The sequence below is a fragment of the Aeribacillus sp. FSL K6-2848 genome (assembly GCF_038004325.1).
GTDB lineage: Bacteria > Bacillota > Bacilli > Bacillales > Aeribacillaceae > Aeribacillus > Aeribacillus composti.
Window position 1 is genome coordinate 3191338 of record NZ_JBBOQQ010000001.1, and the last position, 57671, is coordinate 3249008.

52 protein-coding genes and 4 pseudogenes (2 of these 56 only partly in view) are annotated in these 57671 nt (G+C 39.1%); 17 read left to right on the forward strand and 39 right to left on the reverse strand.

Annotated elements, in window-relative coordinates; all coding sequences use genetic code 11:
• Together NSS70_RS15410 and dnaE are read right to left on the reverse strand one after the other, a co-directional pair.
• Window positions 1-342: the 5' end (the start) of an NAD(P)-dependent malic enzyme gene (locus tag NSS70_RS15410; protein ID WP_340881903.1), read on the reverse strand. 891 nt of this gene lie to the left of the window's left edge; 342 of the gene's 1233 nt are visible here — the first part of the coding sequence; it begins with the start codon at window positions 340-342; its stop codon lies beyond the left edge, outside the window.
• 107 nt (window positions 343-449) lie between these two features.
• Window positions 450-3788 (reverse strand): DNA polymerase III subunit alpha, encoded by a 3339-nt coding sequence (gene dnaE / locus NSS70_RS15415; RefSeq protein ID WP_340881904.1) that lies wholly within the window; start codon window positions 3786-3788, stop codon window positions 450-452.
• Window positions 3789-4001: 213 nt separating this feature from the next.
• On the opposite strand from dnaE, the gene NSS70_RS15420 reads away from it, so the two are divergent.
• Complete coding sequence (locus NSS70_RS15420) at window positions 4002-4340, forward strand: YtrH family sporulation protein (protein WP_063387392.1); 339 nt, start codon at window positions 4002-4004, stop codon at window positions 4338-4340.
• A complete protein-coding gene (ytrI, locus tag NSS70_RS15425) occupies window positions 4337-4840 on the forward strand; it encodes a sporulation membrane protein YtrI (RefSeq protein ID WP_066247820.1) in 504 nt (167 codons plus the stop codon). Before NSS70_RS15420 ends, ytrI begins: the two co-directional genes overlap by 4 nt.
• 46 nt (window positions 4841-4886) lie before the next feature.
• On the opposite strand, the gene NSS70_RS15430 is transcribed toward ytrI, so the two are convergent.
• The gene (locus tag NSS70_RS15430; RefSeq protein WP_130156151.1) at window positions 4887-5825 is read right to left on the reverse strand and encodes a DHH family phosphoesterase; all 939 of its coding nucleotides are present in this window, start codon (window positions 5823-5825) and stop codon (window positions 4887-4889) included.
• A gap of 88 nt (window positions 5826-5913) precedes the next feature.
• On the opposite strand from NSS70_RS15430, the gene NSS70_RS15435 reads away from it, so the two are divergent.
• Window positions 5914-6213, forward strand: coding sequence for a YtpI family protein (locus NSS70_RS15435; RefSeq protein ID WP_340881906.1), 300 nt, complete (start codon window positions 5914-5916; stop codon window positions 6211-6213).
• A gap of 47 nt (window positions 6214-6260) precedes the next feature.
• On the opposite strand, the gene NSS70_RS15440 is transcribed toward NSS70_RS15435, so the two are convergent.
• The 5 genes from NSS70_RS15440 to NSS70_RS15460 all read right to left on the reverse strand — a co-directional run bounded on the left by NSS70_RS15440 (window position 6261) and on the right by NSS70_RS15460 (window position 12035).
• Window positions 6261-7580 (reverse strand): CBS domain-containing protein, encoded by a 1320-nt coding sequence (locus tag NSS70_RS15440; protein ID WP_066247825.1) that lies wholly within the window; start codon window positions 7578-7580, stop codon window positions 6261-6263.
• A 142-nt stretch (window positions 7581-7722) separates the two neighbouring features.
• Entirely contained in the window at window positions 7723-8403 is a 681-nt protein-coding gene (locus NSS70_RS15445) for a metal-dependent hydrolase (RefSeq protein ID WP_063387387.1), read from the reverse strand.
• A gap of 69 nt (window positions 8404-8472) precedes the next feature.
• On the reverse strand, window positions 8473-9234 hold the full coding sequence (locus tag NSS70_RS15450; RefSeq protein WP_063387386.1) for an SDR family oxidoreductase: 762 nt from the start codon (window positions 9232-9234) through the stop codon (window positions 8473-8475).
• Window positions 9235-9462: 228 nt separating this feature from the next.
• Window positions 9463-10833, reverse strand: coding sequence for an argininosuccinate lyase (gene argH, locus NSS70_RS15455; protein WP_066247830.1), 1371 nt, complete (start codon window positions 10831-10833; stop codon window positions 9463-9465).
• Window positions 10830-12035, reverse strand: a complete 1206-nt coding sequence (locus tag NSS70_RS15460; protein WP_063387384.1) for an argininosuccinate synthase — start codon at window positions 12033-12035, stop codon at window positions 10830-10832. Before NSS70_RS15460 ends, argH begins: the two co-directional genes overlap by 4 nt.
• A 172-nt stretch (window positions 12036-12207) precedes the next feature.
• Here NSS70_RS15460 and NSS70_RS15465 point away from each other — a divergent pair, with 172 nt between their 5' ends.
• The gene (locus tag NSS70_RS15465; protein ID WP_445290585.1) at window positions 12208-12504 is read left to right on the forward strand and encodes a hypothetical protein; all 297 of its coding nucleotides are present in this window, start codon (window positions 12208-12210) and stop codon (window positions 12502-12504) included.
• A 12-nt stretch (window positions 12505-12516) separates the two neighbouring features.
• Here NSS70_RS15465 and NSS70_RS15470 read toward each other — a convergent pair whose 3' ends face one another.
• The 9 genes from NSS70_RS15470 to sppA all read right to left on the reverse strand — a co-directional run bounded on the left by NSS70_RS15470 (window position 12517) and on the right by sppA (window position 21171).
• Window positions 12517-13338, reverse strand: a complete 822-nt coding sequence (locus NSS70_RS15470) for an EcsC family protein (RefSeq protein WP_340734117.1) — start codon at window positions 13336-13338, stop codon at window positions 12517-12519.
• Between the two features lie 75 nt (window positions 13339-13413).
• Window positions 13414-14871, reverse strand: coding sequence for an alkaline phosphatase family protein (locus tag NSS70_RS15475; protein WP_340734118.1), 1458 nt, complete (start codon window positions 14869-14871; stop codon window positions 13414-13416).
• A gap of 327 nt (window positions 14872-15198) precedes the next feature.
• A complete protein-coding gene (locus NSS70_RS15480; protein ID WP_327856523.1) occupies window positions 15199-16389 on the reverse strand; it encodes an acetate kinase in 1191 nt (396 codons plus the stop codon).
• 364 nt (window positions 16390-16753) lie between these two features.
• Entirely contained in the window at window positions 16754-17743 is a 990-nt protein-coding gene (locus NSS70_RS15485) for a class I SAM-dependent methyltransferase (protein WP_339197043.1), read from the reverse strand.
• Between the two features lie 90 nt (window positions 17744-17833).
• Window positions 17834-18334: a thiol peroxidase gene (tpx, locus tag NSS70_RS15490; protein WP_063387376.1), complete on the reverse strand. Its 501-nt coding sequence runs from the start codon at window positions 18332-18334 to the stop codon at window positions 17834-17836.
• 101 nt (window positions 18335-18435) lie between these two features.
• The gene (gene ytfJ / locus NSS70_RS15495) at window positions 18436-18903 is read right to left on the reverse strand and encodes a GerW family sporulation protein (RefSeq protein ID WP_066247839.1); all 468 of its coding nucleotides are present in this window, start codon (window positions 18901-18903) and stop codon (window positions 18436-18438) included.
• Entirely contained in the window at window positions 18900-19604 is a 705-nt protein-coding gene (locus NSS70_RS15500; RefSeq protein ID WP_063387374.1) for a DUF2953 domain-containing protein, read from the reverse strand. The genes ytfJ and NSS70_RS15500 overlap by 4 nt, the downstream gene beginning before the upstream one ends.
• A 68-nt stretch (window positions 19605-19672) precedes the next feature.
• Window positions 19673-20158: an RDD family protein gene (locus tag NSS70_RS15505; RefSeq protein WP_063387373.1), complete on the reverse strand. Its 486-nt coding sequence runs from the start codon at window positions 20156-20158 to the stop codon at window positions 19673-19675.
• An 11-nt stretch (window positions 20159-20169) separates the two neighbouring features.
• The gene (gene sppA, locus NSS70_RS15510; RefSeq protein WP_063387372.1) at window positions 20170-21171 is read right to left on the reverse strand and encodes a signal peptide peptidase SppA; all 1002 of its coding nucleotides are present in this window, start codon (window positions 21169-21171) and stop codon (window positions 20170-20172) included.
• 136 nt (window positions 21172-21307) lie between these two features.
• Between sppA and NSS70_RS15515 the strand changes: the two genes are divergently transcribed.
• Window positions 21308-22108, forward strand: coding sequence for an NAD kinase (locus NSS70_RS15515; RefSeq protein WP_094246343.1), 801 nt, complete (start codon window positions 21308-21310; stop codon window positions 22106-22108).
• A gap of 53 nt (window positions 22109-22161) precedes the next feature.
• On the opposite strand, the gene NSS70_RS15520 is transcribed toward NSS70_RS15515, so the two are convergent.
• From NSS70_RS15520 to ezrA, 7 genes are all read right to left on the reverse strand, one after another.
• Window positions 22162-22380, reverse strand: coding sequence for an alpha/beta-type small acid-soluble spore protein (locus NSS70_RS15520; RefSeq protein ID WP_063387370.1), 219 nt, complete (start codon window positions 22378-22380; stop codon window positions 22162-22164).
• A gap of 92 nt (window positions 22381-22472) precedes the next feature.
• Entirely contained in the window at window positions 22473-23690 is a 1218-nt protein-coding gene (gene thiI / locus NSS70_RS15525; RefSeq protein WP_117017222.1) for a tRNA uracil 4-sulfurtransferase ThiI, read from the reverse strand.
• 2 nt (window positions 23691-23692) lie between these two features.
• Window positions 23693-24841 (reverse strand): cysteine desulfurase family protein, encoded by a 1149-nt coding sequence (locus NSS70_RS15530; protein WP_339210210.1) that lies wholly within the window; start codon window positions 24839-24841, stop codon window positions 23693-23695.
• On the reverse strand, window positions 24825-25091 hold the full coding sequence (locus tag NSS70_RS15535) for a hypothetical protein (RefSeq protein WP_340881909.1): 267 nt from the start codon (window positions 25089-25091) through the stop codon (window positions 24825-24827). The genes NSS70_RS15530 and NSS70_RS15535 overlap by 17 nt, the downstream gene beginning before the upstream one ends.
• A gap of 294 nt (window positions 25092-25385) precedes the next feature.
• The gene (locus tag NSS70_RS15540) at window positions 25386-25595 is read right to left on the reverse strand and encodes a hypothetical protein (RefSeq protein WP_327847832.1); all 210 of its coding nucleotides are present in this window, start codon (window positions 25593-25595) and stop codon (window positions 25386-25388) included.
• A gap of 184 nt (window positions 25596-25779) precedes the next feature.
• Complete coding sequence (locus NSS70_RS15545; RefSeq protein ID WP_340882543.1) at window positions 25780-26679, reverse strand: aldo/keto reductase; 900 nt, start codon at window positions 26677-26679, stop codon at window positions 25780-25782.
• 503 nt (window positions 26680-27182) lie between these two features.
• Window positions 27183-28883: a septation ring formation regulator EzrA gene (gene ezrA / locus NSS70_RS15550; protein WP_340881911.1), complete on the reverse strand. Its 1701-nt coding sequence runs from the start codon at window positions 28881-28883 to the stop codon at window positions 27183-27185.
• A gap of 184 nt (window positions 28884-29067) precedes the next feature.
• On the opposite strand from ezrA, the gene hisJ reads away from it, so the two are divergent.
• Window positions 29068-29865, forward strand: a complete 798-nt coding sequence (gene hisJ, locus NSS70_RS15555; protein WP_063387365.1) for a histidinol-phosphatase HisJ — start codon at window positions 29068-29070, stop codon at window positions 29863-29865.
• Here the strand turns inward: hisJ and refZ are convergent.
• The gene (gene refZ, locus NSS70_RS15560) at window positions 29862-30497 is read right to left on the reverse strand and encodes a forespore capture DNA-binding protein RefZ (RefSeq protein ID WP_063387364.1); all 636 of its coding nucleotides are present in this window, start codon (window positions 30495-30497) and stop codon (window positions 29862-29864) included. The two genes, hisJ and refZ, sit on opposite strands and share 4 nt — an antisense overlap.
• Before the next feature lie 124 nt (window positions 30498-30621).
• On the opposite strand from refZ, the gene NSS70_RS15565 reads away from it, so the two are divergent.
• A complete protein-coding gene (locus tag NSS70_RS15565; protein ID WP_340881913.1) occupies window positions 30622-31101 on the forward strand; it encodes a GAF domain-containing protein in 480 nt (159 codons plus the stop codon).
• 145 nt (window positions 31102-31246) lie between these two features.
• Here NSS70_RS15565 and NSS70_RS15570 read toward each other — a convergent pair whose 3' ends face one another.
• Entirely contained in the window at window positions 31247-33052 is a 1806-nt protein-coding gene (locus NSS70_RS15570; RefSeq protein ID WP_340881916.1) for a sensor domain-containing diguanylate cyclase, read from the reverse strand.
• 385 nt (window positions 33053-33437) lie between these two features.
• Here NSS70_RS15570 and rpsD point away from each other — a divergent pair, with 385 nt between their 5' ends.
• Complete coding sequence (gene rpsD, locus NSS70_RS15575; protein WP_063387361.1) at window positions 33438-34040, forward strand: 30S ribosomal protein S4; 603 nt, start codon at window positions 33438-33440, stop codon at window positions 34038-34040.
• Between the two features lie 1421 nt (window positions 34041-35461).
• On the opposite strand, the gene NSS70_RS15580 is transcribed toward rpsD, so the two are convergent.
• The 4 genes from NSS70_RS15580 to NSS70_RS15595 all read right to left on the reverse strand — a co-directional run bounded on the left by NSS70_RS15580 (window position 35462) and on the right by NSS70_RS15595 (window position 37814).
• Complete coding sequence (locus NSS70_RS15580; protein WP_340881918.1) at window positions 35462-35785, reverse strand: hypothetical protein; 324 nt, start codon at window positions 35783-35785, stop codon at window positions 35462-35464.
• An 87-nt stretch (window positions 35786-35872) separates the two neighbouring features.
• On the reverse strand, window positions 35873-36196 hold the full coding sequence (locus NSS70_RS15585; RefSeq protein ID WP_339193218.1) for a hypothetical protein: 324 nt from the start codon (window positions 36194-36196) through the stop codon (window positions 35873-35875).
• The gene (locus NSS70_RS15590) at window positions 36168-36338 is read right to left on the reverse strand and encodes a hypothetical protein (protein ID WP_339193219.1); all 171 of its coding nucleotides are present in this window, start codon (window positions 36336-36338) and stop codon (window positions 36168-36170) included. The genes NSS70_RS15585 and NSS70_RS15590 overlap by 29 nt, the downstream gene beginning before the upstream one ends.
• Before the next feature lie 273 nt (window positions 36339-36611).
• Entirely contained in the window at window positions 36612-37814 is a 1203-nt protein-coding gene (locus tag NSS70_RS15595) for a transposase (protein WP_339192838.1), read from the reverse strand.
• A gap of 286 nt (window positions 37815-38100) precedes the next feature.
• Between NSS70_RS15595 and NSS70_RS15600 the strand changes: the two genes are divergently transcribed.
• Entirely contained in the window at window positions 38101-39474 is a 1374-nt protein-coding gene (locus tag NSS70_RS15600) for an IS1380-like element ISGsp2 family transposase (RefSeq protein ID WP_327847978.1), read from the forward strand.
• Window positions 39475-39755: 281 nt separating this feature from the next.
• Window positions 39756-40388, forward strand: coding sequence for an RNaseH domain-containing protein (locus NSS70_RS15605; protein WP_339193220.1), 633 nt, complete (start codon window positions 39756-39758; stop codon window positions 40386-40388).
• A gap of 32 nt (window positions 40389-40420) precedes the next feature.
• Here NSS70_RS15605 and NSS70_RS15610 read toward each other — a convergent pair whose 3' ends face one another.
• Complete coding sequence (locus NSS70_RS15610; RefSeq protein ID WP_339197060.1) at window positions 40421-40579, reverse strand: hypothetical protein; 159 nt, start codon at window positions 40577-40579, stop codon at window positions 40421-40423.
• 404 nt (window positions 40580-40983) lie between these two features.
• Between NSS70_RS15610 and NSS70_RS15615 the strand changes: the two genes are divergently transcribed.
• Window positions 40984-44760: an AAA domain-containing protein gene (locus NSS70_RS15615; RefSeq protein ID WP_339197063.1), complete on the forward strand. Its 3777-nt coding sequence runs from the start codon at window positions 40984-40986 to the stop codon at window positions 44758-44760.
• A 216-nt stretch (window positions 44761-44976) separates the two neighbouring features.
• Here the strand turns inward: NSS70_RS15615 and tnpC (NSS70_RS15620) are convergent, their stop codons facing one another.
• The 5 genes from tnpC (NSS70_RS15620) to NSS70_RS15635 form a co-directional block, all read right to left on the reverse strand.
• Complete coding sequence (tnpC, locus tag NSS70_RS15620; protein WP_445290583.1) at window positions 44977-46554, reverse strand: IS66 family transposase; 1578 nt, start codon at window positions 46552-46554, stop codon at window positions 44977-44979.
• A 64-nt stretch (window positions 46555-46618) separates the two neighbouring features.
• Window positions 46619-46975 carry an IS66 family insertion sequence element accessory protein TnpB gene (gene tnpB, locus NSS70_RS15625; RefSeq protein ID WP_048622526.1) on the reverse strand — a complete coding sequence of 119 codons (357 nt, stop codon included), beginning with the start codon at window positions 46973-46975 and terminating at the stop codon, window positions 46619-46621.
• Window positions 46969-47295 (reverse strand): IS66 family insertion sequence element accessory protein TnpA, encoded by a 327-nt coding sequence (gene tnpA / locus NSS70_RS15630; protein WP_327848417.1) that lies wholly within the window; start codon window positions 47293-47295, stop codon window positions 46969-46971. Before tnpA ends, tnpB begins: the two co-directional genes overlap by 7 nt.
• A gap of 193 nt (window positions 47296-47488) precedes the next feature.
• Window positions 47489-47575 (reverse strand): IS3 family transposase, encoded by an 87-nt coding sequence (locus NSS70_RS20900; protein WP_445206428.1) that lies wholly within the window; start codon window positions 47573-47575, stop codon window positions 47489-47491.
• A 177-nt stretch (window positions 47576-47752) separates the two neighbouring features.
• A protein-coding gene (locus NSS70_RS15635; RefSeq protein WP_339200028.1) for an IS3 family transposase occupies window positions 47753-48885 on the reverse strand; the annotation gives its coding sequence in 2 pieces (ribosomal slippage) (window positions 47753-48654 and window positions 48654-48885; 1134 coding nt in all).
• A gap of 40 nt (window positions 48886-48925) precedes the next feature.
• Between NSS70_RS15635 and NSS70_RS15640 the strand changes: the two genes are divergently transcribed.
• On the forward strand, window positions 48926-49216 hold the full coding sequence (locus NSS70_RS15640; protein WP_063388766.1) for a transposase: 291 nt from the start codon (window positions 48926-48928) through the stop codon (window positions 49214-49216).
• A gap of 11 nt (window positions 49217-49227) precedes the next feature.
• On the forward strand, window positions 49228-49764 hold the full coding sequence (locus tag NSS70_RS15645) for an IS3 family transposase (RefSeq protein WP_339200029.1): 537 nt from the start codon (window positions 49228-49230) through the stop codon (window positions 49762-49764).
• Here the strand turns inward: NSS70_RS15645 and NSS70_RS15650 are convergent.
• From NSS70_RS15650 to NSS70_RS15665, 3 genes and pseudogenes are all read right to left on the reverse strand, one after another.
• Window positions 49761-51371, reverse strand: a pseudogene (locus NSS70_RS15650) (IS1634 family transposase). The gene NSS70_RS15645 and the pseudogene NSS70_RS15650 sit on opposite strands and share 4 nt — an antisense overlap.
• A 147-nt stretch (window positions 51372-51518) precedes the next feature.
• A pseudogene (tnpC, locus tag NSS70_RS15655) lies at window positions 51519-52162 on the reverse strand (IS66 family transposase); the annotation flags it as partial.
• 23 nt (window positions 52163-52185) lie between these two features.
• Window positions 52186-53040, reverse strand: a complete 855-nt coding sequence (locus NSS70_RS15665) for an Rpn family recombination-promoting nuclease/putative transposase (protein ID WP_339210595.1) — start codon at window positions 53038-53040, stop codon at window positions 52186-52188.
• A 536-nt stretch (window positions 53041-53576) separates the two neighbouring features.
• On the opposite strand from NSS70_RS15665, the pseudogene NSS70_RS15670 reads away from it, so the two are divergent.
• The 4 genes and pseudogenes from NSS70_RS15670 to NSS70_RS15685 all read left to right on the forward strand — a co-directional run.
• Window positions 53577-53954: pseudogene (locus tag NSS70_RS15670) on the forward strand (XdhC family protein); the annotation flags it as partial.
• Window positions 53955-54145: 191 nt separating this feature from the next.
• The gene (locus NSS70_RS15675; RefSeq protein ID WP_340881924.1) at window positions 54146-55423 is read left to right on the forward strand and encodes an IS110 family transposase; all 1278 of its coding nucleotides are present in this window, start codon (window positions 54146-54148) and stop codon (window positions 55421-55423) included.
• A gap of 386 nt (window positions 55424-55809) precedes the next feature.
• Window positions 55810-57039 carry an IS110 family transposase gene (locus tag NSS70_RS15680; RefSeq protein WP_340854685.1) on the forward strand — a complete coding sequence of 410 codons (1230 nt, stop codon included), beginning with the start codon at window positions 55810-55812 and terminating at the stop codon, window positions 57037-57039.
• A 596-nt stretch (window positions 57040-57635) separates the two neighbouring features.
• A pseudogene (locus NSS70_RS15685) lies at window positions 57636-57671 on the forward strand (IS21 family transposase) (its annotated part continues 428 nt past the right edge of the window); the annotation flags it as partial.

The window sequence follows — 57671 nt, forward strand, 5'->3', positions numbered from 1 at the left end:
TTCCACATCTGTCGTATCTATACAAATCGGGAACGCATCGACACCTGCAAAGCTTTTAAATAAAACAGCTTTTCCCTCCATGACAGGGAGAGCTGCCTCCGGTCCGATGTTTCCAAGCCCTAAAACGGCTGTTCCATCAGAGACAACCGCCACCATATTCCCCTTCATCGTATACTCATACACTTTGCTTTTATCATCATAAATTGCCTTGCACGGCTCAGCCACTCCAGGAGAGTATGCTAAACTTAAATCTTTTGCATTTCGTACCGGAACTTTTGATTTTGTTTCAAGTTTTCCCTTCTGAACACTATGAATATGTAATGCTTCTTCTCTTAATGACAACCTTTATCACTCCTTAACAACATGGATAATCGTCAAAATGGAAAGACCACTTTTTAGATATTTCTAAAATATTATACATGCAATCCGTTGTAAAGAAAAAGACATGTTTATTCTCTCAAGGCGACATTCCTTTCTCCGAGCAATGCCCGCAATCGATTCAAACATTGTTCAGACGGTTGTACACCAAATGTTTCAGGAAGCTTGACCGCTTTCTTTTTTCGTTCATGGTAAATAAATACAGGTATGCTGCCTGGATAATCCTGCAATACTTTTTTTATTTCAAGAAGCTTTTGTTTCTCTGATGCTTCATCTGCAATTTTTAAAAATAAAGCACGCTGCCGTTTAAATTCCGAGATGTCTTTTACGTCTTGAATTATATATTGAACATGTTCATTTCTAATTTCCGGTTTTCCGGTCAACAAATAAACATTCCCTTTCTTTATTTTTCCGCTGAACTTTGCGTATTCATTAGGAAACAAGACCGCTTCTACATCCCCGCTTTGATCGCTTATATTGAGAAAAGCCATCGCCTGGCCGCTTTTTGTGCGAATTGCCTTTACGTTTGTCACATACGCGCCCACATGAACTTTTTTTTCAATCCATTGCGATAAATCCATTAATCGAACTGCCCCCAGCTGCTTCAAAACCGAATCGTAAGGCTGAATCGGATGGCTTGATAAATAAAATCCTAATGTTTCCTTTTCGAATTTTAATTTTTCTTCAATGGTGAACGGTTCCACTTCCACATACTTTGGTTTAATCGCAGCAAGATCGTCAAGCGGAAAAACGATTTGCTCTTTTTCATCCATTTTGAATAATTCTGCATGCTCGAGCGCAACATCAATACTAGCAAGCAACGTTGCCCGATCTTGCCCAAAATCATCCATCGCACCAGAAAAAATGAGCGCTTCTATTGTTCGGCGATTGACTGCCTTTGAAGACATCCTGATACAAAAATCAAACAAATCTTCAAAAGGCTTCTTTTTTCTTTCTTTTGCAATTTCTTTCATAGCGGCAATGCCAACATTTTTAATCGAGGCAAGTCCGAATCGGATAGATCCGTTTTCCACTAAAAAAGAAAAACCGCTTTTATGAATGGACGGCGGCAGGATTGTAATTCCCATTTCTGAAGCTTCTCGAACATATTGCGCTAATTTTTCTTGATTTCCTCCGATGCTCGACATTAACGCAGCCATAAAATATAAAGGATAGTGGGCTTTTAAATAAGCAAGCTGATAGGCAATCATGCTGTAGGCAACAGCGTGGCTGCGGTTAAAACCGTAGTTGGCAAATTTAACAATGAGATCGTATACTTTATTCGCGGTTTTTTCGTCGTATCCTTTTTTTAAACTACCTATAATAAAGCGATTTCTGTTTTCATCCAAAATCGTTTTAATTTTTTTGCCGACGGCCCGTCTCAACAGGTCTGCTTCCCCTAACGAAAAACCGGCCATTTTCGCTGCGATTTCCATTATTTGCTCTTGATACACAATGACTCCGTATGTCTTTTCTAAAATAGGCTGCAAATCTTTATGCAAATATTCTACCGGCATCCGGCCGTGCTTCCGTTCGATATAGACAGGAATGTTTTCCATCGGTCCTGGACGATACAAAGCATTAACCGCAACCAAATCTTCCAAATTAGTAGGTTTTAGCTTTTGTAAAACTTTCCTCATTCCTTCTGACTCAAATTGGAACACACCTGTCGTATTTCCTTCCGATAAAAGGGAAAACGTTTTTTCATCATCATAATTTGTAAAGTGAACAGAGAGCTTTGTTCCCTCGTAACGTTCAATTAAACGTTTGATATCTTCTATTAACGTTAAATTTCGCAGACCTAAAAAATCGATTTTCAACAGCCCGATTTCTTCTAAAAAATCCATTGAATATTGTGTTAAATATATATTGTGATGACCATTTTGAATCGGAATGACTTCAGTCAGCGGATAGTCGCTTAGCACCACTCCCGCAGCATGCGTCGATACATGGCGTGGCAAGCCTTCCAGCTTTAAAGCCGTTTCAAAAATTTCCTTTCCTTTTTCCATTGAATGAAGGATGTTTCGAAATGCTGCCGATTGTTCAAATGCTTCTCTTAAAGTAATTCCAAGCTTTGAAGGTATGTGCTTTGCGAGCACATCCACCTCTTTATTCGAAGCTCCAAGCGCTTTTGCCACATCTCGAATAGCAGCTTTGGCCGCAAAAGTACCGAAAGTGATGATTTGAGCCACATGCCCTTTTCCATATTTTCGCGCAACATATTCAATCATTTCATCCCGTCTTGTATCCGGAAAATCAATATCGATATCTGGCATAGAAACACGTTCAGGATTTAAAAAACGCTCAAACAATAGATTATAGCGAATTGGATCTACATTCGTAATATCTAGTACATATGCCACTAAAGAGCCGGCTGCTGAACCGCGGCCTGGACCGGTTACAATACCTTTTTCATGCGCGTATTTCATAAAATCCCAAACGATTAAAAAATAATCGCTAAAATTCATTTTTTTTATAACAGACAGCTCATACGAAAGCCTTTTGACATACTCGTCCGAAGGGGATGTTACTTTTTTTCTTAATCCTTCAAAGCACAGCTGTTCAAGAAAATCATCGCTGCTCAATCCTCCAGAAAAGGGGTATTTGGGCAATTTTGTTTTGCCTAATTCTATTTCAACATGGCATTCGGAGGCGATCCGAACAGTATTCTCAATGGAATCAGGAAAGTTCACGAAATTGTTTATCATTTCCGCCGGGGATTTTAAATAATATTCGGAAGCAAACGCTGCGTCTTGTTCTTCTACAGTCGTTCCGTCTTTAATCGCCAGCAAACAGCGGTGTGCAAATGCATCATCCTTTTCAACATATAAAACATCGTTCGTTGCGACAATCGGAACTTTGATCGTTTCTCTCAGCTCCGCAATTTTTTCATTTAATTGCTGCTCTTCCGGCAAGCCGTGATTTTGTACGGATATGTAAAAAGAATTGGGATCGAGCATGCTTTGAAAAAACTCCACCGCTTTTCCTGCCTCTGCAATCTGTCCGTTTATAAGCAGCTGCTCAATCAAGCCTTGTCTGCCAGGTGTGATCACAAAAAGATCCCTGCTGTATTGTTTAAAAAAAGAAAGCGGAAGTCCTTTCGGAAACTTTGTTTGCAGCAAACTGCTTAATTTAAGCAAATTGCGGTATCCGCTGTTATTTTTAGCAAGCAAAACAAAAGGATACGGTTCGTTTTTTATGATAACGGTAGCAGTTAAACCGAAAATCGGTTTAATCCCGTGTTCTTTACAAATTTTATAAAAAGAGATCGCTCCATACATGACATGATGGTCTGTCAAGGCTAGAGCTGTTTGACCAGTTTTTTTCGCATAGCGGACAAGCTTGTCCAATCCAGCAGCACTAGCCAGCAAACTATAGGCGCTCTTCACTTGTAGGTGAACAAAAGGCAATGAAGACCCCACCTTTTTTCAATGATTTCTTAAAACAATTATAGTCATTGTTTTCAATGAAAGACAAACTTCATACTTTCATCTTCCCATCCATATACATATAAAGAAAGAGAATAAACCAAGCCTTTTCACTGCTTGCTGAAACCGGCTATTTAGCAAGTTTATTATAATCATATTTCCCCAATGAACGGAAGAAAGGATGGTGGAAGCTCAATGGAAACAGATACTTTTATTGCAACCTTTATTAAAGTGTATTTTATTGCGTTAGGAGTCATTTTCGGCGGCTCGTTAATCGGCGGTATTGGCGCATATATTACAGGCGATGCTCCTCTCACCTCCATTTTCAGAATGGCAAACAAATTGAAAATTTGGGCTCTTGTTGCAGCTATTGGAGGGACGTTTGATGCGTTTTACAGCTTTGAACGAGGGATTTTTGAAGGAGCGACAAAGGACATTGTGAAACAGATTTTGTTAATCATTTCCGCCATGGGCGGTTCTCAAACAGGCTGGCTCTTAATCTCTTGGTTCACACAGGAGCATGTTTCGCAATGAGAATCCCGCCTTATTATAAAAAGCCTTCATGGCAGCGTTTTTTTGCCGGAGTTGCCGTAGGAGCTCTTATTAGCTGGGGGTTTTTTCTATATTCCTTTGGCTATTACCAAGAAAAACAAGTAAAAATCATTTCAACACAGCAAGAAACGATCGAACAATTAAAAAACGACATTCAAATTTGGCAGAGGGATTACAAAGAGCTAAATAAGAGAAACTTAGAATTATTGACTGTACAGGATGTCAAAATCGAAATTAAAAATGCAGAAAAATATAAGCTGGATGAATTAATGAAATATTCGATTGAAAATACGATCAAAAACGATTTAGCTGATTTAATTGCAAAAGATATTGACAGTGTTGTGAAAACAAGGCATTTAATTGCCAAAACGATTGAAAATAGAAAATATAAAATAGATGACAAAGAATACAACGCTACTGTCGTGGAGCTTGTCATTACACCGACCATTATTGTTGAAGTAGAATTGAAATTGAGCAAATAATAATGCCAACTTTTCTCCTATTATGAGGAGGGAAAAAGCGCCCTCCTTAAGATGTTTTACATAAAGCGACCAGCTCTTGAATGATTTGATCCGCAGTTTCCCAGCTGTCGATCGTAGCTCCGGCCGCAAGCGGATGGCCTCCGCCTTTAAAGCGTTTTGCAAGCTCATTGATCACGATTCCCTTCGAGCGGAATCTGACCCGAATTTCGTTGTTTTCCTCGACAAACAGCACCCACGCCTTGATCCCTTCAATATTTCCTAAAGCACCGACGAGCTGTGAAGCTTCGGAAGGAGTGACGCGGTATTCGTCCAATAGTTCTTTAGGAAGCTTTATATAAGCGGCCCCTGAATCAGTCAAAACGAAATTTTGCAGGACGTAACCGTTCAGCTTCGCCACATTAAGTTTCGTTTTATACATTTCGTCGTATATTTGCGTAAATGAAAACCCATAGTCTATAATCTCGCTTGCATATTGGAACGTTTTTTTCGTCGTATTTGAAAACAAAAATCTTCCTGTATCCCCAACAATTCCGGCATAAATGAGACTGGCTGCTTTTTTCGATAATGTTAAGCCTTGATCTTTGCCAAATAGATAAAATTCATAAATCATTTCGCTGACAGAGCTGGCAGATGTGTCTACCCAGACTATATCTCCATAAGGATCTTCATTTGGATGATGATCGATTTTGATCAATTTTTTCCCTTTATCATATCTTTGATCGCAAATTCGTTCTTGGTTTGCTGTGTCACATACGATGACGAGCGCTTCTTGATAGACGTCATCTTGAATTTCATCCATTTTGTATAAAAACGTTAAAGAAGGCTCATCGTTGCCGACTACATATATGTTTTTTTCAGGAAACGATTCTTTTAACAATTCCGCAAGCCCGCACTGAGAACCGTATGCATCAGGATCCGGCCGGACATGTCTATGTATAATAATCGTATCGAATGCTTTTATTTCATTTAAAATCTGTTGTTTCATTTCAGCTCTCCTTTATCATCATAAATGTTTTATTTCATCATTTACTAATGGTAAAATGATAATCGATACTTAGATGGAGGTTGACATCATGCCTGTTTTAGCTATCCTAACGGTCATTTCTTTATCTTTTTATGTTTTTTACAAAATCAAATATTTTCGCACGAAACGTCCGATGGAAAGAAGCTGGATTTCATCTAAATCTAGCATTTCTCTAGGATTGTTTGTCTTCTTTTTCGGATTAAACCAAATGTTTTTAAACCGATCCACTGTTGCGCTCATCGTCGGTGTTGTTTTTATTATAACAGGTTGTCTGAGCATTTGGGCAGGATATAAAGCTTACAAATATTATTTGCCTTTGGCAATCAAAGAAAGCGAAAATACCCGCTAAGAAAATTATATAGGAGAGACTGTCCTTATTTTTCAGACAGTCTTTTTTTAATTACGATCCATGATTTGCACCATTAACATAGCTTTGCCGACTAAAGTGTTTTCGTGGAATACTTCCACATCAATTTTCCCGAATTTTCGACCCACGTCTAATATTTTCGGATGAATTTCAATCATGCTTTCCATTTGAACAGGTTTCAAAAAATAAATCGTCATATTCTCAACGACAAGCTCGCCTTTCTTTTTTTGTCTCAAATGATAATTGGCCGCTTCTGTAACTAGAGTTGTGAAGGCACCGTATGAAATGGTACCGAACTGGTTTGTCATTTGCGGTGTTACTTCACATTTAAAAATGTTTGATTCTTTTGCTTCATCAGAAAGATTGATCATCTGCCTCGTGATGATGTCATCAATTTTTTCACCTGTGTGCGGCTGCCGTTCAATTGAATGGAGAGCCTTTAAAACGTCCTGTCTGGAAATCATACCTGATAGGCGGCCGTTTCCGTCCACAACAGGCAATACTTCAATTCCTTCCCAAACCATTATTTGCGCAGCTGAAGCGACAGATGTTTTTCCTGTAACGGTTATCGGGCTTTTTGTCATCACTTTTTCAATGGATGTTTTTCGATCTGACGTCATAATATCCTTTGCCGTGACAATTCCAACAACCTTCAAACCTTGATCAATGACCGGGAATCGTCCGTGTCCAGTTTGCCGGTTGTATTCAAACCAGCGTTCAATCGGATCATTCGGGGTTAACGTGACAGTTTTTTCTAATGGGGTCAAAATGTCCTCCACTAACACGATTTCCTTTTTGATCAGCTGGTCATATATCGCTCTGTTTATCATCGTAGCCACTGTAAAAGTATCGTAGCTAGTGGATATTATCGGGAGCTCGAGCTCATCCGCCAGTTTTTTTACATAATCATCTGTGTCAAATCCCCCGGTTATTAAAACGGCGGCACCTGCTTCCAAAGCCGACTGCTGAGCTTTTGTCCTGTTGCCGACAATGAGCAAGTTTCCAGCACCTGTATATCTCATCATCGCTTCCAATTTCATGGCGCCGATAACGAATTTATTTAAAGTTTTATGAAGACCGGCCCTGCCGCCTAACACTTGTCCGTCGACAATATTGACAACCTCCGCAAATGTGAGCTTTTCAATATTGTCTTTTTTCTTTTTTTCAATTCGAATGGTGCCGACCCTTTCGATTGTGCTGACAAAGCCTTTATTTTCCGCATCTTTAATCGCACGATAGGCAGTTCCTTCACTGACATTCATAACTTTGGCAATTTGTCTGACAGAAATTTTATCTCCGACGGGCAGGGACTCAATATAGTTCAAAATTTGTTCATGCTTTGTCGCCAATTTCTTCCCTCCTTTTAAGTTACATGATTGGCGAATTCTTCAAACATTTACTTATTTTTTCCTAAAATTTACTGTTTAACAAACAAATGCTTGGAACTCATAATACGTAAAATGAACGGCTAAAAGCCGTCCATCAAAAATCTCACAGTTCGATTGTTTCTCCTGGTTTCAATAGGAGACCGACACCGTCTGGAAGCTTGGAAACAAAATCTTCAGGGTTTTGCTGGATCACTGGGAACGTGTTGTAATGAATCGGCACGACTTTTTTAGCTCGAATCCATTCTGCTGCTGTAAGAGCATCCTCCGGCCCCATTGTATAATTATCGCCAATCGGCAAAAAGGCTAAATCAATTTCATTGCGTTCTCCAATTAATTTCATATCAGAAAACAATGCTGTATCGCCTGCATGATAAATCGTTTTGTCCTCAGCTGTCAACAAAATTCCTGCTGGCATGCCAGTATACACAATGTTTTGGTTATCTTCCGTATAGCTGGAGCCATGGAAAGCCTGAGTCAGCTTTACTTTTCCAAACTCAAACTCGTATGCTCCCCCGATGCTCATTCCATGGGTTTTAATCCCTTTCCAGCTCAAGTATGTAGCCAGCTCTGCAATCGCCACGACTAACGAATCATTTCTTTTTGCAATCTCAACCGTATCCCCTACATGATCATTATGGCCGTGTGTCAACAAGATGACATCTGCTTTCACATCTTCAACCTTCAAATCGGTTTGCCCGTTCCCATTAATGAACGGATCAATGATAATGTTTTTCCCATTTGTTTCAATTTGAACGATGGAATGACCGTGAAAGGAAACCTTCATAAAAAACCCCTCCTTTTTGAATCTACTTTCATTTTACTGGAAACTTATGCTTTTGAAAACGTTTTATCATTATTGATGAAATCGATGAATGACATTAGCGGCTCCCGTCGCTTCAATTATGGCGCCTGTAATAAAATCTGACTGTTCATCGCACAAAAAGGTTATAATTCTTGCGATATCTTCCCCTGTACCTGATCTTCCAATCGGCGTGTTCACGTCAATATGCTTTCTAGCTTCTTCAATGGTCGCCTCTTTCATTTCCGCCGTAATGTTTCCTGGACAAACCATATTTGCTGTGATGCCGTTTTCCGCCTCTTCAATAGCAATCGTTTTTGTCAAAGAGACTAGTCCGGTCTTAGCCGCGCTGAACGCCGAGCGGTGAAGCCAGCCTGAAGCATCCCCGGCACCTTGGAAGCCGTAGGTAATGATTCGGCCATACTTTTGTTTCCTCATAATCGGGATTGTTCGTTTCACTAAATGAAACACCGAGCTTAAATTTCCTTCAATCATTTCATACCATTCCTGATCAGAATAATCAGCAAGCTTTTTCCTCTCAAATATATACGGACCCGCATTATTAACTAAACAGTCAATACGGCCAAAGCACTGATAAGTTTGATCAATCAGCCGAATTAAATCTTCCTTTTTCGTCACATCACATCGTATAAACAGCAAACGGTCGCGCATAGAAGCATATTTTTCCTGCAGTTGTTCAACTCCTGTTTGATTATTGTGATAACTGACCGTCACGCTGTACCCCTTTTCCAAAAATAATTCGGTCACCTTTCTTCCAAGACCTCTTGAGCCTGCCGTAACAATTGCATGGCGCACCCATCAATTCCTCCCTTTATTTACTACAATCATTTTACAATAATTTTTTAAAATGCAAAAACGGAATAGCTTCCACGATTTTTATCAGCAAGAGGTTGGAATGCAAGTGCAAGGCGCCTTTCCATACAAAAAAGCGGGCACAATGAGTACCCGCCTGTTTCAGCTTATGCGCAGAAGACTGATTTTTCATTGAAGGTCTTTATTCAATTAAAACAAATGGAGTTGGATTTATATAATCGCCTTTGCTTTATTGATTTGCTCCTTTACTTCCTTAAATCCGGTTCCACCTAAGCTGTTTCGTTTGTTGACCGCTTCGTATGGGTTCAGAACTTCATATACATCATTTTCAAACAGAGAGGATGCTTCCTTATACTCTTCTAATGGCAAGTCAAGTAAATAGATTCCTTTTTGAATGCATTTATATACAAGTTTTCCGACTACTTCATGAGCTTCGCGGAAAGGAAGGCCTTTTTTCGCCAAATAGTCAGCGAGTTCAGTAGCGTTTGAAAAATCCTGCTTCACCGATTTTTCCATCTGCTCTTTATTTACTTTCAGCGTTTCGATCATTCCCGTCATAATTTGCAAACAGCCCTCTACTGTTTTTACAGTATCGAACATGCCCTCTTTATCTTCCTGCAAGTCTTTGTTATAGGCAAGAGGGAGACCTTTTAAAACCGTCAGCAAACCGACGAGATTGCCGACGACGCGGCCGCTCTTCCCTCGAATTAATTCCGCCATATCCGGATTTTTCTTTTGTGGCATGATGCTGCTGCCGGTCGAATAAGCGTCATCCATTTCAACGAACTGGAATTCCTGCGAGCACCATAAAATTAATTCTTCGCAAAATCTTGAGAGATGAATCATCAACAGCGAGCTGTTGCTCATAAATTCAACAATAAAATCCCTGTCGCTCACCGCATCCAGGCTGTTTAAATAAACTTCATCGAAGCCTAAAAGCTCAGCCGTATATTTCCGGTCAATCGGAAAGGTTGTCCCAGCTAATGCGGCAGCGCCAAGCGGACTGATATTAATCCGTTTCAAAGATTCTGTAAATCTAGATTTGTCACGCTCAAGCATCCAAAAATAAGCCAATAAATGATGGGCGAATGAAATCGGCTGCGCCCGCTGCAAATGTGTATATCCCGGCAAAATCGTCTCAATATGCTGTTCAGCTTTGTTTACAAGCGCTTTTTGCAATTCTCTGATCAGTTCCACAATGGCTTCAACATGTTTTTTTAAGTATAGATGCATATCGGTCGCCACTTGGTCGTTGCGGCTTCTTGATGTATGCAGCTTTCCACCGATCGGTCCGATTTCATCTATTAACATTTTTTCAATGTTTAAATGAATATCTTCATATTGAACGGAGTATTCAAGCTCCCCATTTTTTGCTTTTTCCAAAAGACGGTGCAGCCCTTTTTCAATCGCTTCTCCTTCCTCTTTTGTTAAAATGCCGCACTTGGCAAGCATTTTAACATGGGCGAGGCTCCCTTGAATGTCTTCCTCTACGAGCTGTTTGTCAAACGTGATCGACGCATTGAATTCGTCGACCCATGCTTCGGGCGTCTTTTGAAAACGGCCGCCCCAAAGTTTTTTCATATTGTCACCTTCTTGTTTTTCACGATGCTGTTCACCGCTGTTGGAAGGCCGAACAGTTTAATAAAGCCGACTGCTGCTTCATGATCAAATGAATCTTCTTGCGTGTAGGTGGCCAGCTTTTCATCATAAAGCGAGTACGGAGATTTTCTTCCTTCAACAATTGCGTGCCCTTTATACAATTTTACGCGCACTGTCCCTGTTACATATTTTTGAGTTTCTTTCAAAAATGCTTCCAATGCGCTTTTCAGCGGAGAGAACCAAAGACCGTTGTAAATAAGCTCGGCAAGCTTTTGTTCGATCAGCGGTTTAAAATGCGCTACTTCTTTAACCTGTGTTAAATCTTCCAATTCTTTATGCGCTTTGATCAATGTCATAGCCGCAGGGCATTCGTACACTTCGCGCGATTTAATGCCGACAAGTCTGTTTTCCACATGATCGATTCTGCCGACGCCATGTTTTCCAGCGAGCGCATTCAGCTTCAAAATAAGTTCATCTAACTGCATTCTTTGACCGTTCACTGCTACCGGTACGCCTTGTTCAAATTCAATTTCGATGATGTCCGCTTCATCCGGCGCATTTTCAATGGAAGAAGTCAGTTCATAAGCATCCTCAGGCGGTGCAGCCCATGGATCTTCTAAAACTCCGCATTCATTGCTTCTTCCCCATAAGTTTTGATCGATGGAATATGGGCTGTCAAGATCAATCGGAATTGGAATGTCATGCTGTTTCGCATATTCAATTTCCTCTTCACGCGACCATTTCCATTCCCGAACAGGTGCCAAAACCTCCAGCTCAGGATTTAACGCTTTTATGGAAACTTCAAAGCGCACTTGGTCGTTTCCTTTTCCGGTACAACCGTGAGCAACTGCGACAGCGCCGGTCTTTTCCGCTATTTCCACTAATTTTTTGGCAATGAGCGGTCTTGAAAGAGCGGAAACAAGAGGATATTTACCTTCATAAAGAGTGTGTGCCTGAAGGGCGATCAACGCATATTCTTCCGCAAACTCTTTTTTCGCATCTATAATATAAGATTGTACAGCACCGACTTTTAGTGCTTTTTCTTTAATAAACTCTAAATCCTTCCCTTCCCCAACGTCCAGACAGCAGGCAACGACGTCGTATCCTTTTTCTTGCAGCCACTTGATGGCGACAGATGTATCTAAACCTCCAGAATAGGCCAATACTACTTTTGGTTTTGACATGTTCATTCTCCTCTCCGATGTATACAAAATGAATAAAAATACTTTTTTATTCATAAAAATGCAATCATTAATTAAAAATGTAACAGTTTTGCTGACTTTTTTCAATAGTTTTTTTAAAAAAGCATTATTTGTTTATGATATAATTTGCATAATAAAAAATGGAGGAATGGAAATGTTTGAATATAACGAAAGATTGGGGATTCCTCTTCCTGCATTCAGCAAGCATTGGGATGAATATCCAAATGAGGTTCAACAGCAAATTTTATCGGATTGGGAATGTATACGTGGACAAATCCCTGACCGCATTAAACATTTAGAAGCGATAATAAATAAAAAGCAAGAGCAGTTGAATGACGAAGAGGATTTTGAGCTTTCGTGCAGACTAAATGAAGAAATCAGTGAGATTGCTTCCATCATCAATGATTTATGGCTTTGGTACCGGATTGATCCGCATATAACAAAAGCTTGAGAAGTTATAATTTCATCTCAAGCTCATCCTTTCATAATGATGTCTATATTGATAAAATTTATGGGCAAACTCAATGGCCACTTTCATTGAACGATAGCGAATGCCGCCTCCGATCATTAAGCTTAAAATCGGTTTTCCCCGAATTGTTTTATATTTGAATGTTTGCACGGCAATGCATTTTAAGATTTGGTTTACAGTTTGATGGTTGACAAATGGTTCGTTCTGCTCATAAAAATAAGCATCATCTCCATTTTGTAATTCCTCTTTTAATTGATTCCACGCTTCAAATTTTAAATGTTTCGGCATTAAAGAGCTGTGAAAAACCTTTAGAGACAGCATCATTTCATAAGGTGACGAAACTTCATAACCATACGCAAGAGATAATGTTTGCACAGCCCGCATATGAAAAATTATTTGCAGCACAATATCTGCACTTAGCGAAAAAACACCACCGGAAGATGCGATTCCTCCTTGAATAAAGGAATACAGCCGCTGCTTCGCCATTTCCTTCTCAGCCAATTGATAGCATTCTTCTAAAGGGAGCTTTTTTAAATCAGTGATCGTTTGAACTTGATCGGAAATAACACGTGCAAATGAGAGGATCCGCTTCCGTGTTTCTGAATAGAAGATCGAGCTTTGCAAAATCGAATGCATATGAAACAAAACGTAATCGACCTTCTCAAACATTTCTTTTTGAATATGCTCAGGAAGGTCATTCAATCTTGTTTCCAGCCATTTGTCAAATGGAAGCGTGCATTTACATGCACATTTTTCCAACTCTTCCTCCCAGCATTTCATTTGATTTACCCAGCTTTCTTCCAAAATGGCCCCCAAAAATGCACCGCCTTTCTTTTTAAACAAATGCTCGCAAATATACAATGATATTATATCACGGAATTGATATAACTCTTAAGAGTCGAGCATTGATAAAATCCAATCCTTTACATCTATCATCCGATTATACTTCGGCAATCGCTCTGTCCCTGAAACGATGATTGCTGCTAAAGAGTCATGCTGGTGTAAACCGCCATGACTCGCACCGCCCACATGCACTGGAGATGACCCGTACTTGAATTCAAAGCCAGGATAAGCGCTAATCATAAGAAATTGTCCTTTATGTGACAAAGCGGCTGCATGTAATCTTGCCAGCGCATCCGGATATTCCCCGTACTTAATTCGGCTTCCTTCCGTGAAAATATCCAACACTTCAATGTCTCCGTTTAAAGTCCACATACTTCCATACGGATCTTCCCATTGACCTCCTTTTTTAAACATCAGCATTCCTTCCCGCCGCCCTGAAACAACTTTTATTTTTTCCTCTTCTTCCCGCCAAGCGATGACATCGATGCGTGCATCTGTTTTCAAAATGTTTGCAATTTCTTCAAGCGAATGGTTCGGCTGTAATAAATATACGAACGCCATGCGTTGATTGACCGCAAGTACGAGATCATCATCCTTCCGTACACCTTTTGACAGCTTGGTAATACGATATGGGCTGAGTAGCTTTTCTAAATGGATCAGAGGATTTTGATTTCTCGGGCGGACAACCGCTTGGCCGTTATCGCCCATAATGATCCAAACATTGTTCTTCAGCGCTTCCTCCCATGAATGAAAACTGTCTAACACTTTTTGCAATTCACGATCTGTTTTTACGATTCCTGACAGATCCTCAACTCCTTTTTTATGTATAATTTGATCCATATCAGGAAAATAGACCATTGTAAAAGGAGGCAAAGAATGATTTTTAATAAGATAAATAAGCTCCTGAGCAGAAAATCGATTATTAAAGCCAAATCTTTGCCAGAAGTGTCCATACTTTGCAAATGGGTTTTGTTTAATGAAGGAGCCGTAAGTTAACAAATCCGGTCCCTTAACAGTAAGGCTTCTATGAAAAGTAGGCAGCAAAGATAACAAAAACGGAAGCTGCATTACTTTTTCCTGACTTCCTCGATAGAGAAGTCCATTAATAGACGCGGAATTTTTCCCCTTTTTGCTCAGTTCTTCAAAAATGGTTGCGGCCTTTTTGTTTAAATGCTCATGATTTATATTGTACAGCGGATCCTTTAATGAAGTTGCGAGCCCCAGCTGTAAAAGCTCAGATGCATTTGTTCCATAATTAATAAGACGCTTTTCCTCATCATGAAACCAGACTAATCCTGGAACGTGATGCACATCTGAGTAATGCCCGGTAAGCAGACTGCTTTCCACATTGACGGACATCGTCGGAAAAGGACTGATAATTTCTGAAGCAGTACCATGCTTCATGAAAAAGGCGAAAGCCGGCGCCATTTTATTGTCTACTGCTTTTTTCAAAAAAGGGAGCATGAGAGTATCGATAATCAACAATATCACATTTTTTTTAGCCATTTTGTTCCATCCTCATCGTTTATTTGCTATTAGAATTTGTCTAGAAGGTGAAAATCATGCAAAAAACTCCGGTTTTTTAAACCGGAGCAATATTAAACGCTATTATCATTCTCATCCCCTTTCAATCATCACTACTTTATTTTTGAAATAAAAAATGTTGGAGGGAATGAATCATTTTAGTTCCCCTGCATCGTTCATCATATAAATAGATTATTTCCACTTTTTATTGGTAAAAAAAAGCAACCTCCGTTCATATCCATTTCGGAATATGAAAAAAGGTTGCGTTGGTTACGAGTTCAGGTTTTGCTGTTATCCCTCGGCAAAACCTTATAAATTCGCTATTCTCATTACATCTCTTGCAATCATCACTTCTTCATTTGTCGGTATAACTAGAACTTTTACTGGTGAGTGTGGATAGTTAATAAACGCTTCTTTTCCACGTACTTTGTTTAAGGCAGGATCCCAATAAACGCCCATAAATTCCAATCCCCGCAGCACTCGTTCGCGGACAACGTCACTGTTTTCACCAATGCCGGCGGTAAAGATAATCGCATCCACACCGCACATCCGCGCCGCATAAGATCCGATATATTTATGAATGCGGTCAGCAAAAACCGCCAATGCCAATTCGGCGCGAGCATTCCCCTTCGCTGCAGCATCTTCGATATCGCGCAAATCGCTCGAGAAACCGGATATTCCTAAAAGTCCGCTCTTTTTATTTAATACATTAATAACTTCATCAGCGGTTTTACCTGTTTTTTCCATGATATATGGGATAAGCGCTGGATCAATACTTCCGGAACGAGTTCCCATCGCAACACCTTCAAGAGGCGTAAATCCCATCGATGTATCGATTGATTTTCCGCCTTCAACTGCTGCAATGCTGGCACCATTTCCTAGATGGCAGGAAATAAGCCGCAAATGCTTTAAAGGTCTTTCAAGCAATTGAGCTGCCCGTTCCGTTACATATTTATGAGACGTTCCATGGAAGCCGTATTTGCGAATTCCGTATTTTTCATAATAATCATATGGCAAACTGTATAAGTAAGATTGTTCCGGCATCGATTGGTGAAAGGCAGTATCGAACACCGCTACCGCTGGAACGTCCGGAAGCACCTTTTGGAAGGCGCGAATGCCAAGCACATTGACTGGATTATGCAAAGGCGCCAAATGAGAGAGTTCTTCAATTTTCTTTAAAGTTCCTTCCGTAATAAGCGCTGAGTCACTGAAGATCTCTCCTCCATGTACAACCCTATGACCGATTCCGTCAATATCATTTAACGTCCGGATAATTCCATATTCAGTTAATTTATTTAGCACAAGCTGTACCGCTATTGAAAAATCGGTAATTTGACAACTTTCTTTCTTTTCTTCTCCGTTAACATATATCTTAAAAAATGATTGGTCCAAACCAATCCTTTCAACTACCCCTTTTGTTAAAACTTCTTCATTCGGCATTTCAAACAATTTAAACTTTAATGAAGAGCTTCCAGCATTTACAGCTAAAATCTTAGGCATGTATTTTCATTCTCTCCTTCTTTTTGTTGATGAAACTTTTTTAAAAATTCCTGCATGTGACATAGAAATTAGCAAAATATGTGAAACACCAGACTTGTCTAATTTTAAAAAGAGAGATGATCGCTCTATACATTTAAACATTGATAAAGCAACATTTCAAGTGAAAAATAAATGTTTATCTGTATACAAAAATTTCTAAAAATAAAAAGCGCTTCCATCCACTTCCTAAATGAAACGGAAAGCCACTATTCGCTAAAACCGAAGATTTCTTTTCTCTAGTTTAGTTTTTATGAAAAATAGAAGAAATAAACCGAATCCTAAAAAAAAGGCGACATGGCTGTCACCTTTTAGTGTCTTCATCTTTTCATTTATTTGTCCGGAGCCACTCATCAATTTGATCCATAATCGAAGCAAGAGCTTTTTTATTCGAAAATTTCGGTAGATCAACAAGCATAACCCGTTTGGGCGGTACAATTCCTTCTCCCTTTTTTTGCAAAATAAAGATGCTTTTTCGACTATTTTCCGATTTAAACATGGAGCGCGGGAGCTGCAACAGGCCTTGGATCACTGTATTTTCTTTTAGATATCGATTCAATTTTGGAGCTTCAGGCGTCTCAAAAAGATGGTTTGGTATAAGGAAAAACAAATAACCGCCTTCTTTTGTATAGCGGATGCTCTGCTCAATAAAAAGATGATGGGCGTAAGAATGGCCTTCATCAGCCTTCAATTCAAAATGCTTTGCGACGTCATGATCGGGATAATAGCCGACTGGCAGGTCGCACACCACCGCATCCACAGGGTCGATAAAAAGGTTTTTTAGGCTGTCCTGATTATAAAAGTCAATAGAATGCTTCTGCAAATTTGCATTCACATAAGCGATTTTAACTAACAAATCATTTATATCGATTCCAATGCTTTCAACTTGCTTTGCTTCAAGTTGGTTTAAGACAGCCGAGAGTAAATTACCCGAACCTACAGCAGGGTCTAAAATCATTAAATTTTTTTCATCTTGAAAAAATTTTTGCACAAGATAGCCGAGCAATATGCAAACGCTGTCAGGAGTCATTTGGTGGATTTGCTGATTATCCTCCTTTAATCCTTTTAAAACAGCGAGCTGAAAAGCTCTCCGAATTTCTTCATTTGAGTAGTGATCCAAATGAAACGTCCGGTATATATTGTTCAGTTTTTTACTTGTAATTTCGCTAATGGAATCTTGAACTGTAGTTCCGTGAAATAGGTTTTCTCCTGTGTTCGCTATCGCTTCAATGTATGTACAATTCATTTCGTTTTTAATGATTTCTGCCGTCTCATTAATGAGTGAAAACAGTTTTTCAACATTTGAAAATCCTTGCATAAAGGCTTCCTCCTTTAAGCTCGTCACATCCTTTCATTTTAGCGTTTCATTGTTTTATAAGCAAGAAAAAAAGGACCTTGCATCAGGTCCTTAATTTGCTGCTTTTGCAGCTTCAATCGCCGCTTCATAGTTTGGATGATTTGTCGCCTCGCTGACATATTCTACATATGTTACATTATCGTTTGAATCAACAACAAAAACAGCGCGAGCAAGCAGACGCAATTCTTTGATTAATACTCCGTACGCCTGTCCGAAAGAAGCGTCGCGATGGTCAGATAACAATTGTACATTTTCAATTCCGTTCGCACCGCACCAACGTTTTTGCGCAAAAGGAAGATCCATGCTGATTGTTAAAATTTTAACATTATCCAGCTTGGAAGCTTCTTCATTAAAGCGGCGTGTTTGTGCATCACATACGCCAGTATCGATCGAAGGAACAACAGAAATGATTCGGACCTGCCCTTTTGTATCAGCTAAAGTAACTTCCGACAAATCATTCGCAAGCACTTTGAAATCAGGCGCTTTATCTCCAACCTTCACTTCATTTCCTAAAAGAGTTACCGGATTTCCTTTAAATGTTACGTTTGCCATTTTATCCCCTCCAAATCTATGTATAGTTTAACTATAGCTTGTTTTTGAAGACTTTTCAAAGAAAAAGTGTTTGAAAATTTCAAAAAGCTGCCAAAGCAGCTTTAAATGTCAAAATCAATTTTTTCTTTTTCATTGTTATCGTCTTGTATATGTTTTTTCTTTCGAAACAGTTCTTGAATTTTTTCTACCGTTTGAGGGGTTGCATCTAAAATTTTTTCATAAAGATGGGTATTTTCATCTAAATGAAGAATTTTGATTCCATTTGTTCCAACAATAAGAAATGCGATTGGCGTAATCGATACACCGCCTCCGCTTCCTCCGCCGAAAGGAAGTTTTCCTTTTTCACCTGTAGTGCTGCTTCCATAAGGACTGCTTGAATGTTTTTCACCTGTCGGTCCGTAAAATTCACTGCCACCTGCCGCAAATCCGAATCCCACTTTTGAAACGGTTAGTATAACACTCCCATCAGGAGTTTCAACTGGATCGCCAATTATGGTATTGACATCGATCATTTGCTGCAAGTTTTCCATTGCCGTTTTCATTAACCCTTGAATCGGATGATCGCTCATACTTTTGCCTCCTCTAAACTATGTTCATTCTTCTTGTTTTTCTTGGCAAACGGTAAGTTTCGCCATAATGCTGTTTTTGATCTCGACCATTTTACGAGACGCAATCCTGCTATGATAGCATTCCCAAGTCGGAATTGCATCATACATACAAATGTCGTTTTCAAAACCATTCGGTTGAAATTAGGAAAGATTGAAACAACTGGATAACCTATTAATGTAAAGTATCGGGAAGCGAAATAAATAATAGAGCTTTTCATCCCCCATAGTGTACCCGCCGACATTCCTGTTGAGGCAGCTTCTCCCGTTCCGATTTCAGTACGCCACTCCCATTTCACAATCCGAACCTTCTTCAAAAATTTCCGAATAATAAAGGAAAAATGGATAACATTTTCCAATATTTCTTTAAAATTTTGCAGCTTCTCAAACAGCTCTTCAGGAGTCACTTTTTCGGACGATTTTTGAGTTGAATGTTTCGTTTCTTTTTCTTGTTTATAAACAATATTTGGACCTTCTTGATCCAGTTTTATAAAAGGGATTTTGATTGTGTAGCGAATAAGGCCAAAAAACAATAGAAATGTCACTCTTAACCGATCGTCATATTTATCGTGTTTATATGAAAGTACAATCGTTAATTTTGTCATTGCAACAAGAAGCACAAATATCAAAAATAGGAAAAAGACTATTGCAAGCCAAAATGGCATAATTTCACATCCTTTCAGTGAACCATTATCACCTCTCTATAAAAAAATAAACCTGCCTTTTCGGCAGGTCATCTTGAAAACCGTTCATCATGAATAACTGTTGTATCGCTGAATAAATCGTGCAGTCCTTGTTTCTTTTTTGTAAAAGCAACGATCAAATATCCGATCCACGTAACCTTGGAAATGTACCGTCCGATCCATTCCCTGAAGAAAACATCGGTCCATGTAAGCTTATCATTTTTTAAAGATATAACACGCAGGCCAAAAACCATTTTCCCGAGCGTTTGTCCTAAAAACTTCGTCATAAGAATAAAGTAGGAAAAGAAAAACAAGGCGCTTAAAATTCGATAAGGTGAAAAAATAAAATCGCTTTTTTCCAATCCGATCAGTAAAAAAAGCGGATTGGCAACAATTCGGATGACGCTTGAAACAACAATGAGGTCAAGCAAGTATGCCCAAAACCGCATCCAAAATCCCGCAAAGTGATAAGAGATGTCTGTTTGAACCTCACGCTTTTGTTCAATTTGATTTATTTCTTCAAATGTTCCATCCATGTTGGCACCTCCTACTCCGAATATAAATACATCAGGCGGGGAGAATTCGGTTGTGAAAACAATTTGTATAGTCCTTGCATTTCCAGATCTTTAGAGATCACCTTCCCAGCCATCATGGAAAGGAACGATTCAAATCCAAAGCTCGATTTATATTTGAATACATATGGATCTGATAAGTCTAAGTCTTTTTTCATCATTTCCACCGCATCATCAAAATAGCCTAGCTCGTCAACTAAATGGAGCTGTTTCGCCTGCCGGCCGTCATAAATTCGTCCATCGGCAATTTTCCGCACTTCCCCTTCATCCATCTTTCTTCCTTGCGAGATTACGTCTACAAAGCCTTCATAAGCGTTATTCACCATTTTTTGAAGAATTTCTCTTTCCTCTTTTGTCATATCTCTTGTTGAAGAAAAAATGTCTTTATATGGACCGCTTTTGATCGTTTCTACTTTCACCCCAAAGTTTTTTGCCAATTCACTGTAGTTTATTCCTTGCATAATGACCCCTAGCGAGCCTGTCATCGTATCCGGTGCTGCAATAATTTTATCGGCAGGAGTTGAAATATAATATCCTCCTGAAGCTGCCATGGTTCCCATTGAAACATAAATCGGCTTTTTCGCCTTTTCTTTAACTTCCATTAGTTTTTTATGAATTTCTGCACTTTCCACTACTCCCCCGCCAGGAGAGTTGACTCGCAAAATTATTCCTTTTACGCTTTTATCCTCGCCGGCCTTTTCAATCAATTTCAAAAATTCTTTATGATTGTAGCCTTCACTGGCAAAAATCGATGTAACATCTTCACCCGTATCTTGAATCACTCCATTTACTTCCAGCACCGCAATTTTTTCATCCGGCATTCCTTCTTCAAGGACTTCCTCGGAAAACTGCGATTCAAAAAAATTCTCAGACAATTTTTCTGCATTTGAAACAGCCATAGAAGTAAAGCTAATGATCATCGAAAAAACAAATAATGCTGCGGCAATTCCTAACGCAGCCCACCTTTTTCCACTCAAGATGTTTACCTCCTTGATTCAATTTCACCTTTTTTGACATGTTCCATTATAAAAATGTTAAACTATATATCATAGTGTATTTTAACATTTATTTATATAATTGTGGAGAATCTTCCAAAAAGAGGGGGTTTTTTTGATGGATCCACGCCGAAATATCTACTTCTTTTACAAACATAGCGATCACCTTGAACAGAAAATAGCTTCGTTGATTGACTTGGCGAAGCAGTATGATTTTCGTCCTGTTGAAGATTGGAGACATGCGAACATTATCGTAGCAATCGGAGGGGACGGAACATTTTTGCAAGCGGTTAGAAAAACGCAATTTCGCGACGACTGTCTGTACATAGGCATCGCAACTGAAGGGCATATCAGTTTTTATTGTGATTTCCATATAGATCAAAAAGACAAATTAGTTGAAGCTTTTCAGCTGGAAAAGGTCGAGGTAAGAAGATATCCAACCATCGATGTCACCGTCGACCATGAAGTAAAGATTTCCTGCTTAAATGAATGTAGTGTCAGATCAGCAATTATTAAAACATTTGTTCTGGATGTATTTATTGATGATATGCATTTTGAAACGTTCCGAGGCGATGGAATGATTATTGCCACTCCAACAGGGAGCACAGCCTACAATAAATCTGTGAAGGGAGCTGTCGTCGATCCGCTCATAGACTGTTTACAAGTAACTGAACTTGCATCTTTGAACAATAATCTATATCGGACGTTAGGATCCTCTTTTATTTTAAGCGGAAATCGAAAGCTTACGTTAAAAGTAGTGCAGGACGGCAACGATTATCCGATTATCGGAATGGACAACGAAGCTCTAAGCATTCGTCATGTCAACCAGCTGGATATTGAATTAGGAAAGAAAAAAATTAAAACTGTTAAATTAAAAGATAATTCTTTCTGGGATAAAGTGAAAAGAACCTTTTTATAAAATGAAAATGAGCGAAAAGGATCACCTTTTCGCTCAAAAGCCAAAATATTCATTTATTGAAATGTTCCGCCACCGCCAGATAGTTGCTGCTGAGCAAAAGATACAAGCCGCTTTGTAATTTCTCCTCCAACGGAGCCGTTCGCGCGGGATGTAGTATCAGGACCTAAGTTTACACCGAATTCTGATGCGATTTCAGTTTTTAATTGCTCAAGTGCTTGTTCAGCACCAGGAACTAAAATTTGGTTAGAGTTGCTAGATCTGTTTTGAGCCATGTGTCATTCACCTCCTTGTGGATATAGAATGTGAAAAAACACATGGCTTCATGCATAAAACGAAATGGTAATTGTTTTGAACTTGTGGAATATTATAGTAAATTTTCAAAATCCTCTTCTATTTTTTCTTGTATATCATGTTTTCTTGGAAATTCAATTGTTACTGTTTCCTCAATCGCCTTCTGAATGAGAGGTTGAAAATCTACATAGCTTTCAAGCTTTAATATTTTCTCCCTTTTCGGCTTCGTTTTCGGTGAAGCTGGTGTAAAAATAGTACAGCAGTCTTCATAAGGTCTGTTTGAAATCTCAAACGTATCAATTTTTTCGGCAATTTCAATGATTTCATTTTTATCCATTGAAATTAAAGGTCTCAGTATAGGAGTTGTCGTCACTTCATTAATAGCATACATGCTCTCAAGCGTTTGGCTTGCTACCTGCCCTAGACTTTCGCCTGTTACAATGGCTAAGGCGCCTCGGTTTTTCCGAATTTCATCGGCAATTTTTAACATCATTCTTCTAGTCGATGTCATTGTATAATTTTCTAATATTTTTTGCTGAATGGTCACTTGAATTTCTGTAAACGGAACGATGTGAAGCACGATTTTGCCGCCAAATTCGGTTAATTTTTCTACGAGATCCATAACCTTTTGCTTCGCTCTTTCATTCGTATATGGAGGGCTGAAGAAATGGATCGCTTCAATCTCCAAGCCTCTTTTCATTGACAAATACCCAGCGACAGGGCTGTCAATTCCTCCAGAAAGCATCAGCATCGCCTTTCCGCTTGAACCAACCGGAAGCCCTCCCGCCCCTTTAAAATCTTTGCACATTATATATGTGGCATGCGGACGGACTTCTACGCGCACGTTTATGTCCGGATGATGAACATCTACTTTCAAACCGTCAGTATGAATAAGTATATGCCGACCAATTTCATAATTGAGTTGGTCTGAAGTTAACGGAAACGATTTATCTGCTCTTTTGGCCGACACTTTAAAAGTGTCTCCGTTTTTATACAATTGCTTGACTGCCTGTAAAGCCGTGTCCTTTATGGCTTCGATGTCGCTTTTCGTTCTGATTGCCAAACTGAAGGACTGTATGCCAAAAACTGTTTGCAATTTTTCCGCTACCTTTTCCCCTTCTTCTCCATTTAATTTGATAAAAAGGCGATCTCTGTTCGCTGTATACTCTAAAGACGAAAAGGAAGACAATGCAAGTTTTATATTGTTTTTCAAATGGTTAATAAAATGTTTACGATTTTTTCCCTTTAAAGACATTTCACCATATCTGACTAAAATATGATCATATTGCATGTTTATAACCCCATTATATTTTTTAATTTTTGTATAGATGATGGCAGGACGTCAATCAACGGCTTGACATCATCGATCGTCTGCCCAATTGAAAGGCTTATGCGGATGGCGCTTTCGGTGATGCTGCTTTTTTTGCCCATCGCCTTCAATACTTTGCTTTCTCCCTTTTTCCTTGAAGAACAAGCTGAAGTAGTGGAGACATAAATATTCTCCTCTTCAAGCATATGAACTAAAACTTCCGCTTTTATACCAGGTACAGAAAAGTTGATAATATGAGGGGCGGAAGATTCCTTTGGTGTGTTGATAATAATGCCATCTATTTTTTCAAGCTCATTTATAAGATAGTTTTTCGTATTAATCAGACGATCGATCTTCTCTTCATAGTCGTTGAATGCCAGCCTTAAACCTTTCGCTAGGGACACGTTGCCCGCTAAATTTTCGGTGCCTGATCTAATGCTTGCTTCCTGGCCACCCCCTGATAAAAGAGTGAGAATTGGTGTATTTTTTCTAATGTACAACACTCCTGTACCGTTTAGGGCATGAAATTTATGGCCAGATATTGTACATAAATCAATTCCCGCTTTTTTTATATTTAAAGGAACCTTCCCGACTCCTTGCACGTGATCGACATGATAAACGATGTTCGGATAGTTTTTAAGTATTTCGCCAATCTCTTCAATTGGCTGAATCGCTCCGATTTCATTGTTGACATGCATAACGGACACTAAGATTGTATCGTTACGTACAGCCTTTTGTATGTCAGCTGGAGACACAATGCCATTTTCATTTACAGGAATCCACGTCACTTCAAACCCGAATTCTTTTTCAAGCTGTTCAAATGCTTCGCTGACAGAAGGGTGTTCAATAACAGTCGTAATCAAATGCTTTCCTTTATGTCTTTGTGCAAAAGCCGCGCCTTTAATCGCCAAATTATTTCCTTCCGTTGCTCCAGACGTAAATATGATTTCCTGTCCGCTTACACCTAGCAAATCGGCTACTTGTTCTCTTGCTTTTGTTAAAAGTCTTTCCGCTTGAACACCCAAATGATGAAGAGATGATGGGTTCCCGAAAAACTTTTCCGCCACTTGCCGGTACGTATCAAGTACATCAGGGTAAGGCTTTGTAGTTGCACTATTATCCAAGTAAAGCATCGGTTGTATACCCCTTTGAATTATATTTTCTAACACTTTGCAATGCAATATTAACATAAGTAAATTGAAATGAAAAAGAAAAGATCATCACATAAACGGGCTCATTCAGACGAAAGCCTTTGTCCAGCACGTAAGCCGCTTTTTTTGTGAATTCAACAAAGTCATCTTCGATCATTGTCGTCTTCCCGCATCCGCCGATCCCAAGCAGCGTGTAAAACTTCCCGCGTTCAATCTTAAAAACTGACATCATCAAGCACGACTAATCTCGCTCAAAGCGGATGATTTCCCCTTTCTTCGTCAGTCGTTCCCCATTTCTTGAACCGCAAATAAAATTTGAGATCAATCTCTTTCTCATTCCTATCAATCACTTTTAGAACACAGAGTAAAGAAATAAAAAAACTCGTTACTCCTCTAGCATTTTGCTTTAGAGAAACGAGAATTAGCTGATTTTCTCAGCTGTTCATTATGCCATAAAAAGTTGATAAAAGCATCGGCTTCTATTTTTCAAAATAACCGGACTATCGTGAATTACTTTTTAAGCAGCTCATAAAACGCCTATAGCGCAAAGCGTAATGTCGTTCCAAAAGACTGCCGGAACACTGCCACAGCTGCCAGCAGGTTCAATAGTTTTAACCCGCTGATGATTCGCTTCTTGAATCCGTTCATCATCATGTCCTTTAGCTGCCCTTTTTGCTTGCTCCTTGCCTGCCAGAGCTAACTCGGGAAACGTCAATCCTTGAAAAAAAGTTTTCATGACGACCTTCGTTTCTATTTCCTTTTAATGAAGGGGCTGTCTAATAAGTCGTTTTTTCGGGTTATTGACCCCTTTAATGTTTTAGAAACTTTGATATATCGGTGTTTATGATTTTTTGTTTTCGATGGGAGCTTGACTTTCTGGACAACTCCAGCGTATTACCGAATATTGCTTCAGCAACATGTTAAATGATATCCAAAGGCACTTTTTTACGAGGTTTTGGAAATGCCTCATCAAGTCGGTTCAAGTCTTCTTGGGTTAATTCAATAGCAGCAGCTTCAGCATTCTCCAGCACATGCTGCTCTTGCCCAGCTTTTGGAATAGCAATGACATCATTCGTGCGTATCGTCCAAGCAAGTGCAATTTGTAATGGTTTTACATTGTATTTTTTTGCAATTTCATTAACAGTTGGATCCGTCAACAACTGCTTTCTTAATGTACCTCCTTGGGCAAGGGGGCTGTACGCCATAATCGGTATATGATGTTCCCGGTGCCAAGGCAGCAGATCAAAATCAATTCCTCTCGAACCTATATGGTATAACACTTGGTTTGTCGCACAGTTTGATCCGTTGAGCGTGTTCCATAGCTCTTCCATATCGTCTGTGTCAAAATTGGAGACTCCCCATCTTAATATTTTTCCTTCTTTTCGCAGCTTTTCCATACCTTCGATTGTTTCTTCTAAAGGAATGCGGCCTCGCCAATGTAAAAGATATAAATCTAAATAGTCCGTCCCCAGCCGTTTTAAGCTGTTTTCACATGCAACGGAAATCTTGTCTAGTCCTGCATTATGCGGATACACTTTAGAGACTAAAAACACATCATCTCTGCGCCCTTTGATTGCTTCGCCGACTAAGCGTTCAGAAGCGCCATTTCCGTACATCTCAGCAGTGTCAATTACTTTCATGCCCAATTCTATTCCAAGTTGTAAGGCTTTTATTTCTTTAGCTTTCTCCTGCGGCTTATCTCCCATGTACCATGTTCCTTGACCTATGCATGGAACAGTCGTACCATCAGGCAGCTTCACTACTCGTTTTTCAACATGACTTCTTATTTCCATGATTTTATTACTGTCCAATATTCCCATCCACTCTCGACCCTTTCCGTTATATTGTGAATTTCCCATTCTATAAAATTCCGCTTTCATACCTCAACCGTCTTTTCAACTTCAAAAATATGTACGTGCTTTCGAAACTTGTTTTTAATGTTTGTTTGATTGCTATTGTTTCCCTTTTTCACCTTTATAACAAATGTGGCAATGAATTACAACAAAAAAGCCCGTCACAGCGGCAAGCGCCTAGAAGGGACAAATAAAAATAAGGAAAGGACGATTCACAAAATCATCCGGCTGTGGAATTTCATTATCTTATAGATAACAAGCTCTGCAATTGCTCATGTTTGTACGAGTGGAGTTTCAATTTCTTATAGGTTTTCTCATGTTAAGTGAAAAAATATACTCTCCAAACCGACATTTCGCACAGCATTATTGCTTCAACTCCTCATAGTTAAATAAAAATGCTTACTGACTATAGTCCATATGGGAGCATGGGCAATAAAAATGCCCGTCTTTCAAACGAAGACAGGCATAAATCATAGATCTTTCAATTCATTTTCAACAAGCTTCTGTATTCTTTTCATCGCTTCCGAATCGATTTCCTCTATGGCAGCAGCCGCTTGCTCCAAAGATTTGCTGTATTCATAATTTCTGAACAACTGTTCAGCTTCTTTTAATTTTTTATCAAGGCCCGAATACGTGCTGCGGTATCGATTACCGTATTGTATTAATCTTTCGACTAAACAAACTTGGGCAATGATCTCATCTGTGTTTTCTTTTAATTGTTCGATGATGCTCACAGCATCGTTTAAATACGTTTGGACTCGATCCATATCGAGCGGAATTTCTTCAAGCGCATTGCTGACCTTTTCAAACGATTGCTGAGCAGTTTGTAATTGCTCCACGAAGCTTTCCGGAAGGCCGGGAATGTTGTTTTTTCGAATCGCCCGTTTAATCTCAGCCATCATTCGCTTTAGTTCTGCTAATTTGTCGCGCGCGTTTAATTCATCCTTTCTCAATGCCTGAAGCATCGAATGCCATTCGTTGTATTTTTCCTTTGCTTGATCAATTTGCTTATTAAAACTTTCCAGTTCCTCCTGTAAAACGGAATACGCAATATTGGAGTTCTCTATGCTTGCCAAAATATGCTTGTAATGATTTTTCAGTTGGTTCATCAGTTTATCCAACTCTTTTAGCTTGTCGACATCATCATTTGACAGCTGGTAGCTCTGCTGTACAAGACTGACTTGTTCTTTTAAATCATTTTTTTCCTCTAATAAAGATTGCAGCTTTTCCCCGGTTTTTTCCGCTTCTTGTCTTACATATTGGCTCGCATACACTTCCTTCTCAAGCATTTCGTAAATGTTATCAATCGTTTCTTTTATGGAATCAAGACCCATTTTCACGTCTTCTGTCTCTGCTTCACTTAGCTTCTTTTTCAAGCCCTGCATTTTTTCCTCAATATGCGAAATTTCTTTTTCCACTTCCAAATGCTCAAGCTTGTAGCCATCCTCGAGCAGTTTTTTATACCCTTCTTTCAATTCGGAAATCTCGTTCGGCACAATCATTTGACATTCAGTTAAAAGCTTTGGAATCTCCTCTACTTTTAATTGGAGTGCTTCAAGCTTCTGTTTTTGTTCATCCAAAATTTCCTTCGCTGTTACGTAATTTCCCGAGTTCATTTCCTCATCAAATTTTTCCATTGTATGTAACATTTCATACAACTCTTTTTCCAGCCGTTCATACGCAGTTCCAAATGTATGGCGATGGGAGAGCAGTGTTTTTTTCAACTCTTTTAGCTGTTGTTTGACTGCTTCACCTTCTGTCTTATTATTGCTTTCTGTTGCAACAAGATCGTTAATGTGCTGAACAATGCCGGCTATTTGTTCTTCTATTTCTTTTAAAACCGATTCAATATGTAATAAAACTTCTTTTGACTTTTTAAAGCGGTATTTTTCAGCATATTCCTCCGCTTCAAACAGAAGCTCTTCCACCTGCGGAAGCCTGCTAGTGACGATATCGTCCCAATCTTTTCGCCAGCGTTCAAACAATTCTTCTGTTTCTCCACTCATGATTAATTCTTTTACTTTGGACAGTTCATCTGTTATGGACTGATTCATAATGTCTATTTTCCAAGCTTCAAGACGGTCTACTTCTTTATAAATATTTTTTCGAAATCCATAACCGATTCCAAATAGAAGGAAAATCAATAAAATTAATACAATCACAACTTCCATTATGAGCCCCCTCGGTCCGTTTCACTTTCTTAAAGGGTATGTATATTTTAAACGACGTTGTCGAAAAAACTTTCAAAAGAAAATAATGTGTTCTCAATGTATTTATGATACCATGATAACGACATTTTTTGAGCAAAATTTTTAATTTTTTCACATAAATCTCGACAAACTTGAGGTGATTTCTATGAAAAAAGATGGACATGTTCACACCCCTTTTTGTCCCCACGGTACGGACGATTCATTTGAATTGTATATTGAAACTGCCATAAAAAAAGGATTTTCTGCTATAACCTTTACAGAACATGCTCCATTGCCGGAAGGGTTTGTTGATCCAACTCCCGATAAGGACAGCGCAATGCCCTTCAGTGATATCGACCGCTACTTGTCTATTTTGCTAGACTTAAAAAAACAATATAAACGCGATATCGATATTCATATCGGTTTAGAAGTAGACTATATTAACGGTTTTGAAAGAGAAACAGCGCAATTTTTGGACAAATACGGTCCTTTTCTTGATGACAGCATTTTGTCCGTACATTTTTTAAAATTAAATGGACAATATTATTGTGTAGATTTTGATGAACATACGTTTCAAAAAATGGCGGAGCTTTCAGGCGGCATCAATCATTTATACGAATTATATTATGCGACAGTATTAAAAGGGGTTGTTTCAGATCTTGGAAAGTATAAGCCGAAGCGGCTTGGACATATTACGCTAATACACAAATTTCAAAAGCTTTTCCAAGCCACATTTGATGAAAAGCCTTATATTGAACAGATTTTTGCTGAAATGAACAAAAGGGGGATGGAACTGGACGTCAACACTTCCGGTTTACGAAAAGCCTTTTGCGGAGAAATTTACCCGCCAGAGGATATTATACAAGCGGCAAAAAAACAAAGCATCCCTCTCGTTTATGGTTCTGATGCCCATAGCGCGAAGGATGTAGGCAGCGATTTTTCACTTTTTGAAAAAATGGTTTAGTCATTTGATTGTTTTTCGTTTTTCTGAAAAAGTATTTGTTCCAGCCATGAAACCAGCTGTTTACTATATTGCTTGACAAAATATTCTTCGTACGGATTAATATGTAAAACTTCATACATGTATTGAGGCTGTAAAAACGGCATATTTATTAAGCTTTTGAATTGTACTAAAAAATGGGGAATGTCTACTTGTTTAAATTGGTTCGCTCGCATCCCTCGTTCAAGCAGGTTAAGCAAATAATATTTTTCTTTCGCTAAATAAGTCATCATCACCTGGCGAATGAGAGTCGAATCAAGCGTTACTTCTCGGTGGACAAAACGGGCAAGCCGGCGGTTTTCATATTGATAGCGGAGAAGTTCTTCAACGATTGCCATAAGAGAGAGTTTTGGAGATTCTGTACATTTTTGATAGCATTGATCGATTACGTCTAAATAACCTTCATAAAACTTGGACACTAAATGTTCCAATAATCCGTTTTTTCCTTTAAAATAGTAAGAAATATGGGCGATATTTGCATTGGCCCGTTTGGCAATTTCCCTAACCGATGTTCCGGTGTAACCTTTTGTATTAAAAAGGAAAATTGCTGCATCAACGATATTTTCTTTCGTAACAGTGTTCGTTTTCGTTTGCAAGTGGATCACTCCTTTTGTTGATGGCTGTTAGAAGTTTTCTACCCGCAACGATATTTTCCTGCTATAATTTCTCGACAAAGTTCGTACTTACTTGTCATTTTGAAAAAGAAAGTGAGGAATTTCCATGTTTGTCGTCGAAAGCTATAATGGAACAAAAGAAGAAAATTATGAGCTTGTGTTAAAACAGCTTACAGCATTGATTGAAGGGGAAAAAAATGTCATAGCGAATTTAGCTAATGCATCCGCCTTGTTGAATCAATTTTTGTCAGAAATCAATTGGGTTGGTTTTTATGTAAAAGACGGAGATGAGCTTGTTCTCGGACCTTTTCAGGGGCTGCCGGCATGCGTTCGAATTCCTATTGGCAAAGGTGTATGCGGAACGGCTGCTTTCGAAAAAAGAACGGTGAGAGTGGCTGATGTAAATGAGTTCCCTGGACACATCGCCTGCGACGCGCGATCACAATCGGAAATCGTTGTCCCGCTTATTAAGAACGATGAGGTAATCGGTGTGTTAGATATTGACAGCCCGATTAAAAACCGATTTGATAAAATAGACCAAAGATATTTAGAAAAATTCACGAATATTCTTACAGAATACCTTTAATAGCCTTGTTTTTCAAACGCCGGAAGTCGTGAACGAGTGGAAATGAGCATTCAACTTTTGAACCCTTTCAAATGATATAAAAAAGGGTCCCTAGTTACGATCTGTCAAACGATTTTAACAAATCAGAGCAATACCTAGGAACCCTTTATGCTCTTTCTTGGTCTAAAACCGATACTTGATTTTTTCCATTGCGCTTTGCCTGATACAAGGCATCATCTGCTCTTTTAAAAAAAAGGGCAGGCGAATCATTTTTATGGGCTGCATCCCAACAGGAAACACCGCATGAAACTGTTACAGGCGGTTTCGTTGATTTCCGCACAGCTGAAACAATTCTGTTTGCCACTTCACATCCGATTTTTAAACCCACTTTAGGAAGATAAATGGCCAGCTCTTCTCCGCCCCATCTAGCTCCTACATCTTCCTCCCGTATGTTGTTCCTTATAGTTTTAGCAATTTGAATAAGCACTTTATCGCCTACTTGGTGGCCATACGTATCATTGATTTGTTTAAAATTGTCTACGTCTATTAAAATTAATGTGCCTCTTTGGTCTTCTTTAAACGATTGATGAACAACCTCGTCAAAATATTTTCTATTAAAAAGATTTGTAAGCGGATCTGTGATCACGAGCAATTCCAGCTTTTCCCGAAGCATGGAGTTCGTAAAGGCGAGTGTAGAATGAGACACAAGCGATTCCATTAATTTGTACATATCAAACGTGAAGGAATACGGTTCTTTACGCAGCACAACAGCAAATCCGATGATTTTTTCACTGTCGATCATCGGAACGGCCATTATTGATTTATAAACGGCTTCCCCGAGAATGGAATTGGAAATATCGCCAGTGAATACACTATTTTGCTCCAATATATTTTGTGCAACCCAATCAACGTAAGCCTTCGATTCATCTGAATGGAAAAACGATGTACTTTCTGAAAGCATGTTCCATTTTTTATTTTCATCAAAAATAAAAAAAGCGGCCTCATCTGCAGAAAATGAACGAAGCATTCTTTTAACCATGTATTTCATCGTATCTGAAATCCGCAAGTTTTTATTAATTTTTCGAGCCGTATCATTAATGAGCTGCAAATCGTTTACATGCTGCTTCGACTGTTCATACAGCTTGGCATTTTCCAGCGCTTTGCCGCCGGCCTTTGCCACTTTTTCGATCATATCGATTACGTCATCGATTTGTTCAATATGAAGTGGGATATGTACATCAATTAATCCATAAACACCCTGTCTTCCTGCAATCGGGACATAAATATAGAGCCCGTTTGACGAGCTTCTTACGACCATATCGCCTTTCAAAAAGGCTGTCATAGCTTCCTCATACTGATCTATTTCCTGCTCCAAATTTTTCACAGGAATTTCATGTCCTAATGAATAATCCATTGGCAAAATGAAATGGCATAATAGGTCGGGATACATTTGCCTCAAAGTGTTATAAAGCTTGTTTAACACTTCTTCTTCTTTCATAATGGAATAAAGTTCATCAGTTAATAAAAACAATTGATAATATTTTTCTTTAAGCGTTTTTTGCAAATATAATTTTTTTCCGTGAAAAAACATGGCAAAACATATTTTAGAAATTTTTTCTAGTTGTTGATTAGAAAGTTTGTGAAGTACACGGCCTCCTCTGAATTCCAACAGCATTTTTGGAGAGGAATCTGCCGAATACTGCAAAAACAATCGTCCTTTTTCTTTGTAAACTACAAATTGTTCATCGTCTTTGAAGCTAAATGATTTCGAAGCACCTTTTACATCGTTATTGCTCGAGTATTGGCATAAAAAAAGATTCGAACCGATCTCTTTCCAAATCGACACATTTTGAAGATTAAATGCTTTGATTAAAATGGCAAACATTTCATTAATAAATTCATCGAAATGCTGCCTGTCCGAATCATTCATAAGTAATCGGAAAAATAAGTTTTCAAAATGATCCCAATCCATACTCCACCACCTATAACCGGGAAAATAGACCTTATGACTTTAATAGTATTATAACATGAAGCACATTTTTTTTTGTGAAAAAATTGGTATTTTTTTCACAAAAAATAGAAATGAATGTGTGAAGTTCGTCGGATTAAATATTCCTTTTCGCTGACAGCAAAGGAAATAATCTTGACACCGCTCATTTAAAATCATATAATGATCGTTGTGTAAAATATAGCAGCCTAAGGATTCGACAATTATGATGTCATTTTGTTCCTCAAATCTGAGGTGTACCGTGTAACTCTCTGCTGCTGGAGCGAAGGTACATGAAAACAAAATGTGCATAATTGAGAGAATCAGTCTGTTTGTATTTTACAATCGAAAATACAAAAGGAGGAGCAATATGTCTCGTTATACAGGTCCTACATGGAAAATTTCCCGCCGTTTAGGCATTTCTTTGAGCGGCACAGGCAAAGAGCTTGAAAAACGTCCGTATGCACCTGGTCAGCATGGTCCAGGCCAACGGAAAAAACTTTCTGAATACGGCTTACAATTGCAAGAAAAACAAAAGCTTCGCCATATGTACGGAGTTAACGAACGTCAATTCCGCAATACTTTCGTAAAGGCGGGTAAAATGCCGGGTATTCACGGTGAAAACTTTATGATCCTTTTAGAGTCTCGTTTAGATAACATTGTTTATCGTCTTGGCTTGGCTCGCACTCGCCGTCAAGCACGCCAATTGGTTAACCACGGCCATATTTTAGTGGATGGAAGCCGCGTGGACATTCCGTCTTACCAAGTAAAACCAGGCCAAACGATTTCTGTCCGTGAAAAATCCCGCAACCTTCAAATCATTAAAGAAGCGGTTGAATTAAACAACTTTGTTCCTGAATATTTAACATTTGATCCGGAAAAGCTTGAAGGAACATACACTCGTCTGCCTGAACGCTCTGAATTGCCTGCGGAAATCAACGAATCGCTCATCGTTGAGTTCTACTCTCGTTAATAAAATTAGATTGTATAATTCAGTATTTAAAAACCCTGAAACCCTTGAGAAGAAAGGATTTCAGGGTTTTTTTGTTTCAATTTAGGTTTTCATAATGTATTATTTTGGGGCAAGTGGGGCAGCTTTTGGAGCTACTTTTTATAAAAATGCGGACAGATGCTGAATTATTTTTATATACACGAAAGTACCAAAATGAGATTTAGAGCCTGTGGAAATCTTGAAATCGTATCAGTACATTCAGATCTATCACGATTCATAAAATGAATGTGCATAGTAAAACGTTTTTATAACTTAAAATTTTCCCTATTTTTAACTAATTCTTTTTACTCACATAAAATACACGGGACATTTGCTCTATTGAATTTAAATTGTTTAGTTTTGTGCCTGCATGCCATATCGTTGCAGAAAAAAGCTTGAAGACTCACTTCTTAAAACAAAAAAGGAATTGAGTGCATAATGAAGAATATTTATATACGGCAATATTCTATTAGATTTATTTGTAAAATCCCAATAACGAATGCTTTCACAGCTGGTGAAATAATATCGATTAACGATCTTCTAATGAAATAGATGCTGATACATCGGATGACGAAGCAAAATTTGAGGTAGGAATTTAGTTCTTTACTCAAATTTAAAATTAAAAGTTGATGATGAGAAAGAAATCAATTTTTTAAAGGGGCTGCCTGATGAGTTCCTAAAATGAAGGAGTTTGGAGAAATACTACAGTGAAGGACAAAAATAATTGAATAAATTTGTAAATGTCCTTCATAGAGGCAATGAACCCAACAAGAAGAAATTGTATGTGCTGAATGTCCGTCAGAAAACTTTTGAAGAACCAATTCAGAAAGAGGGAGCATAAGAAAAGTCCTTCATAAGACTTCTGAAGGATATAAAAAGATAGAAAAAATGGTCTGCCCGATAAGTCCCTAAAATGAAGGGGCTCGAAAAAGTCAGTTAACCCTGACCTTTTGGACAGCTCCTAGTTTCTTTAAATATTACAGTATTTCACGCAGGGGGGGACGATTTATTGGATGATTTTAATTTGATTATATTCTTATGGAGAACTTCATTTGTTATTTCAATAATTACATTTATAATTGGTTTACTCCATCGTTCTTGGCTGTTTATGCTTATTAGTACTGTAACATTTTTACCAGTTGCATATTATTTTCTCGGTGCGTTAAACGCATGGCGGTTAGTTGGATATATACCAATTTTATTATTTTCACTTACAGTCCTGTTCTGGTTTCTTAAAAAAAGAAATAAAAGCGGAGAGAAAATAAAACGATAAGATCTTCCTCTTCAACAAAAGTATTTGAATAGATAAATGAAAAGATTGACCATAAAATTTGGCCAATCTTTTTTGCATAACCGTGTTATGAAAAAACAAGTGGAATATTGAAAAATCCAAGATTTAACATTCAATTGTCTTTCCTTTTCCCAAACCCTACCGCAAGTCCTAGAAAAATATACGCATAGGACAGGATGATTAATTCCAAAAAGCCAAATTTATGAAAAACAAGTGAATCCGGAGCTTTTTCATCGATATAATCCCCCTTGCCAACCATATAAACCCCGACCAAGAGATAGATCACAATGGATATTGCCAAAAATAATTTACCGAATATAGTAAAACGAAATTTAGAAACAACTAACGCAATTATCATCCAATATCCTAATCCAAGTAAGACTAAAAAAATTGAAATATAATATGGCTCGTAAACAGCCAATTCACTAATTTTCATTGTTATCGTTCTCCTTGATTCCTTTATTATGGATTACATCCTTATATCCCGTCTCCACGGCTCCAAATTCCTTGGGGATTTCCAATTTCAATTCTCTTTCCTTTTCCCAAACCCTACTGCAAGTCCTAAAAAAATGTACGCATAGGACAGGATGATTAATTCCAAAAAGCCAAATTTATGAAAAACAAGCGCATCAGGTGCCTCCTCATCGATATAATATCCTGTTCCTACCATATAAGCTCCGACCAATAAATAAATTACAATGGATATTACCAAAAAAATTTTACCGGAAATCTTAAATTGATATTTGGAAATAGCTAATCCTATTAAAAATAAATAACCTAAACCGAGTAAGATTAACAAGATGGATATATATGTAGGTTCATAAACACTTGGTTCCATAACATTCATAATCATCTACACTCCTTCTCACAAACAAAAGTGTTCCATCATTCTCTAAGTTTGGGGCATCGACAGAAACCGATAGCTCCGAGCCCGCTTCTTGATCGTCTATGTCAATTTTCACTTCAAATCCATCTTGCCGAGAGATCACCTCTTCCCCCTTCTCCGCAGTCGGAACTGTTTCTAAATCTTCAATTAAATCACAGGGCAATTCGTCATATATACAGGCGATGATAATTGTCTGAAGATTACTTTGTGCATTTACTGGAAAACTCGTATAAGAGCATTTTGCAAAATTAGATTTTTTGGATAAAAGTATAAAAAATAAAGCACTCGGCAAATAGCTACCAGCATGTTATTTTACAAAATATTACAATAATCTTGTTTTCGGGCATACCTACAGAATTTTTCACATTGAATTTTTTTAAGCGGCTTTCTTCCCTTTATTTTCCTTTGCCATCGCTAGCGCTGAAACAAGTAATACAATAGCGTTCAGGTAAATATGGGTCTTTACTTTTTCAATTCCCCATACATGTAGGGAGTTCGCCGTAAGGTAGCTTTTCATTCTTGAATTACAGCGTTCTACACTTGTCCTCTCGTTGTAAAGCTCTTTCCAACGTTTTGTATCACGGTGCGGATTGGAATATCGGCGCACATCCTTTTTGATGTCGACTTTTACCACCATTCCATAGTTGGAAGATGAACAGGCTGCCATTCCTAATGGGCAATCCACTTTGCCGGTTGCGTGAGGACATCTGAACTTGAGCTGGTCCTTATCAGCTCCCCAATAAGTCATTTCATAACCCATGGAACAACGCGGAGTTCCATTGGAAGAAATCCCTTCAGGAGGCTCTTTTTCGTTGCGCAAATTGAGCGGGATAATGGCTTGCGCTCCAATGTTTTTGGCTGATTCATAGTTTTTTAGTTGGTCATATCCGCCATCCATGATCAGAAATTCAATTTTGGATTTGGTACGCTCTGCCACTTGCTCTATTAATTCTGGTGCGACTTCTCCATCGTTCACATGGGCAGGGGTTACTTTTATGGCTATTGGCAGTTCGCTTGCGGTATCGACTGAAAGATGCATCTTATAGCCAAACCAGGTAATTTTATTGCCGAAGGAATCATATTTTGCGCCCCAATTGGCATTACCCGTTTGTTCACTACGCTTTTTGGGCTGTTTCTTTTCATAGGCATCAATGGCGGCACTGTCGATGGCCTGGTGGCTGCCGTCAATTATTCCTTCCTCCTGAGCTAACTGTACCAAGTCAAGGAAGATCTTTTCAGCCAGCTTTTTTTTGGTAAGTGCCGCAAAAACCCGGCTGAGAGTGGAGATAGACGGTGCGGGGCGATCAATCGATAAACCGCATTGATAACGGAAACGAAGGTCTTTATCCAATCGATGATGAAGGGCGGTAAAGGTGTCGATGCCTTCGAGTGGGGCAGCGATGAGAGCTCTTAGAATCCCTTCTCTGGAATGACCGTCAGCCCCTCGGGGTGAAGAACTTCTCAACTGTTTAGCATAAGGGCGTAAATCAAGCGAGCTAAAAAAGATAGGTAATTTCTCTTTTGACTCTAATTTTTGCAGTTCTTCAAAGGAAAATAGGCTTTCTTGTAGAATATACAAAGTGACTTCCTCCTTTTGAATTTTTGTGGTTTCGTCACTTCAAAAATTCTACATTTTAGGGGTGAAGTCCTTTTTTATTTCGTTAAAAACCTTGTCACTCTTGGGTTAAAAAATCTGCAAAATGCTCATAAAAATAAGGGCAAAAAAGTGCAATGAAACCAAACAAATATTTTTAATTTTCATATAATTACCTGAATCCGTGACAAAACATCTTTACAATGGTCGCAAACCGTTGATACGATAAGGGAAAACGACGTTGACGATTCTTCATCAAGTAGGTGATGTGATGAAAGATTTCCCGATTCGGTTTGTATTGACAGATGAAGCGATTACCCCAAGTGCTGGGCTTGCTCTCGTTGGCTACTTACTCCATCGAACGAAACTGGATAAACGGGTAAACGCACTTCGGCTTCCAACGGTTCGTCGAGAAGTGCACATTTCCCATAGCGATGTCATTCGCTCGATGATTGGCTTGCTTGCCACAGGAAAAACGGATTTCGATCATATCGAAGCGTATCGTCAGGACGATATCTTTTCGGCATCGATGGGGATTCAGCACGTGCCTTCCTCTCCAACCTTGCGACAACGACTCGATCAGCTCGCTTGTCTTCCGATGACCGAAACGATTCTTTGGGAGGAGTCCATACGTCTGTTGATTCAACGACATGCCACTTTGTCCCCTTGTTGGACCAAAGGAAAGACGACATGGCTTCCCCTTGATATAGATGGTTCCCCATTTGACAACTCCGATACGAAAAAAGAAGGAGTCAGTCGAACGTATAAAGGATTTGACGGTTTTACACCGTTGTTTGCGTATGCAGGGAAGGAAGGGTATCTCGTTCATGCCGAGTTGCGTCCAGGGAAACAACATGTGCAAGACAACATGCCCTCGTTTTTAGTCACCGCTATCCGTCGAGCTCGTCAACTGACTTCATCTCGTCTGCTTGTTCGCATGGATGCAGGAAACGATGCAGAAGCGAATGTGCACGTATGCCTAAAGGAAGACGTGGACTTTGTCATCAAGCGAAACTTACGCCGAGAATCGACAGCGCTTTGGTTCCAGATCGCTTCGCAAAAGGGCAAACGTGTCGATGATGGACAAAGCGAAGGAGTACAAACCTATGAGCTATGCCTTCCACAGAAGGCAGCGATCGATGGAAACACGTATACGTACGTTCAAGTCACCCAAGTGACGGAACGGACGATGGAACGCAATGGACAGCTGATGCTCGTTCCTGATTATGAAGTGGAAAGCTATTGGGTGCGGCTCAAAGGATACGAGCATGTTCGAATGAGCGATGTGCTCGCGTTGTATCATGACCATGCGACATGCGAACAGTTTCATAGCGAACTGAAGAGCGACTTAGATTTAGAGCGGCTTCCATCTGGGAAGATGAAAACGAATGCGCTCGTGTTGGTCATGGGAGCCTTCGTTTACAATCTTCTTCGTCTGATTGGACAAGATCTATTAAGCGATCCGAGACATCCGTTGCACCACAAAGTGAAACGCCGCCGCATCAAGACGATTATTCAGACGGTGATCACGATGGCAGGGCGACTCGTCCGTCGATCACGACAGATCTGGATGAAACTGACGCGAAGGAGTGGCTATAGCGAGCCCCTACTGAACGTCTATCAGAAATGGAGAGAGGCAAGATAACGAACGAATGTTCGGGAACTGATGTCCAACGTCACTCCCTGTGCTTTTTTGTCTATTTTTTTGGTTCGTATACCTAAAAAAGAGATTTGTTCCATTTTCGGAAATAGAGATGACATAGGTCATAAGCATAAAAGGGGTTTTATGGATTATCAATCCATCAAAATTACAACAAAATCAAAGTCGATTTCAATTCATCACGGATTCAGGATAATTACCTATATAACTAGTATTTTACAATTAAAATAAAATTTGACAAGCTTTTCTTTATTGATAAAGGGTGGTTGCCGATTGATCAATCGATTATATCGCTAAATACTGAAACGATTCAAAAGTCCATTGTAAAAACAAGTATACGCTCTTGGATTGAACAAGAAATAGAACTTTTATTAGAGGAATATCCAGATAAAACAATCATTTTATTACTAGATTCTGTATTTCGTTATAATCAGAAATGGGCCGAGCTTCGAAACGAAAATGTAAGCCTTTATGAACTTCCTTTCCAAAGTGATCTATTAAAGTACAATAATCGGATAAAAGTAATCCGGATTAATACTACAGAGGAAGTCCCTTACTATGATATTACAGACGATAAGAAGGAATTTACGAAAAAATCGGGTCTTTTTCGAGATGAAAAAGGAGTTTACTACAGTATTGGAATAAGACCGGAATCTTTACAGTCAAAAAATGACGCTGTAAAAGTTGATATCCCACATCAATTAATTGGAAAGCAAAAAAATGTAGAATTGATTATAAGCGGGGGGCATTCACAGGAAGAAAGGGATCGCTTAGCTCTTATGTGCCATAATTTAAGAAGAGCTAATTTAACCTATGACGCTTCAACAAAATTACCGCTACCAATGCATTGTTTAGAGACTTTAAAGGATTATATTGAAATTTTTTTAAAACTAACATGAATAGTGTAGGGCATTATAGCTGAGCTTATAAATCATTTCGTTGGACCAGAGAAAAAAGATGATGGTGAGTTTACGTTAATGATGTTGAGTTGATGAAGAATGTTTACCACAGAAGCTGTTTGGGCTTCTGCTTTTTGTTTTTGTGACATGATTCGACAATTCATTCCTTTCTCAAACATTTCTTTGATCACAAAAAATTCCCCCGCGCTATCACGAACCATAGCTCCTCTTATGGACACTATGGTTCTATTGTAAGTGGGGAATTTTATCACAGCTATATTGGCGATTTTATCATCAGCTTTAACAACCTAACTGATAAAAACGTATCATTATATTTTTACCTGTTGGTTTACGTTCCACAGAGATACATCCTCTCGATTTTATTGTAGAGACTTAACTAAGATGTGTCCTGGAAAACTATATTAACTCCATTGATTGTTATTTTACTTTTTAATTTTTAAATAATTCTTTGATAAAAGTCGTATTTTGTCTTTTAATGTAAAATACTGAAGGTTATAATGAAAAATAGATTTTTAAGTATAAAAATGATGCTTTTCAATATAAATAGTTAAGAAAATTTATCAAAGGTGATCGTATGAAACAAAAGCTTATACATTTGAAAGATCGACTTAACGATCTAAGTAGACGGAACCGATCTATACGAATGTTGAAACTTTACGATAAATGGGCTTTTGATATCAGTTCTATTAATAAACTTAATCAGATTAATCCGGAAACGATTTTGGAAAAGATTGTTGATCAGAAAGGTAATGTAACTTTATTAAAACAAGATGTAAATAATGAAGATAGTTTAATTTTATCTAATAAATTAACAACTCTTTACCGCAATATTAAAGGAATTGAAGAAGAAACAGGGCTTTATGATTTGTATGTAGGGTATCCTTACATAACTGGTTATATGTTAGACGGAACTTTTATTCGAGCGCCTTTATTTTTATACCCAGTAAAATTAGAAAAAACAAAAGCAAGCGGTATTCAATGGAAATTATTTTTGGAAGAAGGGGATCCACAACTAAATCGAACATTATTCTTAGCATTTAAAAAATTTAACGGGATTAATGTAACAGAAGATATTTTTGATGAAGCTGAAGAACAGGCAAAAACGGTAAATTTCTTAAAGTGGATTTCTTGGTTAAAAAATCATTCATTAAACATTCTTTGGTCAAATCAAACCACTTTACAGTCTTTCAAAAATTATACGAAAGATACAATACCTCAATATAAAAAAGGCGAATTTGAACTCGAAAATATAGCAATATTAGGTAATTTTCCTCAAGGTAACTCTGCGCTCCTAAAAGATTATGATGAATTAATAGCACTCGCAGAAAATTATAATACTGATTTTGGAATATTAGGAGAGCTTTTGGGGGTTGGTGAGAATTTTTATGAAGAATCCATGGAAAACGACGAATTGGAAATAAATAAAAAACAAGAAAAAAGAGAAAATGAAAAGTTTTATGTCTTAGATTCTGATGCATCCCAAGAAGAAATTATTGAAGAAATTGATTATCAGAAGGGACTAGTTGTTCATGGTCCACCAGGAACCGGTAAATCTCAAGTAATCGTTAACTTAATCGCAAACTCCATAGCACAAAATAAAAGAGTTTTGTTAGTTTGTCAAAAAAGAGCGGCATTAGATGTCGTTTACCAGCGTCTAGATTTGTTAGGATTATCTTCTCATGTAGCCCTTTTACATGATGAGAAAAATGATCGAAAAACTTTATATCGCAAATTGTTTACTTTACTTGAAGAGAATAAATCGATTGAGGAATATGAAGAAGAGCTAAAACAAGTTTCCGCCAAAATTGAAAAATATGAATCCGAACTGAATGCTATCGCAAAAGGGTTATATGAAGTTCAAGATCACGGGTTTAAGGCATATGATTTATACGGACTTGGAAAGCCAATATCAGAAATTGATACAATTTTAGAGCTAGAAAGTGTTTTATCTTCTTTAAATAAAGATAATCTTGAAGATGTATTAATGAAAATATTTTCATATGGAAGTTATTATGCACGGTTTGGATCGAACAGCTATCCTCTAAAAAATAGAAAATCTTTCGCACATTTAGATTTAAAAGATCGGTTAACAATTGTTGAAATATTAAAAAATGTGATTGAAAAAGCAGAAAAAAGCATTGAGTATTTGGATTCCTTTGATCAAAAAGACATTACTCCAGAATATAGCTGGCTTGTTAGTGATAAATTAGAAAAAATTTACGATGACTTAAATCCGAATGAAAAGAAAACCTTGCAAAAACTAAGACTTTGGTGGTGGACATCTTTTACAGGAAGAACCATCGTTGAAGAACTTTTAAACGGTGAAAAATTCAAAGGGATTTCATCAAAAGAGTGGCCAAAATTAAGAGAAAGTCTGCGTATCCTTTATGAACTTTCAATGGTTTCAGAAAAAATGTCTAAAGAAGTGGAAACACTTAAAACCTATTTTTCAAAAGAAGCAATTGATCAATTTAATGCCAGAATTACAAAAGGTGATATACCATTAAAAGAATTTCAACAACAACAAGAATTTGTTATACAAGATTTTGAAGAACTTAGAAATATGGATCGGATTTATGAAGAAAGTTTACCTTTCATTAAAACCATCATAGAGATGCTGAAAGAAAAGACCGGAGATAATATTCATAAACAGATTGCTGATGAATGGGTTGATATTGTAAGGCAATCAGCTTATATTCACTGGATCGATCAAATTGAAAAAAAACATCCTATTCTAACAAAAATCGGGACAGATGAGTTTGAAAAAATACGTAAGGATTTTAAAGAACTATTAATCCAAAAAAGGGATCTAACAATAAAGGTCCTTATGCATCGATTGTTAAAGAGGATGCAAAATGTTAAACAAATGAATAGTAAAGCGATGAAAGAATTAAAACATCAAGTTGGAAAGAAAAGAATGATCTGGCCAGTACGAAAATTGGTTAGACAGTTCTCTTTAAATGGTTTACTTGACGTAATTCCTATTTGGCTTACATCACCAGAAACGGCTTCAGCCATTTTTCCATTAGAAAAAGATTTATTTGATGTCGTCATTTTTGATGAAGCTTCACAATGTACGGTGGAAAACGGTTTACCTTCAATTTATCGTGGAGCGAAAATCGTGGTTGCTGGAGATGAAAAACAGCTTCCACCTTCCAACTTATTTAAAGGTGAAGTTCAAAGTGATGAAGATGATGAAGAGCATATGGAGTTTGATGAATCAGAAAGCCTTTTGAATTTAGCAAAAAGAATATTACCTGAAAAAATGTTACAATGGCATTACCGTTCAAAATCTGAAGAGCTGATAAACTTTTCAAACCATGCTTTTTATAATGGCAACATACAAATAGCACCGAATGTAGAACCATTAAAAAAACCTGCTGCTATTCAGTGGCATAAAGTCGATGGCAGATGGATCAATCAGTGTAATGAAGTTGAAGCAATTGCTGTAGTTGAATTACTAAAGAATTTGTTTAAGTCTGACCCATCAAAATCCGTAGGGATTATCACATTCAATGCAAAACAACAAGATAAAATACTTGATATTATTGATCGCAACATTGAAGAAGACAAAGAATTCGCTGTTTTATATCAACAAAACATGGCTAAAGAATTAGATGAGAGACTATTTGTAAAAAATATTGAAAACGTCCAAGGGGACGAGCGGGATATTATTATCTTTTCAATCGCTTATGCCAAAAATGAGGAAGGAAGAGTATATAATCGATTTGGAACTCTTGGTCAACAAGGTGGAGAAAATCGTCTAAATGTTGCCATTACACGTGCCAAAGAACAAATCCATGTAGTATCTAGTATTGAGCCTAATGAATTAAATGTTTCTAATACAAAGCACGATGGCCCTAAGTTGCTGAAAAGTTATCTAGAATATGCAAAGGCAGTTTCTTTATTAAATAGGGAAGAAATCGAAAGAATTCTAATGGAGTTAAACGAAAACAAAAATACAAAGAAGCAAAATACAAATATAGTGTTTGATTCTCCTTTTGAAGAACAAGTATACAATCAACTAACGAAAATAGGATATAAAGTAGACACTCAAGTAGGGATGTCAGGATATCGGATTGACCTAGCAGTTGTCCATCCTAACAACCCGCAAAAATATATTTTGGGTATTGAATGTGACGGCGCAATGTATCATAGTTCCGCTTCAGCAAAAGAAAGAGATGTTTACAGACAACGCTTCTTGGAATCTAAAGGTTGGACAATCACAAGAATTTGGAGCCGAAACTGGTGGAAAAATTCTACTGCCGAAATAGAACGGATCGATCAGATGATTAAACAGATAATAAAAGAAGAGAATTTGAAAAAGCAATTGCAATATAGCTCTTCATAAAGAAGGTGTACCCTATATGGTACGCCTTTTTTGATTGGATAATTTTAAAAAATATAACAGTTACAAAATTAACACCTACAATAAATTCATTTATAAGTGCCTATGCATTGCGCTCCCAAAAGTAGACAGTATAAAATCGGCTAGAGTAGAAGGAATCAAGGTTAGTAAGCGTAAAGTAATCCCCACCTGTATTCAGATGGGGATTTCATGTATGCTTTATTTAGATTTTTTAGGAACACGGCATTCCTGCGGAAGCGTCGGTGACCATGGCAGGAATTCAGCTAATTTTGTTTTATCTGTCGTATCTATATTGGGAAGCTCTTGAAACAGATAGCTAAGGTAGTTGAATGGATCCAACTCGTTTTCCTTGGCTGTCTCCACAACACTATAGATGATCGCACTAGACCTTGCTCCTTTTGATGTATTACTGAAGAGCCAGTTTTTGCGACCGATCACAAAAGGTTTAATTGACCGTTCCCCGCGATTATTATCGATCTCCAAACGGCCGTCCTCTAAAAATGCCTCCAACCGCTCCCATTGGTTACGACAATACTTGATCGCTTTGCCAAGTGCGCTTTTTGGCAGTACGCGCGGCATTTGCTCTTTAAGCCATGACAAAAAAGCCTCAAGCACGGGTTTGCTGTGCTCCAGCCGTGCTTGATAGCGCTCCTCTGGACTTGCATCTTTAAGCTTGCGCTCAATTTCAAAAAGTTTATTGCAATAGGCCAGACCTTCCTTTGCTTTGACGGTGGAAGTGCTCGCCGATTCAGGCAGTGCCTGCAGGGCTTCTGTGAATTTGCGGCGGGCATGGGCCCAGCACCCGACCAATTTCACATCGGGGAGGACGTTATAACCCGCATACCCGTCCACATGCAAATATCCCCGGAAGCCGTCCAAAAAACGGCGTGGGTGCTTGCCTGCACGGGTTTGCTGGTAATCGTATAAGACGATTGGTGTATCCCCGCGACCGGTACGATAAAGCCATATGTAGGAAGTCGATGTCGCTGGCCGGTCCGGTTCAGACAGGACCTGCAAGGTTGTCTCATCCGCATGCAGACGATCCTTCTGTAGGAGGTGCTCATGCATCTCATCGTAAATGAGGCTAAGCCAAGTTTGAGCCCCATAAATGGTCCAATTGGCCAGCGTTTGCCGAGGTATGGACACGCCAAAGCGTTCCAGTTGTTTCTCCTGGCGATACAGGGGCATACCTTCTACGTATTTTTGTGTCATGGTATAAGCCATTGACGACGGAGACGCTAGGCTTCCAGGGAAAACAGGTTCCGGCATCTTCGCTGTCACAATAGGTGTGTTCAGTTCATGACGCTCACAGTGACGGCAGCTATATACATGACGCACATGTTCGACTACTTTCACTTGGGCAGGAATGACTTTCAATTCCTTGCGTACTTCTGTGCTCATTTCATGCATGGCACCGCCACAGCACGAACAGACCTGTTCCTCATCAGACAAACGGTATTCGATCGTCTCTGTAGGCAGGTTTTCAAGCATGCGTTTGCGTTGGCCGTGTTGTTTCTTGCGTCTATATGTCATCGTCTCAACGGTGGGCTCTTCCATAGCTGGATCAGCCGTGGACTCGGCTTCGTTGAAAAGGGAGAGCTGGTCCGGATGGGTCTTCTCGCTGGAAGCTCCGAATAGGCGTTGCTGGCTGAGGCGGAATTGTTCCTCATACCATTTTAATTTCGCTTCCAACTCTTCCTTTTCCATTTGGAGCTTTTCGTTGAGCGCTTTGTAATATTCAATTGTGCCTTTTGAAGTCTGCGCTGATTTTTCCATATGTCCAGTATACGGAAAAGAATCCAACTTGCCTAGTATCGAATTCTTTTTTTATTTATTTGTTTTATAGAAGGATGCGTGCCTTCACTTCCTGATGCGCTTGCTTTTGTTCGATTGGCAAGCCGTCCAGCAGCCAGCGCAGCTGGCGTGAACTGATAGACATGGGCGCTGTATCATTCTCCGACGGCCAGTGGAACGTCCCTTTTTCCAGACGGCGATAATGAAGCCAGAAGCCGTTATGTTCCCATTGAAGAATCTTTAACTTGTCCCGTTTCCGGTTACAAAACACGAATAAGCACGGAGAAAAGGGATCGAGTTCAAAGCATTCCTGTACAATAGCGGCCAGTCCGTCAATCGATTTGCGAAGATCCGTACTGCCACGCGCCAGATAGACACGTTCAAACGGGGAATTCATCAACATTGGTGTTGCAGCACCCGAATCACATCGGTTAATAGATCCAGATTGGCACCGGGCCGTACTTCAACGGAGATCGCATCAACGTGTAAAAAGATCGGACCTTGACCTGAAGAGGGCAAGGATTCTTCTACCTGAACAGCCAGCCACTGCGTCTGGACAGGCGTTTCAGTGCAACTGCCACCGCGGGAGAACTGCCTCACCCAATAGTACATTTGGTGAGTTTTGATTCCTTGATCCCGGCACCACTCCGCTATACTCTGTCCACTCTCTTTCCAGGCATCATATCGTGCTTTCCATTCTATTCTTTTTTCTTTTAGGGTCATGGCAAAACCTCCCGAATCATTCTAAGAAGATTATCACACGGATGACCTATGATCGGAATGTGGGTTTTATTTGACGCTTACCAAGGTTAAACCGCCCTGGTTCCTTTTCTCTTCTTATCTTTTTGTGAATGGTGATCAAGATAAGAAGGAGAAAACATAGCCCTCCTGTGCTCGTTATTTAACTTGCTTTTGCCTATTGAACCGGTGTTTGATAACTTAAAGCCCCTTGTATACGTTTGTGATTATAATACCAAATGTAATCATGATCTATACTTTTCACTGTTTGTTGGTATCTTTCTTCTTCTGTATCTCATTAATTTTTAACAAGTCTTAACTTCTATTAAGAAAATATGTAAAATAATGTTGGTATAGGTGCCTGGCACCACCTGAATATTTAGTATAATATTGGTGTTATGTCAAGAAAACGGACACGTTAAACAGAGAGAAATAGCTGAACCTATGCAGCTACTTTTCTCTGATTAGCGTAGTATGTTTCTTCAAATTCACATGGCGATACATAGCCAAGAGCGGAATGACTTCTTTTTCGGTTGTAGAAGGATTCGATGTACTCAAAAATGGCTTGTTTCGCTTCTTTCCGCGTATGGAATCGATTCGGATAGATACACTCTTTTTTGATTAAGCTATGAAACGACTCCATACAAGCGTTGTCGTAACAGTTCCCACGTCTCGACATGCTCACTTGAAAATGATGTTCCTGTAAAAGCTGCTGATAGTTATTCGAAGCATATTGGCTCCCACGATCCGGGTGATGAATCACTCGTTCCATTGGTTTTTCGCTGTTTAAAGCCCGTTGTAACGCTTTAATGACTAACTCTTTGGTCATTCGTGTATCGATATACCAACCTACGATTTTTCGTGTATACAAATCCATGATACTCGCTAAATATAACCATCCTTCATCAGTAGGAATATACGTGATATCGGCCATCCATACTTCATTCGGAGCAGTTGCTTGAAAGTTTTGTTCCAATAGATTGACATATACGTTGTAAGGATGATTACTATTAGTCGTTGCTTTGTATTTACGCACAGTAATCGATCTCAATCCTTCTTCACTCATGATTCGGGCTACTGTCTTTTGGGACACACGAATCCCTTGTTTACGTAGTTCTTGCATAATTTTCGGACTTCCATAAATCTTACGGGACTTTAGATACTCATTTCGAATCTGTTGAGTGAGTTGTTCTTTTTGTTCTTTCTGTTTACTTTTCGCCCGCTTAAGCCAGGCGTAATCCTCACTTCTTGAAACACCGAGCACTTGACACATCTTCACAACAAGAAATTCATTTCGGTGTTGAAAAATGAAGGCGTAAATGACTTCTGGTTTCTGGTGAAGATGCCTAACGCCTTTTTTAGGATGGCTAATTCCTCCTCCAACTCTTGATTGCGACGGCGTAATTCGATGATTTCTTGATTTTGTGGTTTGATGTTGCCTGAACCTACAAAACTCGTTCCATTGCTTTCTTTGTATTCTTTAACCCAACGGTGAAGAGTGTTGTAAGCCAACCCCAACTCTTTTGCCACTTGGGCGATGGACTTATCTGATGTTAGACTAAAAAGTAGACACAGATTATTATAGTAATAATAGACTGAAAAATGAGGTGTCTACATGACAAAAAAACAAAGGCGGTACGAGGAAGACTTTAAGCGTCAAACTGTTCGTTATATTTTGGAGGAAGCGAAATCCGTTGCACAAGTGGCTCGTGAGCTCAAAATTAACGAAAATACTCTTCACGGCTGGATGAAAAAATATAAGCAAGAACCTGAAATAACAGAAACCCAAACGTTTCGATCCGAAGACCACGAAGTTCGTGAACTGAAGAAACGTATTCGGGATCTGGAGGAGGAAAACTCCATCTTAAAAAAGGCGATGCACTTCTTCGCGAAAGACCATCGGTAAAATATTCATTTATCCATGAGCATCGCTTCGATTACCGATTGGAGAAGATGTGCGAAGTATTGAAAGTTTCTCGAAGCGGTTATTATAAATGGCGTGATCGTCCCAAAAGTGCTAGACAAGAGCGTCGAGAAGAATTGACGCAGGAAGTGCGTCGTGTGTATATCGAATCTCGCCAACTGTATGGGAGTCCAAAGGTTGCCAAAAAGCTTAATCATGAAGGCATTAAGGTTTCACAGAAGACGGTTTCCCGCATAATGAACAAAGAGGGAATGAAGTCTCGTACCGTGAAAAAGCATAAGGCTACCACTAACTCAAAACATAACCATCCGGTCCACGAAAATGTCTTAAACCAACATTTTACTGTTACGAAACCAAATGAAGTATGGGTAGCTGATATCACATACATTCCAACGGATGAAGGTTGGCTTTATCTAGCTAGTATGATGGATTTGTATTCAAGCTCAAGTTTGACAGAGTACACTAAAGAAAAGCCCGAAAATACTGGTGTTTTGGACTTTACCCACAACACGTACCACTACACTTGTTAGTGGCACGTGTTTTTTTCTAATACTCTAGGAGGCGCTTGTGTGACAAGTGCTTCAAATGCTAGATTTGCTTGACCTTGTAATTCTGTACGAACGATTTGCTCTTCACCATTCACGCGTATTTTCGAGGCCTTCATCTGGCTTACATCATGCAAAATATCCTTTACACTTGTTTGGCATCCTATTTCTTTTAGCTTATAGGCCAAAAAGGATTCCATGACAAGCGCAAGGAAACAAACCATGATATGGCCTCGAATACGAGATTCCACTCGATGGTACATCGGGCGAAGTTCTAGATTCGACTTCAGGTTACGAAAGGCTTGTTCCACTCTCCACAACTCTTTATAGGCAAGTGCTGCCTCTTCATCCGTTAATGACGAGTTGGTCCGAATGGCGTACTTTCCGTCAAACTTTTCGTCATTGGATACCTTCTCTTCATCAATTTTGGCCGATGCTTTTTCTATCGTTAAAAACTTGGAATACGCACGGTTTTTGACGAGTCCAGATGGACCGAGTTCATCAAGCTTCGATTGAAGGTTTTCTAACACGACTTGACGACTCGCTCGATCACGTTCTTCAGCGTCCGGATTGTAACAGAGTACATACGTTTCGCCATCGATTTTCTTTGACTTCACTTTTAGATTCGGGAGAACCTTCTTATATGGCCCACGGATGGATAATAGCTCTTGGGCTTTCTTCGACTTTCGTAATTTGACACCCACAATATATTCCATGCCCAGTTCACGAATTTGATCTAAGTTGGCTTCACTAACCATTCCGCGGTCTCCCACTAGAATGACTTTCTGAATAGGATAGCGCTTCTTCAGGTCTCCAACCACCATGCCAAATGTCTTCGTATCATGCATGTTTCCAGGGAAGACTTGATGCCCAATCGGAATCCCTGTTTTGGTCATTAATAAGCCAATCACGACTTGTTTTCGATCTCCACGATGATCTTTGGAGTAACCATAGTGAGCCAGCAGTTCGTCTGCTTCCTCTCCTTCGAAATAGGTGCTTGTCGTGTCGTAAAACACGATATCTACTTCTAATGAGGTTAAATCGGTTAAATGTCCATAAAGTTGTTCCTCAATTTTTTCTTTTTGTTCACTTAAGAAGTCTAATGCACGATAGTAGTGATGGAGTTGGATGTCTGAAAGACCTTCTGCATAAATCGTGTCGATCCATTGTTTGAAGATATCATGCTTACTATTGGGATCCATAAGACGGTTTAACACCATGGCAAAAATGGCTTCGTCATACTGAGAAGCAGCTTCGGAATCATCCATGATTTTACGTAATAGCCGACCAAGCCCTAACTTTTCTCATACCTTTCGGAACAGATAAACCGGCCCAAACTCTTTTGTCCAAAGCACGGAGACAGAAGAGAAAGAGCCTTGCCCGTGAATTCGGTCAAAGTAACGCTCTGAAAATTTGACTAATCCCTCGATTATGTGATCGACAGAGCCATTCTCTAATAAATGTTCTAACATCCCTAGATTACAAAGCGTTTGTTGCTGAACTTTATTGTCTACACGAAATGTACGACATATTTGTAGATATTGACGAACAGAACCATTTTTATTTTTTTGCTTATTAATTCGAATATACATAGCACTAATAGTATAACATATATTACATATTATTGGATATACAAAAGTTATCCACATAACACTACATAATGATTATATTTTCGATAAAAAAAGTGGATAACTATTGGTATAATCACCTTTAGTTATCCACATGTAGTGAAATGGTGTCAAACTTGAGTCTAAGAATTCCCACTGATTGAGGCAATAGGCGATAGCTTCTCCTAATTTGGATTTTGGTGCTACGTGTGTTTTTTTCGTTTGAAGCCATGCCAAAAAGAGGTCCAATATCGGCTTACTTTTTTCAAGCCGGATTTTGTACCTTTCTTCTGGTGATGCCTCTTTGATAGTTCGCTCGATGGCATAGAGTTAATTACAAAACTGTAATCCTTCAGCTGAAACGGTTCGTTTGCCTTTAGCCGAAGGCGGTGCTGCCTTGAGAGCCTCGTCGAATTTCCGACGTGCATGAGCCCAACAGCCAACCAGCGTGACATTCGGGACTTTATGGTAACCCGAGTAGCCATCCACTTGAAGGTAACTAGTGAACGTGTCTAAAAATGTTTTAGCGTGTTCACCTTTACGCGTTGGTTGATAGTCATACAAGACGATCAGTGGGCCAACATTTCCCGTTCGGTATAACCCATGTAGGATTTGGACGTCGCATCGCGACCTGACTCGCGCAAAACCTGGAGTGTGGTTTCATCTGCATGCAAAATCGGCTGCTTCAACAGCGTTTGATGCATGTGATGATACAGCACAGAAAGCCATTTTTCCGCACTATACAGGACCCAGTTCGCTATCGTTCGAGCGGTGACAGGAACCAAACCCAATCACACCCTTATTTCAATTTTTCAATCTCTTCAATCGGCAGTTCGGTTAATTCGTGAATCGTTTGGATGTCGTAACCTTTTACCAACATCTTTTTCGCAATTTGTCGCTTTTCTTGTTGTAATCCTTTTTTTACACCCTCATTTAATCCTTTTTGCTCATACGAAATTAACAATTCGAGCACTTGTTCTTTTTCTTTCGTTTCCATCTTGTTCACCTCGTTTCGTAATTGTTGTTCTTCTTCATCCGACAGTTGCACATATGTTTCGAAAAAGCCGATTAACAATCGTTGCTTTGCTTCGTCTAATTCCATGCGCACAAGCATGCGTAAAAATTGTTTTTTCAATTCAATTCGTTCACTTTCAGTATACCCCATTTTGCTTAACAGCGCAGCGGCGATCGGGTTGTCGTTGCGAATATAATGGCGCCAGTTTTGTTTGTGCAGCTCGACGGTGAAAAAACGGAAGTGGAGTATGTTCCCAAATGGAAGTCGAAGCGTAAATGAAGATGGTTCGTCGCAGATTGTATCGTAGCTGAAGACGGCAATCGGAACGATGTTCGTGCGGTATTTTTCAAACAAGCGGCTGAAGTAAATAAACATACGCTCTGGAAACGATGGTTGAACGTTGCTTTGGTTTTCGATATGGACGATAATTAAACCGTCTTTCCCTTTTAGCTTCGTTTCCACTAACAAATCGACGCGATATTTTTCCCCAGCGGTCACGTCCGTGAACAGTTCTTCAGATAAAAATGATAAATGATGAAAATCAATATGCTCGTGCACTTGCGGGAAAAAGAGAAGAATAAACTCTTCAAAAAACGTCGTGATGAGCTCTTTAAACAAGCGGTCGTGATCGACGGCCATACATTTACCTCACCTCCAAAAATTTTACATACTTTTTCGACAAAACGAACCAAATTCCTACTTGGAAATGAATTTTTTAAACAAAAGCAGAGAGCCAATCTATGACCCTCTGTTTCTACAAATCTCGACATATATCGGGGCGTGACAGGCACGCTGCACAAAGGAAAATGAGAAAACAACTTTATTTTTTTGTCTCATCACCATATTCTGTGATGTTCACACAATTCCGGCAATAAGTTAGCGAGATTGATACTCAATCTAGAGTAGCTCCTTCGCTGGACAATAATGAATTACATCAATTCGTCTGCGATTTTTCGAAAAATCTATTACAAAGTACAAATCCAAAATCGGAAACAAAAACATTCACCTTATCAAACGGAGAAAAAGTCGATGTATTTTTTGATGTAAATATTCCTCCGATTGAATTAATCATTTTTGGTGCGGGTCATGATGCCATTCCTTTAGCAGAGTTTAGTGTTAGATTAGGATTTAATACAACCGTAGTCGATCCAAGATAAGCCTATCTAACAGAAGCTCGTTTTCCAGGTGCGAAAAGAATTTTAGCAGATGCAAGCTCAATTCCCGAAAAGGTAAAAGTCAGTTCCAAATCGTATGTGGTCATTATGAACCATCATTTGGAACGAGATATAAATGTTCTGAAACATATACTTCATACGGATGCAAGGTATATTGGGATTTTAGGTCCGCGTTCTAGATGCCAAAAAATATTTAAAGCTCTTCAAATAGACGACATTGACCAATATGATCACATATTTAATCCCGTTGGATTAGATATTGGTTCGGAGTCTCCTCAGGAAATAGCGTTAAGTATTCTTGCTGAAATCATTGCTTTTCGAAACAAGCGTGCGGGCGGATTTTTGCGTAAGAAAAAAGACCGTCAGTTAGTATCATGAGCAGCTCATAAATAAAATAATCATTTTAATATTCCTAATATTCCCAATATTCAAAATAGTTATCCCTCTTTAAGGAGCATTCCTGTTAGAAGTTTTTTCGGGGACTTGAATAAAAAAAGCCCTCTTGGTATGATTCGGGGGTGTCAATCAACCGAATTGACCCCTAATTTGGATACCAAGGAGGACTATACATGAATTCTATCTCAAACAAGAAGATTAATCAAGTCACCGATCAAACGCTGGTTGTTGGGATGGATATCGCAAAGAAAAAACATTATGCCTGCTTTGTGGATGAGCGAGGGAGGGTGTTAAAAAAGCCGTTTCCCGTTCTGCAATCGAGAGAAGGATTGGAATGGTTGTACCAGTGCATCGTGGAAGCCATGAAGGAATTTGGAAAAACCGAGGTGATCGTTGGCATCGAGCCAACAGGACATTATTGGCTGAATCTCGCCTATTTTCTTGATGAGAAAGGCATCCCTCTCGTCATGACAAACCCGATGCACGTGAAGCGATCCAAAGAGCTGGACGATAACCTTCCAACCAAGCATGATGCGAAAGACGCGCTCGTCATTGCCCGGTTAGTGAAAGACGGCCGATTCAGCTATCCGCGTATTCTGAAAGGGATGGAGGCGGAGCTGCGCGTGGGAGCGACATTTCGCTCCAAATTGGTGGAAGAACAGGGAGCGATTCGAAATCAAATGATTCGCTGGCTTGATCGATATTTTCCGGAGTTTTCCCAAGTCTTCCCGTCATTTGGGAAAATGGCGCTCGCGGTGCTGGAATATACGCCATTTCCGAGTGATCTGGCAGGAAAAGAGCTGGAAGAGGTGCTGGCCCTTTACCGGCAAAGTGAGGGATTACAATCGCCACAAAAGCCGAAAGCGAAGAAGTTGATGGAATTGGCCCAACACTCCATTGGCGTAACGGAAGGACAACAGATGGCCCGTATCGAAATTGCCACGCTTGTCCGCCGGTACCGCCAACTGGAAGAAGAAATCGAGGCACTGACAGAGCAGCTGATCGAACTCGTACAGACATCGGTCGAGTACGAATGGTTGAAGACCGTTCCGGGCTTAGGCGATGCGACGATCGTGGAACTGTTATCGGAAATCGGGAGTTTTTCCCACTATCAGGATCCGCGCCAATTATTGAAACTTGCGGGCCTGACACTGCGGGAGCATTCCTCCGGCCAACACAAAGGGCAAAAACGGATCTCCAAGCGTGGAAGAAGGCGGTTGCGCGCCCTCCTCTTCCGCGTGATGATGCCGATGATCCGCCACAACGAAGCGTTTCGGCAGCTGCACGACTATTACACGACACGTCCTGATAATCCGTTGCGGAAGAAGCAATCGATTGTGGTGTTATGCGGAAAATTATTGAAGGTATTGCACGCTGTATGTACGAAGCACCAAGCGTTCGATGCGAAGCGAATGATGCAGGACATCTTTGGCCTCGAAACGGCTGCTTGATGCCTATAGTCTCGATTCTCTAGACAACAAGGATGACACGGAGAAGCTGGCGCGATATCATCCATTCGACCTTGAGTCCCTAAAGGAGCTTAGCCGGCCTCTGCCTGATGACTAGACCGAACGAAGGAATGTAGGCACAAGGATGCCAAGAGACATGGGAGGGTTCGTCATCATCAGCGATGCAGAGATCCACGGTGCATCCCATACGCTTCCCCCCACTACAACCAAATTTAACCAGTAGTGGCCGCGAAGCGTACCCAGTCAATGTAAGATATACACATATTTAAGAAATAATGTTAGAAACTTTGTCGAAAAATATTTTTTTGACACCCCTGAAACGGCTACAACCGTTGATATATCAACATTTATAGAGGGAGGTTTCTCCCATGAAGTTATTTGTCGGAATAGACGTCAGCTCTCAAGATATGAAAGCTTGTGTCATGAATTTAGATGGTGAAACATTATCTTCTCTAACTGTTGAAAACAATTTAACTGGGGCATCTTATCTACGAAATCAAATCGTGGATATTGCCCGAAAAAACTTGATTCAAGAGATTCAAATCGGGATGGAAGCCACATCGGTTTACAGTTGGCACCCAGCCATGTTCTTTCATGAAGATGAATCTCTGAAGAAGTTTAATACAAAAGTATTTACGATTAACCCAAAACTAATTAAGAAGTTTAAGGAGTCCTATACGGATCTCGATAAAACAGGCCATATCGATGCCTGGATTATTGCGGATCGACTCCGTTTCGGACGCCTTCGACTTTCTGCTGTCATGCAGGAACAATATATTGCCCTTCAAAGGTTAACGAGAATGAGATATCATCTCGTTCACAATTTAACTCGTGAAAAACAGTATTTCCTCCAAAACCTTTTTTACAAGTGTAGTTCTTTTACAGTTGAAGTGAAAAGCTCCGTGTTTGGAAACGCCATGATGGAGCTGTTACTCGAAAAGTATAGCCTGGATGAAATCAGCTCCATGGATCTTAAGCAACTTGCGCATTATCTTCAGGAAAAGGGCAAAAACCGCTTTACTGATGCCGAATGTATAGCCAAATCTATTCAAAAGGCAGCCAGATCTTCTTATCGCTTATCCAAGTGTGTAGAAGACTCGATTGACCTTTTGTTGGCGACTTCCATTGAGTACATTCGAAGTATTACCAAGCAGATCAAGGAATTGGATAAAGCCATTCAAAAGCTATTAGAGGGCATTCCAAACACTTTACAGACGATTCCTGGCATCGGACCCGTTTATTGTGCCGGTATATTAGCTGAAATTGGACAAATTGAACGCTTTGATAATCAAGCATCATTAGCGAAATATGCCGGGTTAACATGGTCCAAACATCAATCAGGAAAGTTTCAGGCAGAGGAAACAAACATGATACGATCAGGAAACCATTATCTTCGTTACTACCTAGTTGAAGCTGCCAACTCGGTACAACGAAATGAACCTGAATTTCGGGCATATTACCTGAAAAAGTATCATGAAGTTCCAAAGCACCAACATAAAAGAGCACTCGTCTTAACCGCAAGAAAACTTGTGCGTTTGGTCGATGCGCTGCTACGTAACGACCAAATTTACACGCCTAGAAGGAAGGTGAATAAATAGGGGAATAGCAAAACCCTAAATCCTTCTATAATTTCCAGTAAATGTAATTCATTTTACTGGGTTTCTTTAGTATTGCCTTTTTTAGAACTTTTGCGGTTTAGATTTTCCAATTCCTTTGATTTTGGTGCTTGACATATTACCGCAGGACTTCATTCATTTTCCGTGTATCATATGATGATGGGGGTGTTGATGTGTGGGCTAGTATCAGATAGATTACCTCCCATATTTGCCTGCTAAACAAACTAACAATTTTTTCAACATTTTCATTCTCCTTTCTAAAAACGTAACCTCAAAACTCAACCGTCACTTTCACTTTCATCGGAACTTCCTGTGGCAAGTAAATGTACATCCACCGAATGGCCCTTTAAAAATTACAAAATACATTCAAAAACCTCCTAATCTATTTCTCTTTACTCACTGTATCCAGCTCTCCACTTCCAGTCCGTAAAATCAATCCTTTTCGGTCGATTGGAAAGGTCACACTTCCACCCAGTCCTGATCCGTTTAGAAATGATAATTTAAATATGTACACAAATGCTTGAATAATAATGTACAAAATTGACTTTAGATTTCATACTAATCATGAGGTGATTAGTATGTACATATCGATTAATGTCGAATCTGATTTTGAG

Excerpts from the sequence above, each read along its gene's own strand:
- ytfJ (WP_066247839.1), bottom strand. The coding sequence starts at position 18,903 with ATGAGCGATCATCCGATTCAAGGGTTAATGAAAACGGCAATGGAAAAC.
- NSS70_RS15460 (WP_063387384.1), bottom strand. The coding sequence starts at position 12,035 with ATGTCAAAACCAAAAGTAGTATTGGCCTATTCTGGAGGTTTAGATACA.
- NSS70_RS15505 (WP_063387373.1), bottom strand. The coding sequence starts at position 20,158 with ATGGATGGAACATTTGAAGAAATAAATCAAATTGAACAAAAGCGTGAG.
- thiI (WP_117017222.1), bottom strand. The coding sequence starts at position 23,690 with ATGCAATATGATCATATTTTAGTCAGATATGGTGAAATGTCTTTAAAG.
- hisJ (WP_063387365.1), top strand. The coding sequence starts at position 29,068 with ATGAAAAAAGATGGACATGTTCACACCCCTTTTTGTCCCCACGGTACG.
- NSS70_RS15480 (WP_327856523.1), bottom strand. The coding sequence starts at position 16,389 with ATGCCTAAGATTTTAGCTGTAAATGCTGGAAGCTCTTCATTAAAGTTT.
- NSS70_RS15680 (WP_340854685.1), top strand. The coding sequence starts at position 55,810 with ATGAAGTTATTTGTCGGAATAGACGTCAGCTCTCAAGATATGAAAGCT.
- NSS70_RS15430 (WP_130156151.1), bottom strand. The coding sequence starts at position 5,825 with ATGAAACAACAGATTTTAAATGAAATAAAAGCATTCGATACGATTATT.
- NSS70_RS15465 (WP_445290585.1), top strand. The coding sequence starts at position 12,208 with ATGTTTGAATATAACGAAAGATTGGGGATTCCTCTTCCTGCATTCAGC.
- NSS70_RS15500 (WP_063387374.1), bottom strand. The coding sequence starts at position 19,604 with ATGCCATTTTGGCTTGCAATAGTCTTTTTCCTATTTTTGATATTTGTG.
- NSS70_RS15420 (WP_063387392.1), top strand. The coding sequence starts at position 4,002 with ATGGAAACAGATACTTTTATTGCAACCTTTATTAAAGTGTATTTTATT.
- NSS70_RS15600 (WP_327847978.1), top strand. The coding sequence starts at position 38,101 with ATGAAAGATTTCCCGATTCGGTTTGTATTGACAGATGAAGCGATTACC.
- NSS70_RS15445 (WP_063387387.1), bottom strand. The coding sequence starts at position 8,403 with ATGAAGGTTTCCTTTCACGGTCATTCCATCGTTCAAATTGAAACAAAT.
- NSS70_RS15580 (WP_340881918.1), bottom strand. The coding sequence starts at position 35,785 with ATGAAAATTAGTGAATTGGCTGTTTACGAGCCATATTATATTTCAATT.
- NSS70_RS15640 (WP_063388766.1), top strand. The coding sequence starts at position 48,926 with ATGACAAAAAAACAAAGGCGGTACGAGGAAGACTTTAAGCGTCAAACT.
- NSS70_RS15570 (WP_340881916.1), bottom strand. The coding sequence starts at position 33,052 with ATGGATTGGGATCATTTTGAAAACTTATTTTTCCGATTACTTATGAAT.
- tnpA (WP_327848417.1), bottom strand. The coding sequence starts at position 47,295 with ATGACCCTAAAAGAAAAAAGAATAGAATGGAAAGCACGATATGATGCC.
- NSS70_RS15515 (WP_094246343.1), top strand. The coding sequence starts at position 21,308 with ATGGATCCACGCCGAAATATCTACTTCTTTTACAAACATAGCGATCAC.
- tnpB (WP_048622526.1), bottom strand. The coding sequence starts at position 46,975 with ATGTTGATGAATTCCCCGTTTGAACGTGTCTATCTGGCGCGTGGCAGT.
- tpx (WP_063387376.1), bottom strand. The coding sequence starts at position 18,334 with ATGGCAAACGTAACATTTAAAGGAAATCCGGTAACTCTTTTAGGAAAT.
- NSS70_RS15585 (WP_339193218.1), bottom strand. The coding sequence starts at position 36,196 with ATGAATGTTATGGAACCAAGTGTTTATGAACCTACATATATATCCATC.
- NSS70_RS15475 (WP_340734118.1), bottom strand. The coding sequence starts at position 14,871 with ATGGCTAAAAAAAATGTGATATTGTTGATTATCGATACTCTCATGCTC.
- argH (WP_066247830.1), bottom strand. The coding sequence starts at position 10,833 with ATGAAAAAACTTTGGGGCGGCCGTTTTCAAAAGACGCCCGAAGCATGG.
- NSS70_RS15535 (WP_340881909.1), bottom strand. The coding sequence starts at position 25,091 with ATGATGTCAGTTTTTAAGATTGAACGCGGGAAGTTTTACACGCTGCTT.
- NSS70_RS15435 (WP_340881906.1), top strand. The coding sequence starts at position 5,914 with ATGCCTGTTTTAGCTATCCTAACGGTCATTTCTTTATCTTTTTATGTT.
- NSS70_RS15485 (WP_339197043.1), bottom strand. The coding sequence starts at position 17,743 with ATGCAAGGATTTTCAAATGTTGAAAAACTGTTTTCACTCATTAATGAG.
- NSS70_RS15565 (WP_340881913.1), top strand. The coding sequence starts at position 30,622 with ATGTTTGTCGTCGAAAGCTATAATGGAACAAAAGAAGAAAATTATGAG.
- NSS70_RS15665 (WP_339210595.1), bottom strand. The coding sequence starts at position 53,040 with ATGGCCGTCGATCACGACCGCTTGTTTAAAGAGCTCATCACGACGTTT.
- rpsD (WP_063387361.1), top strand. The coding sequence starts at position 33,438 with ATGTCTCGTTATACAGGTCCTACATGGAAAATTTCCCGCCGTTTAGGC.
- ytrI (WP_066247820.1), top strand. The coding sequence starts at position 4,337 with ATGAGAATCCCGCCTTATTATAAAAAGCCTTCATGGCAGCGTTTTTTT.
- NSS70_RS15520 (WP_063387370.1), bottom strand. The coding sequence starts at position 22,380 with ATGGCTCAAAACAGATCTAGCAACTCTAACCAAATTTTAGTTCCTGGT.
- NSS70_RS15545 (WP_340882543.1), bottom strand. The coding sequence starts at position 26,679 with ATGGGAATATTGGACAGTAATAAAATCATGGAAATAAGAAGTCATGTT.
- NSS70_RS15540 (WP_327847832.1), bottom strand. The coding sequence starts at position 25,595 with ATGAAAACTTTTTTTCAAGGATTGACGTTTCCCGAGTTAGCTCTGGCA.
- NSS70_RS15530 (WP_339210210.1), bottom strand. The coding sequence starts at position 24,841 with ATGCTTTACTTGGATAATAGTGCAACTACAAAGCCTTACCCTGATGTA.
- NSS70_RS15615 (WP_339197063.1), top strand. The coding sequence starts at position 40,984 with ATGAAACAAAAGCTTATACATTTGAAAGATCGACTTAACGATCTAAGT.
- ezrA (WP_340881911.1), bottom strand. The coding sequence starts at position 28,883 with ATGGAAGTTGTGATTGTATTAATTTTATTGATTTTCCTTCTATTTGGA.
- NSS70_RS15675 (WP_340881924.1), top strand. The coding sequence starts at position 54,146 with ATGAATTCTATCTCAAACAAGAAGATTAATCAAGTCACCGATCAAACG.
- tnpC (WP_445290583.1), bottom strand. The coding sequence starts at position 46,554 with ATGGAAAAATCAGCGCAGACTTCAAAAGGCACAATTGAATATTACAAA.